Source organism: Mangrovicoccus algicola (assembly GCF_014903745.1).
Taxonomy (GTDB): Bacteria; Pseudomonadota; Alphaproteobacteria; order Rhodobacterales; family Rhodobacteraceae; genus Mangrovicoccus; species Mangrovicoccus algicola.
Map to the genome: position 1 here is coordinate 57672 of NZ_JACVXA010000007.1, position 56498 is coordinate 114169.

Below are 56498 nucleotides of genomic sequence, written 5' to 3' on the forward strand. Positions count from 1 at the left end.
GATTGACGCCGGGATAGACATGCGCCTCGTAGGTCTTGCCGGCCGCCTTCAGCGCCGCCTCGTAGGCCGGCCAGCCCTCGTTGATGCGGGTGTCCAGCTCGGCATATTGCAGCAGCAGCGGCGCCTCGATCCGCGGCACGTCCTCCGCCGCCGCCTGCCGCCCGTAATAGGGCACCGATGCGCCCAGTTCCGGATAGGCGACCGCCAGCGCGTTGCAGACGCCGCCGCCATAGCAGAAGCCGACGCAGCCGACCTTGCCGGTGCCGTCCCCGCGCCCCGTCAGATGCTCGAACCCGGCGAAGAAATCATTCATCAGCTTCGTGCCATCGACCGTGGCCTGCAGGGCGCGCCCCTCGGTGTCATTGCCCGGATAGCCGCCGACCGAGCTGAGCCCGTCGGGCGCCAATGCCATGTAGCCTGCCTTGGCCAGCCGCCGCGCGACATCCTCGATATAGGGGTTCAGGCCGCGATTCTCGTGCACGACCAGCACCGCGGGCAGCGGATCGGCAATCGCCGCGCCCTCCCTTGCCGGGCGCACCAGATAGCCGCGCACCGTGCCATGCCCCTGGGGACTGTCATACTCGACATATTCGGGGAAGATGTCGGGATCGGTGAACTGCACCTGCTGGGCCAGCGCGTAATCGGGGCTGAGCATCTCCAGAAGCGCCAGCGCCGTGACCCCGCCCACTGCGTATTTGCCCGCGCGGTCGAGAAACTCGCGCTTGGTGATGCGGCCATGGGCATAATAGTCGTAGAGATCGAGCAGCCGCTGATCGAAATCCGCCGCGGTCATGCGCGGCGGCTGCACCTTCTGGTCCATTTCCTGTCTCCCTGTCGGCGCGGCCTGATCGCGGGCCGCGACTCGCAGCCTAGCACGGCATCGCGGGGCCGGCGCTCACCTCTTCATCAGCCTCACCAGCCGGGTTCAGCCGGCGCGCCGAAACCGGTAGACGCTGGCCGGGGGCAGGTTGCGCAGGGTGCCGCCGACGCGTTCGGCCACCAGTCCCAGCGCCGCCAGGGTGGCGGGCGCAACCGGCGGGCGCGGACCGTAGGTGAACTGGTACAGGCGACCCTCGGGGCGCAGCAGCGCGAAGGCCGCCGCCAGGATGCGCCGCCGCTGGGACTGCGGCATCGACAGGAGCGGCAGGCCGCTGACCACATGGGCCGGGGGCGTCGCGAAGGCGGGGGCGATCTCGTCCAGCCGCGCCGCATCCATCTGCAGGATGCGGGCTGCCGGGAACCGCGCCTGCAGCGCCGGGATGAATTCCGCCCCGAACTCCACCAGGGTCAGGTCGCGTTCCGCGATGCCCCGCGCGATCAGCGCCCGGGTGAAGACGCCGGTGCCCGGCCCCAGCTCGATCACCGGGCCGCAGCCCGGCGCGATCTCCCGCGTCATCAGCTCCGCCAGGCGCCGCCCCGAGGGCGCGACCGAGGAAACCCTCAGGGGGTCGGAGATCCAGGACCGAAACAGCCGCAGCCCGTCCCCGTCGGTGCAATTGCCCGCCACGGCGGGCTGCGGGATGCGGGCAAGCGGTACGTCTCTGATGCGCGGCATGGATCGCCTTTTCCTGGCTGTGACTGCGGGGCCGCCTCGGCTGCAGAGCGCAGCGCGCGGGTCGGACGAGTTTGAGTCGAAAACCCTCATCTGGCAAGCACCCGCGCAGGCCAGGGCCACACAATCGCGCGCCGATGCCGTGAGGCGCCCTCCCCGGGCTTCCCCCGGGCGCCAGTGCCGCCGGGCAGGCGCGGGCCCGACCGCGACCGGCCGGGGCTCCGGCGCGGCTTCGGCCGGGTCGGGCCTTCCTTCGCCATCCGGCCCGGTGCCTTTCCCACGGCGGATTGCAGGGCCCTCTGCTGCGGCGGCATCATCCCCCGTCACCGGGTCGCCGGCCTAGCGCCCGCGCCGCGGCCAAAGCGCCTTGCGGGCGGGATCACGACCGCAGCAGGACCTTTCCGGACTCCAGCGCCTGCGCAATCTCCACGAACTGGGCCTGCCGCTCGGCCGAGCGGCTGGTGGAGCGCAGCAGGACGGTCTGCGCCTCTGCGACCACCTCGAGCGCCTCGGCGCGGATATCGGCCTGGCGCGCCGGGGCGACGGGCACCAGCGGTCCCTGCGTGCGCTGCGGCTGCGGCCCGGTGCTACGCGCGGTGATCTGCGGCATGTCCGGATCGCGCGCCTCCCGGGCCAGCCGGTCCAGCCGCGCCGCCGCCGCCTCCAGCGCCTTGCGGGCCTCCGCCGTCTCTGGCCCGCGCGGCAGGGCGGCGGCCGCCGCCGCGATGCGGTCTCCCAGGCAGGACACCTGATAGGCCGGCTGCAGCGCGCCGCAGAAGGCGGCCGCCCCGCGCAGCACCGCCGCCGCCCCGCCCGGCCCCGCCCCGGCCCCGGCGGAAAGGGCGGCGGGAGCGGGCACGAAGATCGGTCCGACCGGATCGACCATGCTGTCCCCGGCCCCGGCGGGGCCGCCGCCCAGCAGAAGCGCCATCGCGACCAGCCCCGTCCCGACCGGACCCCGCGCGACCCGCGCCTCAGAAGACATCGGCCGCAATCCAGTTGACCGAGACCACGACCCGCTGGCGGTCATCCTCGTCGAACACGTCGCGCATCATCGCGGTCAGCCCCCAGTTCCTCAGGCCCGGCAGGCGCAGCGAGCCGCCGAAATCGAAATTGTCGCCATTATAGGCCAGGCTGGTGCCGAAACTCTCGCTCAGCCCGATGCCGATCCCGGCGAACAGCCCCTCCTCCTCGCCGAAATCGCTGACCGCATCGCCGCCGCCCAGCGTCAGCATCAGCGGAAAGGCCTGCGCGCCCAGCCTCAGCACCGGGAACATGGTCAGCGAGGCCGTGACACCCGGATCGCGATCCTCGGCATCGCCCCAGGCCCCCAGGAAATCCGTCCCCAGCGCCACGAAGGTCGGCACCGCGGCCCCGGCCAGCCGATGCGAGGCCTTCACCGACAGATAGCCGGAATCGCCGAAATCATCCTCCAGCGAGGTGATGTTGGCGGTGAATTGCAGATCCACCAGCCCCTCGCCCAGCCCCATGCCGAACCCGGCCGCCACCGAGGCGTCATCCTGCGGATGGAGCCCGTCGCGCCGGTCGGTCCAGGAGGCGGCGGCAAAGACCAGCCCGTCGGGGGCCACCGTGGCGGGAGGAATGCCCAGCAGCGTGACGTTCTTGCGGAAGGCATCGGCCGCGTCGGGAATGGCGGCGGGCAGGCCGGCGCTTTCCTGGGCCCCGGCCGGCGCGGCGGCCAGGCTCAGCGCCGCCAGCCCCAGCAGAAGCGGCGGCGCCCGCCGCGCGGTCCGGATCGAAAACAGCTTTGGCATCACGACGTCCCGCTCCTCCTGCCGCCAGCATAACCGCAGCCCGTGGCGCTGTCCTGCACAAATTCGCATATCCGCATCCATGGCGGACCGGGTCATTCCGCCGCCCCGTAGGCCCGGCGCAGCCCGCGGCGCGTGCCCTCGCCGAACTGCCCGTCGATCGGCTGGTCGTAGAAGGCATTGCGGCTGAGCTCGCCCTGCAGCGCCTTGCGGGTGTCGATCCCGAACATCTCCGAGCGGGTCTGAAGGATCTCCAGCACGCTGGCATTGCCCGAGCGCAGCGCGGCATAGAGATAGCGCGCCGCCTCCGCCGGTCCCTTGCCGGGGACCAGCCCGTCATCGATCAGCGCGGCGAAGTTGAACTGCGCCTCGGGATGCCGCTGGTCGGCGGCGCGCTCGAAATAGGCCAGCGCCTGCTGCCGGTCGGGGCGCAGTCCCAGCCCTCCCTGGAAATACAGGTAGCCCAGGTCGTTCAGCGCATCGGGAAACTCCTGCGCGGCGGAGGCGCGGTAGAGATCCAGCGCCCGGCCCGGGTCCGCCTCCACGCCCAGCCCCTTCTCGTAAAGCTTGCCCAGCTCGAACTGCGCCACGGGCGATCCCGCCTCCGCGGCGCGGGCGAACAGCGTCACCGCCTCCGCCGGGCGGAAATCCCCGGCCGCGTTGAGGTGGCGATAGGCCAGCCCGACCATGGAACGCGTATCCCCCGCCCCGGCCAGCGCGACCAGCTGCGCCTCCTCCTCGGGGCGCAGCGACGCCCAGGCCAGGACCGGATCGGCGGCAGGCAGCGCGTCCTGCCCCCGGGCCGGGCCCGCGATGTAATAGGGCACGCCGGAAAGCGAGCCGTAGGTATGGGGTTCCTGCAGATTGGCGGTGCGGCGCAGCACCTCGTCGCGGACCTGGCGGAACATCAGGCTGATCTCCAGCCCCGGCACGGTCAGCTTCTCCACCAGCGCGGCGGCGAAGGGGCTGTTGCCGTCCGTGCCGTCAAGCGCGGTCTGCCCGTCGCGCGCGGCATAGGCCACCAGGGTGCCGCGCTCGGGCGAGGCGGGCGCCATTCCGGAGGGCGGCGCGGCCGCGCCCGGCTCCGGCGCGATGCCCCCGCCCAGCGGATTGTCGCGGCAGCTGTCGAGGATCACGATCCGCATCCGCCGCGCCCCGTCCACCGTCGCCAGGAAGTCCCTTAGCGAAACGGACCGCCGCTGCAGCTCGGCATTGCTGGCCGCGGCGGCATCGACGGGCAGCAGGAAATTCTCGCCCTGCACCTGCACGCCATGGCCCGCGAAGTAGATCAGCGCCAGCTCGGCGGTCTCGGCCTCGAACGCGAAACGCCCCATCGCCGCGCGCAGATCCGCCAGCGGCGCATCCAGCACCTGCGTCACCTCGAAGCCGATCCCTGCCAGCGCTCCGGCGATGGCCCGCGCGTCGGGGACCGGGTTGTCCAGCGGTCCCAGCGCCTCGTAGCCGCCCATGCCGATCACCAGCGCGACCCGTTCTGCCGCGGCCGCAGGCAGGGGCAGCAGCAGCGCAAGCCCCAGCAGCCGGGCGGCGATGGCGGCGGCGGGGCGCCGGGGGGACGGACGCGGCATCTGGGGGCCTCCCTGCGGGACGATCTGCGCCTCCATCCTAGGCGCCCCGCAGAACCCATGCAATTGCCGCGATATGTCCACCCCCGCCCGGCCCGTCATAAGAAAACCGGATGACTGAGTTCCGGTTAATCCATTTTACCCGCGCCTCCCGCTGCGCGATGGTCCCCGCGCCGCAGCCGGGCGAGGAGGATCGCAGGGCCGCAGCAGACGGAACAGGCGCCGCGGCCAGGCCCGCGCGCCCGGAGGGAGGACGACCATGCTTGCACTTGCGGGCCTGCTGACGATCGCGATCGTGCTGGCGGGCATTCTTTCCAAACGCCTGTCGCCGATGGCGGCGCTGATCCTCGTGCCGATCCTCGGCGCGCTGCTGGCCGGGTTCGGCATGGCCGAGGCCGGAGGCTTCGCGCTGGACGGGATCCGGACCATCGCGCCGGTGGTGGGGATGTTCGTCTTCGCCATCCTGTTCTTCGGCGTCCTGACCGATGCCGGCACGCTGGACCCGATCGTCGCGGCGATCCTGAAACGGGTGGGCGAACGGCCCGCGCGCATCGTCCTGGGCACGGCCGTGCTGGGGGTGATCGCGCATCTCGACGGTTCGGGCGCCTCGACCTTCCTCGTCACCGTGCCCGCGATGCTGCCGCTCTATGACCGGCTGGGGATCGACCGGCGCGTGCTGGCCTGCACCGTGGCGATGGCGGCGGGCACGGCCAACATGCTGCCCTGGGGCGGGCCGACCCTGCGCGCCGCCAGCGCGCTGCAGCTGGAGATCGGCACGCTCTACATGCCGATGGTGCCGGTGCAGCTGGCGGGGCTGGCCGCCGTGGCGGGCTTCGCCTGGTATCTGGGCCGCCGCGAGGAACGCCGCCTGGCCGCGGGGATCCCCTCGGCCTTCGCCGGCACGGGCGCGGGCGCCGGGGCGGCGACCGGCCCGCGCGAGACCGCGCGGCCGGGGCTCTTCTGGGTCAATATCGCGCTGATCCTGGCGGTGCTGGGCGCGATGATCGCCGAGCTGGCCGCGCCGGTCCTGTGCTTCATGCTGGGCACCATCGCCGCGCTGATCGTGAACTATCCCGATGTCGCCGCACAGCGCAAACGCATCGACAGCCACGCCACCGCGGCGCTGATGATGGCCTCGGTCCTGCTGGCGGCGGGGGTGTTCATCGGCATCATGAAGGGCACCGGGATGCTGACCGCGATGGCCGATTTCGCCGCCGCCCATGTGCCCGAGGCCCATGCCGACCGGATGCCCGCCGTGCTGGCGGTCTTCGCCATGCCGCTGAGCCTGCTCTTCGATCCCGACAGCTTCTATTTCGGCATCCTGCCGGTGCTGTCGGAGGCGGGCGCGGTGCTGGGCGTGGCCCCCGAGGAGATGGGCCGCGCGGCGATGATGGGGCAGATGACCACCGGTTTCCCGGTCAGCCCGCTGACGCCCGCGACCTTCCTGCTGATCGGGCTGTGCGGAATCGATCTGGGCGAGCATCAGAAATTCACCTTCGGCTGGCTCTGGGCGATCTCGCTGGTGATGACCGCCGCCGCCGTGGCGACCGGCGCGATCTCGATCTGAGAAGGAGACGGCAATGACCATTCTGCGCATCGGGTCCGGGGCGGGCTATTCGGGGGACAGGATCGAACCCGCGGTCGAGCTGGCCGAGAAGGGCGGGATTTCCTACCTGGTCTTCGAATGCCTGGCCGAACGCACCATCGCCATCGCCCAGGAGGCGCGGCTGGCCGATCCGCAGGCGGGGTACGATCCCCTGCTGGAGGCGCGGATGCGCGCGGTCCTGCCCGCCTGCCGCCAGAACGGGATCCGCATCATCTCGAACATGGGGGCGGCCAATCCCGAGGCCGCCGCCCGCGCCGTGCTGGGGGTTGCGGCCGAGCTCGGCCTGCCCGGGCTGAAGGTCGCCGCGATCTCGGGCGACGAGATGCGCGCGGCACTCGTCGCGGGCGGACATGTCCTGACCGAGACCGGCCGCCCGGCGGCCGAGCTGGGCGACCGGCTGGTTTCCGCGAATGCCTATCTGGGGGCGGCGCCCCTGGTGGAGGCGCTGGCGGCCGGGGCGGATGTGGTGCTGACCGGGCGCGTCGCCGACCCCTCGCTGTTCCTTGCGCCGATGATCCACGAATTCGGCTGGGCGGCGGATGACTGGGAGAGGCTCGGGCGCGGCACGATCCTGGGCCACCTGCTGGAATGCGCGGGGCAGGTGACGGGGGGCTATTTCGCCGATCCCGGGGTGAAGGATGTCCCCGGCCTGGCCCGGCTGGGCTTTCCGCTGGCCGAGGTGGATCCCGACGGCAACGGCACGATCACCAAGGTCGCGGGGTCCGGCGGCATCGTCACCCCCGCCACGGTGAAGGAGCAGCTGCTTTACGAGGTGCACGATCCCGCCGCCTATCTGACCCCCGATGTCACCGCCGATTTCACCGGCCTTTGCGTCACCGCGGCAGGCCCCGACCGGGTGCGGATCGAGGGCGGCACCGGCCGCGAGCGCCCCGCCAGGCTGAAGGCCTCCGTCGGCTATGTGGCGGGATGGCGCGGCGAGGGGCAGATCTCCTATGCCGGGCCGAACGCGCTGGCGCGGGCGGAACTGGCGCGCGAGATCGTGCGCGAGCGCCTCGCCCTCGTCGGGGTGCAGGCGGAGGAGCTCCGTTTCGACCTGATCGGCATGGACGCGATCCTTCCGGGCATGGCCGCGGGCGGCGCGCCCTCGGAGGTGCGGCTGCGCGTCGCCGGGCGCTGCGCCACGGCGGCGGAGGCCGCCCGCATCGGCAACGAGGTCGAGGCGCTTTACACCAACGGTCCCGCCTCGGGCGGCGGCGCCGTGAAATCGGGCGGACGCATCGTGGCGATGCTGTCGGCCCTTGTTCCGCGGGAGGCCGCCCGCCCGCAGATGACCATGGTGACCGGATGATCCAGCTGCGCGACATCGCCCATTCCCGAACCGGCGACAAGGGCGACCATTCCAATATCTCGGTGATCGCCCATGATCCCGCCGACTACCCTTTCCTGCGCGACCACCTGACCGCCGCGCTGGTGGCCGAGACCTTCGCCCCGGTGCTGGCGGGGCGGGTGGAACGCTATGAGCTGGACAGCCTCGGCGCGCTGAATTTCGTGCTGCGCCATGCGCTTGGCGGCGGGGTGACGGTGTCGCTGGCGCTTGACGCCCATGGCAAGTGCCTGGCCTCGGCGATGCTGGCCATCACCCTGCCCGATCCGCCGCATCCGCGCGCAGCCAGTCCCGCAGCAGCCCCGCCGCCACCGTCAGGTCCCGCCCCCGCCGCGTGAGGATCTGCAACTGCCGCGGCAGACCTCCCGGCCCCACCCGGCGGCAGGCCAGCCCCGCGGCATTGCCGGCCTCTGCGGCGCTGCGCGGCAGGATGGCGATGCCCAGCCCGGCACGCGCGGCCGCCAGCGCGGTGGAGATGTAGGCCACTTCCAGGGCGATCTCGATCCGGGCGCCCTCCGCGGCAAGCGCGGCCTCCAGCAGGCCGCGCACCGAGCTGCCCTGGGTGGTGACCACCTGCGGGAACCCGGCGCAGCGGCGCAGATCCGGCGCCTCCTCCCGCGCCAGCGGATGGTCGCCGGGCATGAAGGCGCAGAGTTCGTCGGTCAGGAACGTCTCCGCGACGATCGACCGGTCGGCGCCGGCGCGGGGGCCGATGCCGAAATCCGCCTCGCCGGACCGCACCAGCGCCAGGATCTCCTCGGCCAGCACATCGGCGACGGCAATCTCGATGCCCGGATGCGCGGCGCGGAACCCGGCGATGGCCCCGGGCAGGATCGAGGCGGCGACCGAGGGCAGCACCGCGATCCGCACCCGTCCGCGCCGTCCGGCGCCCAGCTCCTCGCTGGCCTCCACGACGGCCTCCAGCGTCTCGGCGATGCGGGCCATCATCGGCACCAGGTCGCGCCCCTCCGGCGTCAGCGCCACCTCGCGCTTGGTCCGGTGGAAGAGCCGCAGCCCCAGATTGCGTTCCAGTTCCAGGATCTGCGCGGTGACGGCGGGCTGGGACATGTTCAGCGCCTCCGCCGCGGCCAGGAATTTCAGGTGGCGCGCCACGGCGAGAAAGACGAGGACCTGCTTGGTGCTGGGCGGGTAGCGCATGGGGGGCCTCTGCGGATCGGATGCGCGGGCGGGCCGCGCCGCCACGCAGGTCGCATGTCCGCGCGGAAGATCCAAGCCGCGAACGCCCCCCGGCCGGGGGCCGCCCTCAGGCGGGACCGCGCGGGGCGGCGCAGCTGTCACGATGGCTGATCTGGCAGCCCAGCTCGATGCGCCGGGCCAGGTGGCTGCCGGGCCGCCGCAGCGCCAGCTCCAGTTCCTCCAGCGCGGTAATGGCGATATCCTCCAGCGGCGGGCGGATGGAACTCAGCGGCGGATCCGACATCTGCCCGGCGAAACTGTCGTCGAACCCCATCACCGACACCTCGCCCGGCACGTCGATCCCGGCGCGGCGCAGGCACTGCATCGCGCGGATCGCGATATTGTCGGACAGGCACAGCACCGCCGTCACCGGCAGGCGCGGCCCCTGTTCGGCCAGCCAGGCGCCGAAGCCGCGATCCACGTCCTCGGGGGCGAAGCCCGGCAGCCGCAGGATGCGCATCCCGGCATCCCCGATCCCGGCCTCGCGCATCGCCTCGCGGAACCCCGCCTCGCGGCGGCGGATGGTGAACCGCCCCGGCCAGGACAGAAGCAGGATGTCGCGATGGCCCAGATCCAGAAGATGCTGCGCCCCCAGCGCCGTGGCATAGGTATTGCCGATGCCGACCGAGCTGATCCGCGAGGACGGATCCAGCCCGAAAAGCAGCACCGAGGGCCGCCCCTCCTCGGCCAGCCGCCCGATCAGCGCCGGGTTCTCGTCGAAATGCACGACGATCGCCTCGGCATCCGATCCGGCAATCCCCGCCATCACCCGGTCGGGATCCAGCCGGTCGCCCGGCGAGATCACCGGATCGACGCGGATCCCCCGGCTGGCGCATTCCCGGCGCAGCGTCTCGAGGATGCGCCAGGAGGTGAAGTTGGTTTCCGAGGCCTGCAGCATCGCCTCGGGCATCGCCAGGACGATGGAATGCAGCCCCGCCTGGGTGGCCTTGCGCAGGCGGGTGTCGATATATCCCTGCGCCCGGGCGATCTCGAGAATTTCCCGCCGCTTCTCCTCGGAGATGCGGGAACTGCCCTGCAGCGCCCGGCTGACCGTGCTGACCGAGACCCCGGCCGCCTGGGCGATGTTCTTAAGGCTCACGTCATTTCACTCCGGAACTGGCCACCCCTTCGGTGATGTACCTTTGCAGGAACAGGAATATAAGGGTGACCGGCAGGAGCGCCACCACGGTCATCGACAGGATGTAGTGCCATTGCACCGTGAACTGTCCCTGGAAGGCGTTCAGACCCAGCTGCAGCGTGTAGTTCTCGGGGCTCGACAGAACGATCAGCGGCCACAGGAAGTCGTTCCAGCGCCAGATCACCGAGAAGATCGCCAGGACCGCCAGCGCGGGCGCCGACAGGGGCAAGATGATCCGCCAGTAGATGCGGAACTCGCTGGCCGCATCCACCCGCGCCGCCTCGATCAGGTCGTCGGGGATGGTCAGCATGTACTGGCGCAAGAGGAACACGCCCGTGGGCGTCGCCACGGTGGAGAAGATCACCCCCCACAGGTTGTCGGCCAGGTTCAGCCCGACGATCACCATGAAGGCCGGGACCATGATGACCGACAGGGGCAGCATCAGCGTGGACAGCATCAGCACGAAGATCGTGGTCGAGCCGCGGAACCGGTATTTCGACAGCGCGAAGGCCGCCATCGAGTTCAGCACCAGCGTCATCACCGTCGCCACCACGGTGACGAAGACCGAGTTCTTCAGGTAGGTCAGGAAGGCGAAACGCTCCAGCGGGTCGGTGTAGTTCGACCATTCGGGGCGGATCTCGGTCCGTTTCTCGATCGCCGCGGCATCGACGCTGAGCCGTTCGCCGGGCGTGTCGGGATCGACCACCGTGGCCTTCAGCCCGATGCGGCGGATCAGCCCGACGGTGCGGGTCTCGCCGGTCTCGTCGGTCCAGGCATAGGCCGGGAGCGGATCGTCATAGCCCTCGATCACCAGCGTCTCGGCCGCGCGCGGCATCAGCGTCGGCGGAAAGCTGTTGATCTCGGCCTCGGGCTTGAAGGAGGACAGGAAGGCCCAGCCGATGGGAATGGCGATCACCAGCGTGCCGAGGATCAGCCAGGCGAAGGCCAGGATGTCGGTCACGTCCATGCGGGTCTTGCCGCGGGTCCGGGTCAGGAATCCGGTCATGTCAATTCTCCGCTTTCTTGCCGAGCCACAGCTGGACCAGCGTGAGCACGAGCAGCGCCAGCCCCATCAGCACCGAGGCGGCCGAGGCCAGCCCGTAGAGGCGCACATCGGTGGCAAAGGCGGTCTCGTAGATGAACTGGACGAGGAAGGTGTTGGACGTGCCGGGCCCGCCGCCATCGGTCAGCACCCAGGCCTCGTCGAAGACCTGCACCGAGCGGATCAGCAGAAGCACCAGCACCACCAGCAGGTTCGGCATCAGCAAGGGCAGCGTCAGCCGCCAGAACTGCCGCCAGCGCGAGGTGCCGTCGATCAGCGCCGCCTCGTAGATGTCGCGCGGGATCGCCTGGAGCCCCGCCAGGATGATCAGCGTATAGAAGCCCATGTGGAACCAGATCGAGACATAGACCACCCAGAACCGCGACCACAGCACTTCCAGGAGGAAGATCACCCGGTCGCCCATCAGGTCGGCGAAGACCGCGTTCAGCAGGCCGTTGCGCGCCAGGAACCATTTCCAGACCAGCGCCACCACGACGGGCGACAGCAGCACCGGATAGAAGAAGATGGCGCGGAAGAAGGCCTTGCCGCGGGTCAGCCGGTTCAGCACCAGCGCCGTGACAAGCGACACGACCAGCGTGCCGGTGGCATTGAAGGCCGTGTACCAGGTGGTGTTGAAGACGGCGGTCCAGAACAGGTCCAGCTCGCAGGTGGCGGGGTCGAGATAGCTGCCGCAGCTGAGCAGCCGCGAGAAATTCTCGAACCCCACATAGGGGCGGTTCCACAGCAGGAGTTCCGTGCCGCCGGTGAAGGCATAGCCGATCGCCAGCAGCACGGGAATGAAGACGAAGATGGTGAAAAGCGCCATGTTGGGCAGCACGAAGACCCAGGGCATCCGGCGCAGGCCGATCAGCCGCTGGAGCCGCGTGAAGGGCCATTCCACCAGCGCCATGACCGCCTCCAGCAGGCGGTCGCCGCGCGCGCCGGGGCGGGCCGGAGCCGCGCGCGCGGTCCGGGCATAGCCGTCATCGGTGGCGGTCATCTCATCCCCTCCCCAGGCTTTGGCCGCCGGCCGCGTCGAACAGGTGGACATGGCCCTCGCGCGGGCGCACGGGGATGCGGTCGCCGGGGCTGGCCTCCAGGTGGTTCTGGACATGGACGATGGTGGTGCCCTGCGACCCGTTCAGCCGGCCATGCAGGTAGGTTTCGTGCCCGAGGCTCTCCACCTGGTCGACATCCAGCATCAAGGGCGATCCCTCCGCCTCGGGGCCGACGGCGAAATGCGACGGGCGCAGGCCGATCTTGACCTCCCGCCCGGCGGCGGCATCGCCCAGAGGCACCAGCAGCTCGCCGGTCTCGGGCGAGGCGATCCGCGCCATGCCGCCCTCGATGCCGGTGATCTGCCCGTCATAGAGGTTCATCCGCGGGCTGCCGATGAAGCCCGCGACGAACAGGTTGGCGGGCCGCTCGAACAGGTCCAGCGGACGGCCCACCTGCTCCACCCGGCCGCCGTTCAGCACGACGATCTTGCCCGCCATGGTCATCGCCTCGACCTGGTCATGGGTGACGTAGATCATCGTCGTGCCAAGCTGCCGGTGCAGGCGGGTGATCTCGCCGCGGGTCTGGACGCGCAGCTTGGCGTCGAGGTTCGACAGCGGCTCGTCGAAGAGGAACACCTTGGGATGGCGCACGATGGCGCGGCCGATGGCGACGCGCTGGCGCTGGCCGCCGGACAGGGCCTTGGGCTTGCGGTCGAGATAGGCGTCAAGCTCCAGCATCCGCGCGGCCTCGGCCACGCGCGCATCGATCTCGGCGCGTTTCATCCGCAGGTTCTCCAGCCCGAAGGACAGGTTCTTGCGCACGGTGAGATGCGGATACAGAGCATAGCTCTGGAACACCATCGAGATGCCCCGCTCCGAGGGCGTCATGTCGTTGACCACCGCGCCGTCGAAGGCGATCTCGCCGCGGCTGATGCTTTCCAGCCCCGCGATCATGCGCAGCATGGTGGATTTGCCGCAACCCGAGGGGCCGACGAGGGCGACGAATTCGCCCTCCTCGATATCCAGGTCGACGCCGTGGATCACCTCGACGCTGCCATAGGCCTTGGTCAGCCCGTCCATCCGGATGGATGCCATTTCCGTCTCCTCCCTTGTTGCGTGCTCAGCGCGCGGACGCGGCCTGCGCGCGGTCGTATTCCATCAGGAACAGGCTCCCCAATGCCTGTCCGTAGGGGGTCGGCAGGTTCGGGATCTGCCGGTAGAATTCCAGCGTGTGGCCCATCGGCGTGCCGTCGGAGACATCGCCGAGGAACCCGTCGCCGTCGATTCGCGACAGGATCGCGGGCAGCGCGCGTTCCACGATCCGCGCCTCTTCCGCGCCGATCAGCCCCTCGCGCCGCCCCGCCAGAACGCCATAGGCGATGCCGGCGGTCCCCGAGGACTCCACCGGGCTGCCGGGATCGTCCAGCAGCGTGTGGAACAGCCCCTCGTCATTCTGAAGCACCGCCAGCGCGCGCACCTGGGTCAGGTAGACCTCGCGCAGGAACCGCGCCACGGCGCCCTGCGGCGGGCAGATGCGGAACAGTTCGGGAATGGCGATCGTCACCCAGGCATTGCCCCGCGCCCAGAGCGCGCGGGCATAGCTGTGGCGCCCGTGGAAGGTCCAGCCGTGATAGAACAGCCCGCTTTCGCGGTCGCCGAGGAACCGCACATGGGTCAGGTACTGGTAATGCGCATCCTCGATCCAGTCGGGGCGCGCGCAGATCCGCCCGGCCTGCGCCACGAACAGCACCGCCATGACCAGCGTGTCGTCCCAGAGCTGGCCGTCATTGTCGCGTTCCTTGACCGTGTGCTGATAGCCGCCCTCCTCGGTCTTGGGCATCTCCTCGTGCAGCCAGCCCGCCCAGTCGGCGATCAGCGCCTGCCAGTCGGCGCGCGGGCGGCGTTCGGCCAGAAGCGCCAGCGCCAGCATCGGCGCGGTGGAATTGACCTGGCGGCGCGGCAGGCCGCGGGCGATCTGGCGGTCGTACCAGCGCGCCAGCCGGTCCATCGCCGCCTCGTCGCCCTCGGCCTCGGCGCGGCGGAACTCGCCATAGAGCCCGACGCCGACCTCCCAGTCCCATTCGTCGAAATCGATCTCGTCGCCCGGGGCCGCGCCCTCGTCGCCGATGCCCTTCAGCCTGCGGAACCCGCGCGACAGCGCGGCGATGGCAGAGGCGGTATCCAGATTGGCGTGATAGGTCATTCAGAACTCCACAGCTGTCAGGGGCGCGCCGTCGAAACCGGCATGCGGGGTGATCGAGAGGGGGGCGAAGGGCACGGCCGCGCCGTCGCGCAGCAGCCCGGCCGCGAAATCGGCGGAGAGGGTCGCGCCCCCGGCTTGCCAGTCCAGCCGCAGAGCGGCCGCGTCGAAGACCGGGGCAAGCGCCCGGGCGCGGGCACAGAACGCCGCGAACCCGCCATCGGTGGCCGCCGATCCGGCCACCATCAGCCAGCCCGCCTGCGCGGCATGGGCACGCCATTCCTGGCCCTTGTAGAGGCCGGTCTCCAGCCGTTCCAGCGGCGCCGAGGCCCAGAGCGCGGCATAGCCCTCCCCCGCCCGCTGGAACAGCCACTGGCCGTCCTCGATGCAGTCATCGAGCAGTTCGGCGGGCGCGAAGGCATGGGTGAAGCGCACCGGATGATCGTGGCGGTCGAGGTCATAGACCAGCGCCGCGACATTGCCCTCCATGCAGACCCGCGGCACGACGCCATTGGCCATCCAGTAGGAGGGCCGCCCGCCGCCCCAGACCTTCAGCTCGCCGGGATGGTTGATCCATGTGCGCGCCAGCGGATGGGCGGCGAACTGGATTTCCGCGACATGCTGCTGGTGGCCCGGATCGCCGGTGCGGTGGCCGGTCACGGCCGACAGCTGCGACGCGGCCGATTTCCACAGCGCCAGTTTGGCGTTCTGGTTCAGCCCCTGGACATAGCGCGCCTCCAGCCGGTCATGGCCCTCCAGCCGGTGCAGCGCGTCGCAGGCGGCGGGCGGCGCGTAATCCGACACGGCAAACAGCGCCGCGGCGCGTTCATGGCCCGGGCACCAGATGCCGCCGAAGGCGATGGCCGCCACCGCGCCCAGTTCGGTGGCGGGCCCGGCGAACAGCTCCTTCTCGTAGACCCGGCCTTGGCTGCCCACCGGCATGCCGTCGACCGAATGCAGCGCGGTCATCACGAAGATGCTGTCGATCAGCGCCTTCGCCCGCGCCTTCAGATCGGCATCCGGGCTGCAGGCCTCAAGCGTGAACAGCCCCAGGAGGTCGATGGGGTAGTAGCAGGAGGAATTCCACTCGGCGAGCCCGTGATCCTCGACGGAGTCGAACCACCGCCCCAGCCGGATCCGCGCGGCCTCGCGATGCCCGGCGCCGCTCCGGCCGCTATTGGGGAAGACCTCGTCGGGGAAGGTGTCCCCCGCGAGGAACTGCGCGACATGGAAGCAGAAGGCGTGGTTCTCGCTCCAGAACCACATCACGTCATTGCCCGGCTCGTCCAGCCAGTAGCGGAAATCCAGGATCGCGCGGCGCACCTCGTCCCAGAGCGGCTGCGCCACCCCGGTCCCGGCATGGGCGCGCCAGGCCCAGATCAGCGGCAGGATCCAGAAATCGGCGCAGTCATGCCGGTCATTGATGCCGCGCATCGTGTGGCGGAAGATGCGTTCGATCTCCCCGGCATCGCCCCCTTCGCGCAGCAGGAGCAGCGCGCGGGAAATGCTGGTGCCCGGTTCGGCGGCGATGCGGGCGCGGGCGCGGGCCTTGCGCTCGGCCAGCGTCGCGCCCTCCAGCCGCGCGACCTCGCCCATGATCGTGGTGCCCAGCGACGCGTCCAGCCGCACCGCCCCCGCCTGCACGGAAAAGACCAGCGCATAGCAGCCCGGCGCGATCCCCGCGACATCGAACAGCCGGTGCACCTCGCCCGCGCGGGTGACGGTGAACCGCACCGGCGCCTTCAGCGGCAGCCGGTCGGCCAGCACGTTCATCGTCGCGCTGCCATCGGCGGATTGCCCGTCATGCAGCATCACCTCCACCGGCTCGGCAGGCGTGTGATCACAGACCACCGCCAGCTGTCCCTCCTCGTGGAACAGACGCGTCGTGCGCAGCGCGGCCAGGGTCTTCTCGACATCGCGCAGCCTTTCGGGATCGACCGCCGCCTGCAGACCCGCGGACAGGCCCTGCCCCGCGACCAGCCCCAGCCGGAAGAAGCAGCTGGTATCGCGCTCATGCAGGTCCTCGATCCGCACGGTCAGCGCCGTCACCCCCGCGGGCAGCGCCACCGCGACCCGCGCCTTGTGGGGAATGTTGCGGTCGAGCGGCGCATGCACCGCCACCAGCCGCTCGCCCGCCCAGAGATGGACGACGCCGCAGGTCTCGATCTCGAAGGTGACGCTCTGCGCCTCCTCGGCGCGGATCAGCGCGCGGGCGAAGCGGGCGATGCGGGTGGGGCGGAAACAGAAGGTGGTGAAATCGACCCGCGGATTCTCGCCGCCCAGATAGACCTCGGAGAAGCTCTCCGCGGCGGGGATCTGCGGATCCAGCCCGGGCAGGATCTTGCGGAAGGCCTCGCGGCAGGGCAGGTCGCCGGTCGCCACCCAGCCATTGACGAAACGGTAATCCACCTGGTCGGGATGCACCCGCGCCGTGCCGGGAAAGATCTCCCGCGCGGCCGGGGTGACCAGCCAGCGGTTCACGGCGGCGCCCTCCTCCAGCGGCCACCAGACCGGCTTTGCGCCATGTTGCGCAACTTTTTGCTCTACGTGCTGCACGAATCCTCTCCTCCCGAGGCCTGATATTCCGGATAAAACGGCAATTCAGCCTCATATCGGCGTTGACAGAGCCACAGACTTGCACAATTGTCCAGATGCGTTGCGAAACTTTTTGCGCAACCGGGAGGAATAGGGAGGATACCATGCTCAAGCTTGCGACCGCCGCGAGCGCCCTGGCCTTGATTGCCGGGCAGGCTCTGGCCAAGGACACGATCAGCTTCGCCTTCACCGATGACGACCCCGCCTATATCGAGAGGATGGGCGCGCTGCTGGAGGAGTTCGAGGCCGCCAATCCCGATATCGAGGTGGAATTCATCACCGCGGGCTATTCGCAGCTGGTCGAGCAGCTGCCCCTGCAGCTGGCCGTGGGCGAGGGGCCGGACCTGGCCAAGATCGCCGATCACGGGCTGATGCGCTACACGCTGGACCTGCGCCCCTACATGGCCGATCCCGACGGGTTCGCCGCGCTGCATGGCAGCACGCTGAACCTGCTGAAGACCGCCGATGCGCCTGCCGACAAGATCGGGGGGTTCCAGCTGTCGCAGACGCTGAACCTGCCCTTCGTCAACAAGACGCTGTGGGACCAGGCGGGCGAACCCCTGCCCGAGGCGGGCGCGACGCTGAACGAGATCGTCGAGGCCTCGCAGCGCGTCGCCGAGGCCACCGGCATCGACATCCCCTTCACCATGGACCGCTCCGGCCACCGCTTCACCGGCCCGGCCTTCTCCTATGGCGCGCATTACGCGGTGGACGGCCACCTGACCTTCCCCGACGAGGCGGCAAAGGCCTATATCGCCGACATGTATCGCTGGACCCGGGAAGGCGCCTTCCCCAAGGAGATGTGGGGCGCCGCGGGCGGGTCGCGCTACAAGAACATGGGCGATGAATTCGTCGATGCGAACGTGGCCACCTATTTCGCGGGCAACTGGATGGTGAACCCGTTCAGGGCCAAGATCGGCCAGGATTTCGAATGGACGGTGCTGGACGCGCCCTGCGGCGACGGCGGCTGCATCCCGATGCCGGGCGGCACGTTCCTGGCGGCCTTCAACACCACCGACCATCCCGAGGCGGTGGCGAAGCTGGTGGAATTCCTCGGCTCCGAACAGGTCGTGCGCGCGCTGGCGGAGCGGTTCGTCATCATCCCCGGCGCCGCCATCGACGATCTCGCGTACCAGATCGACGATCCCAGCGCCGCCGCGGCGATGAAGGTCTTCGCCCGCAATGCCCCCAAGGTCACCGACGAGATCCGCGACTGGTCGGCCTTCCCCGGCATCCAGGCGGTGCAGGGCGCGATCGTGCAGCGCATGTCGCAGCTGATCGTCGGGGAACTGTCCCTGGAGGACACCTATGACCGCCTGGCCTCGGATATCGCCACGATCGATTCCGAACTGAGCAACTGACGGCCGCCCTTCCCTTCGGCCGTCCGGGGGCGGGTGCCCCTCCGCACCCGCCCCGCCCTGCATCCGGACGCCTGCCGCCTGTTTCTTTCGCCGCGCCGCCGCGCTAGGATCGGCCCGAGGCAGAAGATACGGACAGCAGACAGGAGTCCCCGATGCGCAGAACCCTCCTTGCCGCGGTGGCGGCCTCCCTGCTGGGCGCGGCGATCGCCCCGGTTCCGGCAATGGCGGCCTCGATGGGCCGCTACGAGGTGGCCGGCGTCGAGGGCGAGGACATGCTCAAGATGCGCGCCGGGCCGGGAACGGGCTATAACGTGCTTCTCGGCCTGCCCAACGGCACCGTCCTGCGCGTCCATAGCTGCCAGCAGACCGGCCCGACGCGCTGGTGCAGCGTCTCGCTGGATCGCGCGCGCGAGGTTTCCGGCTATGTCTCCTGGGCGTATCTGCGCAAGAAATAGCCGCCGCCCGCAGCGGGTCCGGCGCTAGAAGAACGCGATGCGCAGCCCCGCCCCGGACCGCTCGATCCGGGCCTCGACCCCGAAGACGTCGCGGATCAGCCCGGCATCCAGCACCTGCGCGGGCCGCCCCTGCGCCACCAGCCGGCCATCCTGCATCACCGCGATCTCGTCGCAGAAGGCGGCCGCCTGGTTCAGGTCATGCAGCGCCACCACCACGCGGGCCCCCAGATGCGGCAGCAGCCGCAGCAGCTCCAGCTGATGGCGGATGTCCAGGTGGTTGGTCGGCTCGTCCAGCAGCAGCTCGCGCGGTTCCTGGGCCAGGGCGCGGGCGATCTGCACGCGCTGGCATTCGCCGCCCGACAGGGTCGCCCAGGGCTGGTCGCCGCGGCCCTGCATCCCGGCGCGTGCCAGCGCCGCCGCCACCGCCGCCTCGTCCGCCGCCGACCAGGGCGCCCAGGCCCCGCGCCGCGGCGGCCGCCCCAGCGCCACGACCTCGCGCACGCTCAGCGCCGAGGCGGTCGCGGCATCCTGTTCCACCAGCGCCAGGCGGCGGGCGACATCGCGGCGGCGCATCCGCGCCATGGGCTGCCCATCCAGCAGCACCGCCCCGCCCGTGCCGCGGCGCAGCCCCGCCATCAGCCGCAGCAGGCTGGACTTGCCCGAGCCGTTGGGCCCCACCAGCCCCAGCACGCCGCGTCCGGGCAGCCGCAGCGTGACCCCCCGCAGGATCGGCACGCCCCCGGGCGCCCAGTGCAGATCCTCGGCCGAGAGGCTCATCGCCGCCCCCGCGAGCGCCACAGGATCAGCGCGAAGGCCGGCGCGCCGAACAGCGCAGTGACCACCCCGACCGGCAGGACCTGCCCCGGCAGCACCAGCCGCGACAGCACGTCGGCCCCGGTCAGGAACACCGCCCCCGCCAGCGCGGCGGCCGGGATCAGCCGCCCGTGCGACGGCCCCACCAGGAAGCGCATCGCATGGGGGATCACCAGCCCGACGAAGCCCACCGCGCCGATCAGGCTGACCACCGCCGCGGTCAGCACCGCGGTCAGCGCCAGGAGCCCGGCGCGCAGCCGCACCACCTCCACCCCCAGCGCGGCGGCGGCATCCTCGCCGAAGGCGAAGGCATCCAGCGCCCGCGCCCGCCACAGGCACAGTCCCAGACCGGCCAGCGCCACCGGCACCGCCAGCGCCGCATCCGGCCAGCGCACCCCGCCGAGGCTGCCCAGCATCCAGAACAGGATGCCGCGGGTCTGCTCGGCATCCGCCGAGGAGGCGACGATGAAGGCGGTCGCGGCATTGAACAGCTGCGACCCCGCCACCCCCGCCAGGATGATCCGCTCGGTCCCGCCGCCCGCGCCGAAGGCCAGCAGCCCGACCAGCGCGAAGGCCAGCGCCGCCCCCGCCAGCGCCCCGGCAGGCACGCCGAGCAGGCCCGCCCCCGCGGCCAGCACGATCACCGAGACCGCCCCCGCCGAGGCCCCGGCCGAGATGCCCAGCAGGTAGGGTTCGGCCAGCGGGTTGCGCAGCAGTGCCTGGAGCACCACGCCGCAGACCGCCAGCGCCGCGCCGCAGGCCATGGCCACCACCGCGCGGCTGGCACGGTAATGCCAGATGATGCCCTCGCGGATCGGATCGACCGGCAGCGACAGGCCCAGCAGGCGGTTGCCCAGCGTCGCCGCGACATCCGCCGCCCCGACCCGGACATCCCCCAGCATCAGCGCCGCGGCGAGCGCGACGGCCAGGATCGCCGCCGCCGCGCCCAGAACCGGCGCCAGTCCCAGCGACAGGCCCCCGGCGGGCAGGCGCCGCATCGCGGCGGCAAGGCTCATGGCGCCAGGCCCAGGTCGCGCAGCCCCGCGGCCAGCACCTCCACCCCGTCCACCGCGCGCAGGGTGGGGTTCATCGACTGGGCGGGCATCTCGATCAGCCGGCCTTCGCGCACCGCGCTCAGCCGGGAGGCCACCGGATCTCGCTCCAGGAAGGCCCGCTTGGCCGCCACGTCGTCGCCCGGCAGGCTGCGCCGCTCCATCCGGCCCAGGACGATCACGTCCGGATCCAGCGCGGCGATGGTCTCCCAGCCGACCAGCGGCCATTCCTCCTGCGAGTCGATGACGTTGCGCAGCCCCGTCACCTGCGAGATCCAGCCCGGCGCGCCGAGCCGGCCGGCGACATAGGCCTCGCCCTCGATCCGCGGCGAAGAGAACCAGTAGAGCACCGAGACATCCCGTCCGCGCAGCGCCTCCGCCCCTGCCGTGACCGCCTCGATGCGCGCGCGGTTCGCCGCGATCAGCGCCGCCCCCGCCTCCGGCCGGTCGAAGATGGCGGCAAGTTCCGCGATCTCCTGCTCCAAGAGCGCCATGTCCCAGGCCTGCGACCGCGCGCCGTCGCCGCTCCCGGCGTTGAAGGCGCTTTTCGCGCATTCCGCCGGGGAGACATAGGCGGGGATGCCGAAATCGGCGAACTGGTCCCAGCTGCCGACCCGCGACTCGCCGGGGCCGATATCGTTGATCCATTGCGCGGCGACGAAATCGGGCCGCACCGCCAGCACAGTCTCGAAACCCGGCGAGTTGTCGGCCAGCCGCGGCAGCGCCGCCCCCGCCTCCGCCAGCGGCGCGGGCAGCGGATCGAGCCAGATGGCCGTGCCCGCGATCCGATCCGTCACCCCCAGCGACAGCAGGATCTCGGTCGTGCCCTGGCCCAGCGACACGGCGCGGGCGGGCGGGGCGGCGACCTGCAGCGGATGGCCGCAATTGGCGATCTCCAGCGGGAAACCCGCGGGATCGGCCCGCAGCGCGGCCATGGGCAGGATCAGCCCCGTCAGGGCGGAAAGGCACAGAAGGCGGCCGGGGCCGCGGCGGGACAGGATCATCGACACTCCTTTTCCGGACACCCCGTCCGGCGGTCATGAGGACCGGCCCGCGACGCGCGGCACCGGGGCGGCAGGTCTCCTGACTCGCGGCCATGGTCCCGGCACGGCCTTCCCGCATCGCGCGATGCAGTGGCCCGCCCCGCGGGGCGAAGATGCCGGAACGGCCGCCTACAGTTGCGGGGGCAGTCCCGGATTTCCCGCCCGCGAAGGCCGGGGCACCGGGTTCCCTTTTCATCCCCCCTGCGGGGGAACCGTCCGCGGGCATCCCTCCGCGGCGGGCCGGGACTTGTCAAGCCGGGGCGGAGGCGCGGCGCCATTCCGGACGGATGAACCGCTTTACTGAACACTTGTCCGAATCTATTGACACCCTGTCCTGTCCCGTGGTTTCTGGGCCCCGGAGGAGACGGACCCGATGCGAAAGCCCCTGGCACAGACGCAGACCGGACCGCTGGTGCTGGACACCGCGGAACGGCTGTTCGCGGAACGCGGATTTTCCGCCGTGTCGCTGCGCGAGGTCGCGCGCGAGGCGGGGGTGGCCGTCTCCAGCGTGATCTACCATTACGAGGACAAGTTCGGCCTGCTGGCCGAGATCTACGACCGCCACACGCGGCCCATGAACGCGCGCCGCGCCGAACTGCTGGGCGAGGCCACGCGGATCGCCGACCGGTCCGACCGGCTGACCGCGATCCTGCGCGCCTATCTGATCCCCGCCTTCCGCTCCTCGGGCGACGAGACCGGCGGCGGCGCGCGCTTCACCCGGCTGCGCGCGATGCTCTCGGCCGAGGCCGATCCGAAGGTGCGCGGGATCATCGCCGCCAGCTTCGACGCCACCACGCGGCAGTTCCTCGACGCGATCGGGGATTGCCTGCCCGGGGCCGAACGCGGCGCCATCGTCTGGCAGGCGCAGTTCCTGCTGGGCGGGCTTTACTACACGCTGGTCAATCCCGAGCGGATCGCCCGGCTGTCGGACGGCACCGAGGATGCCGCCGATCACGACCGGGCCATCGCGATGCTTATCGCGGCGGCCCATGCAGCTTTCCTCGCCCTCGTCCCGGAGGAGACGGACGCGGGCTGACATCACTGCACGGAACAGGGAGGAACCATCCGTGAAACCAACCCCCATTCTCGCCGCGCTGGTCGCAGCGGGCTCTCTGGCCCTGCCCGCCGCCGCCGACGACCGCATTTCCATCGGCACCGGCGGCACCGGCGGGCTGTTCTACGTGATCGGCGCCGGCATGGCCGAGGTCATCAACAGCCACATGGACGGCGCCTTCGCCCGCGCCGAAGTGACCGGCGCCTCGGTGGAGAACATACGCCGCGTCTCGGCCGGACAGCTGACCTTCGGCTTGTCCTCCTCCTCGACGCTCTACGAGGCGGCCAAGGGCGAGGGCCCCTTCGCCGACGGCGCGCAGCCGGTGGCGGGGCTGGCCTATCTCTACCCGGCCGCACTTCAGGTGGCGACGCTGGAAGACACCGGCATCGCGGGCTTCGAAGACCTGGCGGGCAAGAAGATCAACCTGGGCCCGCCCGGATCGAATTCCGCCGTTCTGGCACAGCGCCTGCTGGAGGCCTATGGCGTCTTCGATCCCGAGAACGTGCAGTTCCTGTCCTATGCCGAGGGCGTCACCGCGCTGGAGAACGGCATGGTCGACGCGATCGCGGTCCTGGCCGGGGCGCCCACCGCGGCGCTGATCGACCTGGATGCGCGCAAGGACATGGTGATGCTGAGCCTCGATCAGGACAAGATCGCCGCCCTGTTCGAGACCTATCCCTTCTACAAGCCCTATGTCATCCCGGCGGGCACCTATGGCGACCAGACCACGGATGTCACGGTGGTCAACGACCCGGCCACCGCCTTCATCGGCGCCGATGCCGATCCGGCGATGGTCGAGGCGCTGACCGCCGCGATCTTCGACAATCTCGACGAGCTGGCCGGGGTGCATCCGCAGGCGGCGGAGATCACGCTCCGGACCGCGCCGGACACGCCGATCCCGCTGCATCCCGGCGCGGCGGCCTATTTCGCGGGCCACTGAGCCCGCGGCCTTTCCCCACGACCCCCAGGAGGACAGGGTGGATCTTTCAAGCATTCCCGGCAGGCTCGCCCTGCCGGGGGCCGGTGACGCGCGCCGTCCCCTGCCCCGGATCGCCGGCGCCCTCGTTGCGCTGCTTGCCGTCATTGCCACCTGGCTGGTGATCGAGGGCGCCTATTTCGGCACGATCACCGCGCATGTGCTGCGCGCGCTGTTCTTCTCCGCCGTCGCCGCGGCGGGGCTGATCGGGGCGGGGGCGCTGGCCGAGGCGCGCTGGCTGCGCGCGCTGTGCTGGGTTCTTGTGCCTCTGGCGGTGCTGCCGGGGCTGGCGATCCAGGCGGAGTATACCGACATCGTCATGCGCGGCGCCATGTCGACCCCGCCCGACCTGTGGCGCTTTGCCGGGCTGATGGCGGCGCTTTACGTGCTGGTGCAGCGCCAGATCGGCTGGCCGCTGATCCTGCTGATGTCCGTCGCGCTGGCCTATGCCTGGTTCGGCTACCTGATCCCCGGGCGCTACGGCCATGGCGGCTACGGGCTGGACCGGCTCAGCTCGACGCTGATGCTGTCGACCGAGGGCGTCTATGGCGTGCCGATGGGCGTGGCGGTGGAATACATCTTCCTCTTCTCGCTGCTGGGCAACCTGCTGATGCGGGTCGGCACCGGCGAGGTCTTCGTCGATATCGCCCGCGGGCTGACCGGGCGGACCCGCGGCGGGCCGGGCCTCTCGGCGGCGCTGTCCTCGGCGCTGCTGGGCACGATCAACGGCTCGGCGGTGGCCAATGTCGTCACCACCGGCACCTTCACCATCCCCTTGATGAAACGCGCGGGCTACTCGGCCAACCTGGCCGGGGCGATCGAGGCGGCCGCCTCCTCGGCCGGGCAGATCCTGCCCCCCGTCATGGGCGCCGCCGCCTTCCTGATGGCCGAGATCATCGGCATGCCCTACAGCCAGATCGCGCTGGCCGCGCTGGTGCCGGGGCTTCTGTATGTGCTGGCGCTGATGGTCGCGGTCTGGCTGGAGGCCGGGCGGCTGGGGCTGGAACCCGACCGCGAGGCGGGCTTCGCGCTCTTGCGCGAGACGCTGGCGAGACGCGGCTACCTGCTGCTGCCGCTGGTCGCGCTGGTGGGGTTCCTGATCGCGGGCTTCACCCCCACCCGCGCCGCGGTCCTGGCGATCATCGCGGGGCTCCTGCTGTCGCCCTGGCGGAAGGACAGCCGCTTCGGACCCGTCGGCGCGGTGCTGATCTGCCGCGACACGCTGCTGGCGGTGCTGCCCATCGTCGCCGCCGTGGCCGCGGCGGGCGTGGTGATCGGGGTGCTGAACCTGACCGGGCTGGGGCTGATGCTCTCGGGGCTGATCGTCGATCTGGGCGGCTCCTCGATCTGGGCGATCCTGGGGCTGACCGCGATCGTCGCCTTCCTTCTGGGCATGGGCCTGCCCACCTCGGCCTCCTACCTGCTGCTGGCGGTGCTGGTGGCGCCTGCGCTGACAAGGCTCGGCCTGCCGCCGATCGTGGCGCATATGTTCATCTTCTATTTCGGGCTGGTCTCGGCGATCACCCCGCCGGTGGCGCTGGCAGCCTATGCGGCGGCCTCGATCTCGGGCGGCTCGGCCAATGGCACGGCGGTGGAGTCGATCCGGCTGGGCTTCGTCAAGCTGCTGGTGCCGTTCCTCTTCGTCACCATGCCGGGGCTGCTGATGCTGGGCAGCCTGCCCGAGATCGTGCTGGCCATCCTCTTCGCCACCATCGGCACCGTGGCGCTGACCATTGCCATGGCGGGCTGGTTCCGCTCGCCGATGGCCCCGCTGGAACGGCTGGGCCTGGCAGCGGGCGCGCTCCTGACGCTGTGGCCCGCGGCAGTGACGGCGACCGATCCCGTCACGCTGGCCGCCCGTGCCATAGGCCTCGGCGCGGTGGCCCTCCTGCTGATCCGGCGCGGGCGCCATGCGCCCCGCCCCGCTGCAACCCTGTCCGAGGCGAATTGATGCGACACGACAACCTGCCCTTCCACCCCGATCCCTCGGTTCCGGCCCTGGCCCTGCCCGAGGGCGCCTGCGACGCCCATTGCCATGTCTTCGGCCCGGCGGCGCAATTCCCCTTCGCCCCCGAGCGGACCTATACCCCGGTCGATGCGCCCTGGGAGGTGCTCCAGGCCCTGCATGCCCGGCTGGGCCTGCAGCGCACCGTTCTGGTCCAGGCCAGCTGCCACGGGCGCGACAATGCCGCGATGCTCGATGCCATCGCCCGCTCGGGCGGGACCTGCCGCGGCGTCGCCATGACCGGACCCGAGATCGGCGATGCCGAGCTGGACCGGCTGCATGCGGGCGGGGTGCGCGGGCTGCGCTTCAACTTCGTCACCCATCTGGGCGCCGATGCCGATTTCGACGCGGTGGCCGGGCTCTGCGCGCGGATCGCGCCGCTGGGCTGGCATGCGGTGGTGCATTTCGACGCCGACCGGCTGGAGACCCTGGCGCCGGTGCTGAAGACGCTCGACCTGCCCCTGGTGATCGACCACATGGGCCGGGTCGATGCCTCGAAGGGCTTCGACCAGCCCGCCTGGGGGATGCTGCTGGACCTGATGGAGGATCCGCGCTTCTGGGTGAAGGTCTGCGGCGCCGAGCGGATCACCCGCGCGGGCCCGCCCTATGCCGATGCCGTGCCCTTCGCGCGCGAACTCGTCGCGCGCTTTCCCGACCGGGTGCTGTGGGGCACGGACTGGCCGCATCCCAATATCCGCAAGGACATGCCCGATGACGGGCTGCTGGTGGACCTGCTGGCAGAGATCGCGCCCGACCCCGCGGCGCTGCGCCGGCTGCTGGTGGAGAACCCCACGCGGCTCTACTGGGCGGACTGACCGGGGCGGGGCCCGCCATCCGGGCGGGCCCCGTCACCTCAGTCCTTGATCAGCATCTTGCGCGGGATGTTGCAGAACACCTCGGGCGGGCCCTCCTCGGAAATCGCGATGGATTCCGTGGTCTCGTAGCCCCAGCTGTCCATCCACAGCCCGGTCATGAAATGGAAGGTCATCCCCGGCTGCAGCACGGTGCGGTCGCCGCGGCGGATCGACATCGTCCGCTCGCCCCAGTCGGGGGGATAGCTCAGCCCGATCGAATAGCCCGCGCGGTTGTCCTTCTGGATGCCGTGGCGTTCCAGCGCCGAGAAGAAGCCGATGGCGATGTCCTCGCAGGTATTGCCCGGCCGCGCGGCCTCGAGCCCGGCCTCCATCCCCTCCAGCACGGCCTGTTCGGCATCGAGGATATGGCCCGGCGGCTTGCCCAGGTAGATCGTGCGCGACAGGGGCACGTGATAGCGCTGATAGCAGCCCGCGATCTCGAAGAAGGTGCCCTCGTCGGGCTTCATCGGCAGGTCGTCCCAGGTCAGGTGCGGCGCGGCGGCATCCGGCCCGGAGGGCAGGAGCGGCACGATCGCCGGGTAGTCGCCGCCATGGCCCTCCCAGTCATCATAGCGCAGGCCCGCATCGTAGATATCGGCCACCAGGTCGCATTTGCGGATGCCGACCTCGACCTTCTCGGCGATGCGGCGATGCATCCGTTCGACCAGCCGCGCGGCCGAGCGCATGTAATCCAGCTCCTTCTCGGATTTCACCGAACGCTGCCAGTTGATGAAGCCGGTCGCATCCTTGAAGGTCGCGTCGGGCAGCCCGGCGGTCAGCCGTTCATGGGCGCGCGCGGAATACCAGTAATTGTCCATCTCCACGCCGATATGGCCCTTGTCCCAGCCCATGTCCTTCAGCCGGGCGCAGAGATATTCCATCGGGTGTCGCTCGGTGGACTGCACGTAATGGTCGGGATAGCCGATCACCCGGTCGCGCTGCATCCAGACGGTGCGATAGGCGCCCTGCGCATCCTGGCCGCGGCCGAACCAGACGGGCGGCCCGTCCGGGCCCACGACCACGCATTGATGCACGTAGAAGGACCAGCCGCCATAGCCCGAGACCCAGGACATGTTGGAGGGGTCCGACAGGATCAGCATGTCGAAGCCCTCGCGCTCCATCCGGGCGCGGATCCTGACCAGCCGCTCCTCGTATTCGGCGGTGGTATAGCGTTCCGGCGTTCTCTGCAGCTTGTTCATCGGTTCAGTCCTGATCAAGGGCGGCCAGCGCCCTGGTGGCAATCGCGGTATCCTGCACGCCGGTCCCGGTCAGGTCGGCGATGGTGATGTCCCCGGGCGCGCGGCGGCCCGGATGGCGCCCCGTGACCACATCGCCCAGTTCGGGAAGGGTCCCGTCATCGGCGATCGTCCCGGCCGCCAGCGCGGCGCGCAGCTCGCCCATCCTGCGGGTCTGGGCAAGCCTGTCGGCAACGTAGAGATCGGCGCGCCCGAGGCAAGCGGGATCCAGTTCGCCCTTGCCCGCCTGGTCGCTGCCCATGGCCGTCACATGCTGGCCCGGGCGCAGCCAGTCCGCCATCAGGATCGGCGCCGTCGCGGGGGTGGTGGTGACGATGACATCGGCGAAACCCGCCGCCTCGGCCGGATCGGCGCAGGCCTCCACCCGCAGGTCCGGCCCGCTCATCTCGGCCGCCATCGCCCGCGCCCGGCCGGGATCGCGCGCCCAGACCAGCGCCCGCGTCACGGGACGCACCAGGCAGAGCGCCCGGAGCTGCATCCGCGCCTGCAGCCCGGCCCCGAAGATCGCCGCGCGCGACGCATCCGCCCGCGCCAGGTGCCGCGCCGCCACGCCGCCCGCGGCGGCGGTGCGCACATCGGTCAGATAGCCGTTATCCAGCAGGACCGCCTTCACCCGGCCGGTCCGCGCCGAGAGCACCACCATCAGCCCCGAGGTGGAGGGCAGCCCCCGCGCGGGATTGTCGAAGAAGCCCGGCGAGATCTTGACCGCGAAGCCCGGCAGGCCCGGCACATAGGCGGTCTTCACGTCCACCTCGCCATTCACATCGGGCATGTGCATCGACAGCACCGGCGGCATCTCCACGCTGCCCCCGGCCAGGGCGGCGAAGGCCTGTTCGACCACCTCGACCGCCTGCAGGTCCAGCGCGACGCCCGCGCGCAGCTCGGCCTCGTGCAGGATGCGGATCTCGCTCATCTTTCCCCCTTCAGGATGGCCGCGTGCAGCGCGGGATCGATATTTCCGCCCGACAGCAGCAGGACAAGCGGCCCGGCCCGGGCATCGAGCCTGCCCGCCAGCACCGCCGCCGCCCCGACCGCCGCGGCGCCCTCCACGGTCTCGCCCTCTTCCCGGGCCAGCCAGCGGATGCCCGCGGCGATCTCCGCCTCCTCCAGCAGGATCAGATCGTCCATCAGGTCGCGGCACATGGCGAAGGTCAGGCGATTTTCCAGGCCGATGCCGCCGCCCAGGCTGTCGGCCAGCGTCTCCAGCTCCTCGACATCGACGGGATGCCCGGCGGCAAGGCTGGCCGCCATGGCCGCGCCGCGCTCCATCGAGATGCCGATGATGCGGATATCGGGGCGCAGCGCCCTGGCCGCCGCCGCCACCCCCGCCAGCAGCCCACCCCCCGACAGGGGAATGGCGATCGCCGCCGCCTCCGGCAGATCCTCGAGGATCTCCAGCCCCAGCGTGCCCTGCCCGGCGATCACCGCCGCATCGTCGAAGGGCGGGACCAGCGCGAAGCCTTCCTCGCGCACCAGCCGCCGCGCCTCGTCGAAGGCCTCGTCCTGGCTGGCGCCGGTGATGCGCGCCTCGGCCCCCAGCGCCTCGATCGCGGCGATCTTGTTGGCCGGGACCAGCCGCGACATGCAGATCACCGCCGGGATCCCCAGCGCCCGCGCGGCATGGGCCAGCGCGCGGCCGTGATTGCCGGTGGAGGCGGTGGTGACCCCCGCGACCCGGCCCAGCCCGGCCGCCGCGTTGGACGCGCCGCGCAGCTTGAAGGCGCCGGTCTCCTGGTGATGCTCGCATTTCAGCCAGACCGGCCCGCCGGCCATGTCCGTCAGCCCCCGCGAGACCCGCAGCGGCGTGCGGCGGATCATCGGCGCGATGCGCGCGGCCGCCATGCGGATCTCGTCGAGCCCTACCATCGCCGGTCTCCGAACAGCCGTCCCGGCCCCCGGCCCGCGACGCCCGCCGCTGCCAGCATCGCCCAGAAGGCCACCTGGTTTGAACTCAGCACCGGCTTGCCCAGGCGATCCTCGATCCGGTCGATCACGCCCACGGCCGGAAGCGCCGTGCAGGACAGGAACAGCGCCTCCGCATGCGGATGATCGGCGGCCAGCGCCGCCTCGATCACCGCCTCCGGCGTCAGCATCGCCATGTCGCGGTCATCGCGATGGCCCATCGAATGGCGGGCCAGCACCCGCAGCCCGCCCGCCTCCAGGTGATCGCCGACCAGGTCCGTGGTCTCGGGGATATAGGGGGTCAGAAGCGACAGCGACCCGATCCCCAGCGCGGCGCAGGCCCTGCGCGCCGCCGAAAGCGGCGAGGTCAGCGGCGCCCGCCCCCCGGCCAGCCGGTCCAGATCCGCCCCCAGCACGGCACTGGCGGAGGTGCAGCCGAAGATCATGCCATCAAGCGCGACGCCCGGCAGGATCAGCCCCGCCGCCTCGGCCAGGCGCGGCCCGGTCCGGCGCAGGTTCTCCGGCGTGGTCGGGTTGTCGAAGGCGATGCGCGTCACGTGCAGCTGCGTGCCCGGCGGCATCAGCCGCTGCGCATCGCCCTCGATCGTCATGTCGGTGGCCAGGGCGATCAGACCGAAGCGCCGGACCGCGTCGCGGCGCAGCATGTCGGAGGTCATGGCTCAGATCACCAGGATCGGCGTGTCGGTCAGGCTGGTCACCTTGTGGCTGACCGAACCCAGCATGTAGCCCTCGGAGGATCCCAGCCCGCGCGAGCCCACGACGATCAGGTCGCATCCCTTCTCGCGGGCGAAGGCGACGATGGTGCGCGCATAATTGCCGCCCTTGATGAAGGCCTGCACCTTCTGCGCGCCCACCGCGCGGGCCCGGGCCTTGCCGGCCTCCGCCGCCTCGCGGGCATAGGCCCGCATCGTGTCATCCAGCCCGCGCCCGTCGACATCGGTGCCGCGCACCATCGACAGCGAGGCCTCCAGCATCGAGTGGTGCCGGTAGACCGTCAGCACCAGCATTTCCGCCCCGCTGAGCACCGCCAGTTCCGCCGCCTTGACCGTCGCGGCATCCGCGCCGCGCGACCCGTCATAGGCGACCAGTATCCGCTTGAACATCGCCTTGCCTCACTTGTCGAATGCCAGGTCGCGCAGGAAAAGCGCGATCTGCGGGAAGAAGATCAGCAGCACCGCCACGCTCAGCAGCATCAGGATGAAGGGCGGCGTGCCCTTGACGACCTCGGCATAGGGCCGCTTGAACACGGCGATGGCCGTGAAGATGTCGCAGCCGAAGGGCGGCGTGGCGCTGCCGATGGCGACCTGCAGCGTGATGATCGTGCCCACCAGCACCGGGTCGAGCCCCACCGAATCCACCACCGGCGCGAAGATCGGCACCAGGATCAGGATCACCACGATCGGATCGACGAACATGCAGCCCACGAAGAAGGCGATGGAGATGGTGAACAGCACCCCGTACTGCCCCATCTCGTCGATGCCGATGCCGCCCAGCACCTGCTGGGGGATCTGGGCAAAGCTGATGACATAGGAAAACGCCGCGCCCGCCCCCACGAGGATGAAGACCACGGCGGTGATCAGGCCGGTGGATTTCGCGGTGGCATAGAGCTGTTTCACCGACATCTCGCGGAAGACGACCATTTCCAGGATCAGCGCGTAGAGCACGCAGGCCGCCGCCGCCTCGGTGGGCGAGAAGATGCCGCCATAGATGCCGCCGACGATGATCACCGGAAAGCCCAGCGGCCACAGCGCGCGGCGCATCGCGCGGCCGCGCTCGGGCCAGGAGGCCCTGGGTTCGGTCGGCACGTCATGGCGGCGGGCATAGAGCCAGGAATAGATCGAGAAGAGCACGAGGATCAGCACCCCCGGCCCGATCCCGGCGATGAACAGTTCCGAAATCGATGTGCCCGAGACCACGCCGTAGATGATCATGCCGATCGAGGGCGGGATCAGGAAGGCGATGTCGGAGGCATTGACGATCAGCGCCAGAGAGAAGCTGTCGCCATATCCCGCCCGCAGCATCCGCGGCCGCAGCGGGCCGCCCACCGCGACCACCGTCGCCTGGGTGGATCCCGAAACCGCGCCGAACAGCGTGCAGGCCGCGGCGGTGGACACGGCCAGCCCGCCCTTGAGATGGCCGACGAAGGCCATCACCAGGTCGATCAGCCGGCTGGCGGATTGTCCGCGGGTCATGATGTCGGCGGCGAAGATGAACATCGGCACCGCGATCAGGCTGGCGGGACGGATGCCGCCCAGGATCTGCTGGACCATGGTATCCAGCTGGCCCATCCCGCCGAACAGCGCGACGAACCCGATCAGCGACCCGGCGATCAGCGGGATCATCATGGGAAACCCGGCCAGAAGCAGCAGGATCATGGTACCGAAAATGGCGAGGGTCATGGCTCAGACCTCCTCTTCGCCGGTGTCGTCATAGCCTTCGAGCGTGCTTGTCGAGAGCCAGATATCCTTGTGGATCATGTTCTTGATCGCGGTCAGGGCATATTGCAGCCCGGTCAGGAAGAACCCCAGCGGCGCCCAGACGATGATCCACCAGACGGGGATCTGCAGCGCCGGCAGAAGCCGCCCGCGCGAGGCCTGGGCCGAAACATACTGCACCGCGTACCAGGCCAGCAGGAACATCGCCGCCGCGGTCACGGCCGCGATCACCACCATCATCGCCTTGCGCAGCCGCGGCGGCGCGGCATCGAAGAAGGCGGACATGCGGATATGGCGGCCATGGCGCGCGGCATAGGAAATCCCCGCGAAGGTGATCAGCACGATCAGCGCCTGGTTCAGTTCCTCGGAGAAGAACAGGCTCTGCGACAGCAGGTAGCGCCCGACGACATTGGCGATGGTGTTGAGCGCCATCAGCAGGACGCCGACGGCCAGCAGGACCGCCTCGATGCGCGCCACCGCGGCGTCGACCACGCCCAGCACGCCCGGCAGGCCCGAGACATAGCCTGCATCGTCGATATCGTCATCGATCGCCGGGGACGGCATCTCGACATGCGGATCCGGCGCAGCGGCCGGGTCTTGCGGGGACGTCATGGCACGGTCCTCGGTCTTCTGCGGGGGAGGGAGGGGGTGCCCCCGCCCGGCGGACCGGGCGGGGCGCAGATCGTCAGCCGCGCGCTCAGCTGTCGGCGGCAGCCTCAAGATCGGCCTTCAGCTGGTCCAGGATCTCCTGGGCCTGGTCGCCGCCGATCTCGAGGAATTCCTGCTCGACGGAATCGGCGGTATCCATGAAGGGCTGGCGTTCCTCGTCGCTGAGCGTCGTGATGGTGATCGAGGGCTTGGCTTCCTTGATCTTCTCCAGCGACTCCTCGGTCAGGCCCTTCTGGTAGTCGATGATGTAGTCGAAGGCCGCGTCGATCGCGTCGGCGATCACCGTCTGATCCTCCTCGGAGAGGCCGTCATAGAAGTCCTTGTTGGCCATCACCGCGGTGGTGAAGTTGTTGTGACCGGTGCGGGTGATGTGGTCGGTCACCTCGTACATCTTGGTCGATTCGATGAAGAAGGCCGGGTTCTCCTGGCCCTGGATGATGCCGGTCTGCAGCGCGCCATAGACCTCGCCCCAGGGCAGCGGCGTCGGCGTCGCGCCGAAGGCGCGGTAGCTTTCCACCAGCAGCGGGTTGGTCATCACGCGGAACTTCACCTCGTCGAGGTCGTCGGGACCGGTGACCGCCTCGGCGGTGGTCATCATCACCTCGCCCTCGGGGAACATGGTCAGCAGCTCCAGCCCCTGTTCGGCATAGAGCGGCGGGAACAGCTCGTTGATCGCCTTGGAGTTCTTGAAGAAGCTGGCCAGCTGCTCCTCGTCCTGCGGCAGCAGGTAGGGGACGAAGAAGACCTGGGCCTCGGGGATCAGCGCGCCGGTGAAGCCCGGCGACTGGTCGACGAATTGCAGGATGCCCGACTGCGCCTGTTCCATCGTGTCGGCGGACTCGCCCAGCGTCCCGAAGGGGAAAAGCTGGATCTCGTGATCGGAATTGGCCTCGATCTCTTCCTTGAACTTCTGGGCGAACTTGCCCTGGACCTCGTCCATCGCCTCCTCGAAGGCGTAGCGCCAGGTATCGGCGGTCGCGGCACCCGCGCTGAGTGCCAGGACGGCGGCGGTGGTGGCGAAGAATGTCTTGCAGGTCACGTGGTTTCCCCTGTCTTTCGGCCCCGGCCTTCACTCTGCCGGGCTGGTTTCAGGTTGCGGGCCGGAACCCGCGCGGATGCCCCCAACCTGAAGCGGGAAATAAGCAAGTCAATGTCTATATTAAATCATGACAATTTGCGGCCCGCCCCGGGCCGCGCTCAGACCGGCGCATCGCAAACCGGCAGCAGCGCCGTCAGCGCGGCCAGCGCCTGCTCCAGGTCGCCCCGTCCGGTGCCGCCCAGGCAGATGCGGATCGCCGCGCGCCGGTCCGACAGCGCGAAGCTCTCCCCGGGCGACACGGCAACGCGGTTATGCAGCGCCTGGCGCTGGAAGGCGCGCTCGCTCAGCCCCTCGGGCAGCAGCAGCCAGCGATGCAGCCCCTGGGCGAATCCCAGGCTGGCCGCGCCCAGGTATCTCTGCGCCAGGCGGTTGCGCGCCGCCAGCTCGCGGCGCTGCGCCGCCAGGAGGTTGTCGGCCATGCCGCTGTCGATCCAGTCGGCGGCGATCTCGGCCATCAGCGGCGTGGCCATCCACGAAATCGAGAGGTGCCGGTTTTCTGCGCGCACCGCCAGACGATCGGGCATCGCGAGAAGACCGTAGCGCAGACCCGGCGACAGGCATTTGCTCAGCCCGGTGACATAGAAGGTGCGGTCCGGGGCGAAGCTGGCCACCGGCGGCGGGCGGCGCGACAGCAGCGGCCCCAGCGGATCGCATTCGAGGATGTAGATCCCCGCCTCGGCCGCCGCGCGGGCCAGCGCGGCGCGGCGGTCCCGGTCCATCACCTGGGCCCGCGGCCCGGCCCCCGAGGGCAGCAGATACACCGCCTTGAGCCGCCCGCCCGATCCCGCCGCCGTCGCCAGCAGCGCCTCGGGCAGCATGCCGCGCGCATCCTCGGCAATGCCGCGCAGCCTCAGGCCCAGCTGCTGGGCGGCGGGTTTCAGCGGGTGGCTGGTGACCGCCTCGGCGGCGATCTCGTCGCCCTTCTGCGCCACGGTCATCAGCGCCACGAACATCGCGGGGGTCACGCCGTTGGTGACCAGGACGCGGCTGGACTGCACGATCAGCCCGCAGCGCGCCAGCCATCCGGTGGCCGTGGCGCCGTGGCGCGCGGCGATGCGGTCGGGATGCAGCGCGAACATCGCATCCTGCGGCATCCGCGCCGCCAGCCGCCCCATCGTGTCGGCCCAGGCCTCGGCGATCTCGGGCAGATGCACCGGGGTCATCAGCGACAGGTCGCGCGGCGGCTTGCCCGCCCCGGCGCGATACCAGGGGATCTCGGAGGCCTCGCGCAGCCCCGATTTCACGAAACTGCCGCGCCCCACCTCGCCCGAGACCAGGTCGGCGCGGATCAGTTCCTCATAGGCGCGGCTGACCGTCTGCACCGACACGCCCAGCCGCCAGGCCAGGTCGCGATGGGCAGGCAGCCGGTCGCCCGGGCGCAGCCGGCCCGCGCCGATGGCGGCGACGATGCCCTGCGCCAGGCTGCGATAGGCGGGGCGGGTGATATCCTCGGGGCGGAGCGGCCAGTGCGACATGCGGGGCACCGTCCCCCAGGCGCGGCGGCTTGTCCAGATTGACAGCGGCGGTTTTCGCCGGGACAAGCGGGGCATGGATGCCGCCCGCCTAGATGACCGAGATATCGCGATCCTCGCCACGCTGTGCCGCGAGGGCCGCATCGCCAAGACCGAGCTTGCCGCCCGGGTGAACCTGTCGCCCACGCCCTGCTGGGACCGCATGAAGCGGCTGGAGAAGGCCGGGCTGATCGCCGGCTACCGCGCCGAGATCGACCTGGCGCGGCTGGGACCGCATGTGCAGGTCTTCGTCACGGTGGAGCTGGAAAGCCACCGCGCCGAGAGTTTCCAGGTCTTCGAACGCCGCATCGCCCAGCTTGACGAGGTGACCGGCTGCTGGGCGATCGGCGGCGGCTATGACTACCTGATGCAGGTGGTCGCCCGCGATGTCGCCGCCTTCCAGGAGCTGATGGATGCCCTTCTGGAAAGCCGGGCGGGGCTGCGCCGCTATTACAGCTATATCGTCACCAAGCCGGTGAAGGACGACCCGCCCGCGCTGGGACTGCTGCGCGGCTGAGCCTCCCCGCCCGGGGGCAGAGACTTTGCCGCCGGGATGCGCGCAGAACAGAGGATCCCTCTGCCGCGGCGGCGAAATCAAGGCAAACCCTCTGCCGCGCCGGGGGCAGGATGCCCTCGACAAGGAGGTGCAGCCATGAGCGATCTGTCGAACCGACCGACCCTCGGGATCTCGGATCCGGAGCTTCTGCCCTTGCAGGGGGACTTTCCCGGCGCGGGCCGGCTTGCCGTGCGCGACCCGGCCGACGGCACCCTGGTGGCGCAGGTGACGATCAGCGATGCGAGGGGCGCCCGCGCGGCGGTGGACGCCGCCGATGGCGCCTTCGGGCCCTGGGCGACCACCCTGCCGCAGGACCGTGCCGCGATCCTGCATCGCTGGCACGGCCTGATCGTCGCGGCGAAGGAGGACCTGGCGCGGATCATGGTCGCCGAGCAGGGCAAGCCCATCGGCGAGGCGCGCGGCGAGATCGACTATGCCGCCAGCTTCGTGCAATTCTATGCCGAGGAGGCGCTGCGCCCCAATATCGAGGGCGTCACCAGCCACCTGGCCGATGCCGAGATGGAGCTGTGGCGCGAACCCGTGGGCGTCGCGGCGCTGGTCACGCCCTGGAACTTCCCCTGCGCGATGATCACCCGCAAGGCCGCGGCGGCGCTGGCGGCGGGCTGCACGGTCGTGATCCATCCCTCGGCCGAGACGCCGCTTTCGGCGCTGGCGCTGGCAGAGCTGGCGCGGCGGGCGGGGTTCCCGCCGGGCGTGGTCAACACGGTGATCGGCGATGCCGCCGCCATCGTCGGCGAATGGACCGCCGATGCGCGGGTGCGCGCGCTGTCCTTCACCGGCTCCACCGAGATCGGGCGGCTGCTCTACCGGCAATCCGCCGACACGGTGAAACGGCTGGTGCTGGAACTGGGCGGACATGCGCCCTTCATCGTCTTCCAGGGGGCCGATCTGGACCGCGCCGTGGCCGAGGCGGTAAAGGCGAAATTCGCCACCTCGGGCCAGGACTGCCTGGGCGCGAACCGCTTCTACGTGCAGCGCCCGGTCTATGACGAATTCTGCGCCCGCTTCGCCGAGGCGACGGCCGCGCTGAGCCTGGGGCGCGGGATGGACGATCCCGATATCGGCCCGCTGATCCATGACCGCGCCATCGCCAAGCAGGAGGCCCATGTCGCCGACGCGCTGTCGAAAGGCGCGCGGGTCCTGACCGGCGGCGGCGTGGACGAGAGCCTGGGGCGGCTGTTCTTCCGCCCCACCGTGCTGGCCGATGTGCCGGACAGCGCGGCGATCATGTCGGAGGAAAGCTTCGGCCCGGTCGCGCCGGTCGCCGCCTTCGACACCGAGGAGGAGGTCATCGCCCGCGCCAATGCCACCGAATACGGGCTGGTCGCCTATCTGCACAGCCTCGATCCGCGGCGCATCTACCGCATGACGCGCGCGCTGCAATTCGGGATGGTGGCGGTCAACCGCACCAAGGTCACCGGCGCGCCGATCCCCTTCGGCGGCGTCAAGCAATCGGGCCTGGGCCGCGAGGGCGCGCGCCAGGGGCTCGAGGCCTTCACCGACATCAAATACGTCTGCCGCGACTGGGGCTGAACCCCGGCCTGCCGAAACTGCAAGGAAAACGACATGCTTACCAATGACCAGCTCGGGAAATGGGACCGCGAGAACTTCTTCCACCCCTCGACCCATCTGGGCCAGTTCGCCCGCGGCGAGGCGGCGCAGCGCGTCGTGACCGGCGGCGAGGGCGTCCATATCACCGACCGCGACGGCAACCGCCTGCTGGACGGGTTCGCCGGGCTCTACTGCGTCAATGTCGGCTATGGCCGCCAGGAAATCGCCGAGGCCATCGCCGCGCAGGCGCGCGAGCTGGCCTATTACCACGCCTATGCCGGGCACGGCTCCGAAGCCTCGATCACCCTGTCCAAGATGGTCATGGACCGCGCGCCCGACCACATGGCGCGGGTCTATTTCGGGCTGGGCGGCTCGGATGCCAACGAAACCAACATCAAGCTGATCTGGTATTACAACAACATCCTCGGCCGTCCGCAGAAGAAGAAGATCATCTCGCGCTGGCGCGGCTATCACGGCTCGGGGCTGATGACCGGGTCGCTGACCGGGCTGGAGCTGTTCCACCGCAAGTTCGACCTGCCGCTGGAACAGGTGATCCATACCGAGGCGCCCTATTACTTCCGCCGCCCCGATGCGGCCATGTCCGAGGCGCAGTTCACCGCCCATTGCGTCGCCGAGCTGGAGGCGCTGATCGCCCGCGAGGGCGCCGACACCATCGCCGCCTTCATCGGCGAGCCGGTGTTGGGCACCGGCGGGATCGTGCCGCCGCCCGCGGGCTACTGGCCGGCCATCCAGGAGGTTCTGGACCGCCATGACATCCTTCTGGTGGCCGACGAGGTCGTGACCGGCTTCGGGCGGCTAGGCACGATGTTCGGCTCGGACCATTACGGGATGCGCCCCGACCTGATCACCTCGGCCAAGGGGCTGACCTCGGCCTATGCGCCGCTTTCGGCCTCGATCGTGTCGCAGCGGATGTGGGACGTGCTGGCACGCGGCACCGACGAGAACGGCGTTCTGGGCCATGGCTGGACCTATTCCGCCCACCCGATCGGCGCCGCGGCAGGGATCGCCAACCTGAAGCTGATCGACGAGCTGGGGCTGGTGGAGAATGCCGGGACGACCGGGCGCTACCTGCAGGACCAGATGCAGGCCGCGCTGGGGGATCATCCCAATGTCGGCGAGGTCCGCGGCGAGGGCATGCTCTGCGCGGTGGAGCTGGTCGCCGACCGCGACAGCCGCCGCTTCTTCGAGGCCTCCGAGGGCAAGGGCGCCAAGGTGGTCGCGGCGATGCTGGAGCGCGGCGTGATCGCCCGGGCCATGCCGCAGGGCGACATCCTGGGCTTCGCCCCGCCGCTGTGCCTGACCCGCGAGGAGGCCGACACCATCGTCTCGGTCACCCGCGACGCCGTGGCGGCGGTGCTGGGCTGAGCGCATCCGGCGGCAGGGGCGCCCCCTGCCCCGGCAGAAAAAAGCCCCGGCGACCAAGGTCTCCGGGGCTGGCATGCTGAAAATATGGGCGAAGCTCCGGGAAGGGAAATCAACGCTCAGAGCCACTTAGCATGAAAGCGCCTCAATGCCAATAGATTATCAACTTGATAAAATTTGGTGAAATTTCCTCTAAGTCAGTGCCCGGGACCCTCCCGTCATGGTTGACGGTGTCGCCCGGCTAGGGGATCATGTCGCATGGACAGGCTTTCCTCGATCTTCGAACTGCGCGAGATGCTGCGCCAGCTGGAGCGCGATGTCGGCCTCGACCGGCTGAGCCGGACCGAGCGCGACGTGCTGCTGGCCGCGCACAGCCTGAGCGTGACCCCCGGCGCGGTGGTCAGTTCGGACCAGATCCGGTCGCATCCGCTGGTGGCCTCGGTGACGCAGGCGACCTTCTACCGGGCGGTGCGCAGCCTTCTGGGCTGCGGCTTCCTGGAACGGGCCACCGGATCGCGGGCCAAGAGCTACACGGTGCGCAGCGATCGCATCGGCGATCAGCTCGCGCGGCTGTGAGCGTATCGGCCCCGCCCGGCAGCACCCCCGCGCCGGATGCCTCCCGTGGCACGATCAGGGCCAGGCTGGTCCCGATCGCGGTGGTGGTGATGGCCTATATCCTCTGCCACGGGCTGACCGCGCGGCTGGTCACGCCCTTGCAGGCGGAGCTGTTTCCCGGGATCACCGCCTTTGCCAGCCTGCTCTACCTGCCCCATGGCGTGCGGGTCCTCTCCGCCTGGCTGCTGGGCGGGCGGGCCATCCTGCCGCTGGCGGCGGGGGCCTTCCTGTCGGAACTGCTGTTCACGCCGCCGACGCTGTTCGCCGCCACGGATCCCGTGATCCTCGTGTCGATCCTCATCGGGGCCGCCGCCGCCCCGGCCGCCTTCGCCCTGATGCGGCTGGCGGGACGCCCGCTTGCCGCCGGACAGGAGCGCCGGGTGCACTGGCGCTGGCTGCTGCTGGCGGGGATGCTGGCTTCGTTGCTGAATTCCGCCGGACAGGGGCTGGTCTTCGCCGACCTGATCCAGCCCGGACAGGCGGTTGCCGTGGCGCTGGTCTATGCGCTCGGCGATCTGGCGGGGCTGGTGGCCACGACGCTGGTGCTGATGATGATCTTCCGCTGGATGCGCCGCGGCTGACGCTCAGGCCCCGCGCCCCTGTGCCGCCAGCCCTGCCAGCACGATCCGCAGCAGCCGGCACAGCGCGGCCTCGCGCCCGGGATGGGGGCCGCAGGTGATCAGCGCGGGATGCAGGAAACAGGCCATCGCCTCTTCCAGCATCTGCGCCTCGGGCAGGCCGCCGAGCCCGGCCTCCGCCAGCAGCCCCGCCAGTTCGCCGGTCATCGCCTCCAGATGCGCCCGGATCACCGGACGGTCCTCGCTGGTGGCGGCGTTGAACCCGAAGAACACCTCCGGGTCGGAACGCGCCCGCGCGCTTTTCAGCCGGTAGCGGGCCAGGAACCAGGTCTCGATCCGGTCCGTCGCCGGGCCCGGCCGCGAACAGATCGCCGCCGTCTCGGCCCGCGCCTCCTCCAGCCAGGAGCCCGTGACCCCGTCCAGCAGCGCCGCCTTGTCGCGGAAATGGGCATAAAGCGCCGCGTGGCTGACGCCCATGTCGCGCGCCACCTCGGCCAGGCGCAGCTTGGCGAAGCCATGTGTCCGGATGCGCTCCGCAGCGATGGCGACGGCCCGGCGGCGCACGGCCTCGGGGGACAATCCGGTTCTGGGCACGCTGCTCCTCCTTGACTTCGAGACGTGTTCAGGTTACAGAAACCGCAAAACGTAATCAATCACCCGCGCGGCCCGGACCTCCCCCTACCCGGACCGTTGCGGGTTTTCCATTGCCGAGCGCCCCGCCATCCCGCCGCCCGTCCGGGCCAGGGCCGGTGCCGGGGCCCCGTCCGACAAAGAGACCTTACCATGCTGACCCTTCTCAGGGATCGCCGGGCCATCGCGCTGCTGCTGGCCGCTTCGCTGACGATCCTCTCCAACAGCCTCATCAGCCCCGCCCTTCCCGGGATCGAGGCGCGCTTTGCCGAGGAAGAGAATGCCGCGCTGCTGGCCCGCCTGCTGGTGACGGCGCCCTCGCTGATGGTGGCGCTGCTGGCGCCCTTCGCCGGCGCCATGGCCGACCGGTTCGGCCGCCGCCCGCAGCTTCTGATCGGGGTCGCGCTCTTCGCGCTGGCGGGCACGGCCGGGCTGTACCTGCCCAGCCTTCACCTCGTGCTGCTGTCGCGGCTGGTGCTGGGCGTGTCCGTCGCGCTGATCATGACCGCCCAGACGGCGCTGGTCGGCGATTTCTTCACCGGCACGGCGCGGTCGAATTTCATGGGGCTGCAGATCTCGGCCACCAATTTCGGCGGGCTGATCTTCCTGATGCTGGCCGGCTGGCTGGCGGCGATCTCGCCGGTCGGGCCCTTCGTGATCTACGGGGTCGCCCTGCTGTACCTGCCGCTGATGATGCTGTCGCTGAGGGGCACGGGCCGGGCACAGACCGGCACCGCCGCGGCCGGGGGGGCGGTGCCGCCCGGCGAGGGCGAGCCGCGCTGGATCGCCACGCTGGGGCTGGTCGTGCTGCTGGCGGCGCTGTGCTTCGTCTGCTTCTACCTCCTGCCCACCCAGGCGCCCTATTTCCTTGCCACGCTGGGCCATCCCGAACCGCAGGCGGCGGGGCTGCTGATGGGGGCGATGACCCTGGCGGGCGGCTTCAGCTCGCTGCTGTTCGGGCATGTCCGGCTGCGGCTGGGGCGGGCCGGCACGCCCGCGCTGGGATTCCTGTTCTTCGCGGCGGGCTTCCTGCTCTTCGCGGCGGCGGAGGGATTCGGCCTGGTGCTGCTGGGCGGGGCGGCGATCGGCGCGGGCGGCGGATTGCTGATGCCGACCTTCCTGGGCGTCGCGGTCGAGGTCGCCCCGGCGCATCGCCGCGGCCTGGCCGCCGGGGCGATCACCACCAGCGTCTTCACCGGGCAGTTCCTGTCGCCGCTGGTCTCGACCCCGCTGATCGCCGCGCAGGGCTATGCCGGGACCTTCACCCTGACCGGCGGGCTGCTGATCCTGCTGGCGGTGCTGGCGCTGCTGGGGCTGCGCCCGCGGCGCGGGGCGGATGCGCCGCTGCATGTGGTGGCCTGACCCGGCGGCTTTCCCCGCCGGGGGTGGCCGCCACCGCCGGGCCCGCTAGATCCCGCAGCGGGGCGCGATGCAGGACCGCACGCGCCGCCGCAGCCGAGAAAGGACCCGACCCATGCCGCAATCCGACAGCCGAAACCGCCGCTTCGTGCTGGCCCGCCGCCCCGAGGGCGAACCCGATGCCGACACGCTGCGCCTGGAAACCGTCGAGCGCCCCGCCCCCGGCCCCGGGCAGATGCTGCTGCGCAACGAGTTCCTGTCGCTCGATCCCTATATGCGCGGCCGGATGAGCGACGCGCCCTCCTATGCCGCCCCGGTGGAAATCGGCGAGGTCATGGTCGGCGGCACCGTCGCCGAGGTGGTCAGCTCGGATGTCGCGGGCTTCGCCCCCGGCGACCGGGTCGTGGCCTTCGGCGGCTGGCAGGATTACGCAATCTCCGACGGCCGCGGCGTCATCAACATGGGCCCGGATCCGCAGAACCCGTCCTGGGCGCTCGGCGTGCTGGGCATGCCGGGGCTGACCGCCTGGGCCGGGCTGACCCAGATCGGACAGCCGCAGAAGGGCGAGACCCTGGTCGTCGCCGGGGCAAGCGGCCCGGTGGGCGCCACGGTCGGCCAGATCGGCCGGATCCTGGGGCTGCGCGTCGTCGGCATCGCCGGGGGCGCCGAGAAATGCGCCCATGTCACCGGCACGCTGGGCTTCGATGCCTGCATCGACTACAAGTCCGAGGGCTTCGCCGCGATGCTGGCGCAGGCGGTGCCCGACGGGATCGACATCTATTTCGAGAATGTCGGCGGCGCGGTCTTCGACGCGGTCCTGCCGCTGCTGAACCCGCGGGCGCGGATCCCGGTCTGCGGGCTGATCTCGCAATACAACGCCACCGGCCTGCCCGAGGGGCCGGACCGGCTGGGCCAGCTGATGGGCCAGGTGCTCAAGCGCCGCATGACCCTGCGCGGCTTCATCGTCTTCGACGATTTCGGCCATCTCTACGGGGAATTCGCCGAGGCGATGGGCGACTGGGTCCGGCAGGGGCGCATCCGCTACCGCGAGGAGATGATCGACGGGCTGGAAAACGCCCCCGCCGCCTTCATCGGGCTGCTGCGCGGCGAAGCCTTCGGCAAGCGGGTGATCCGGCTGAACGCCTGAGCCCGCCGCTCAGCCGAGCGCCACGACCGGCCCCGCCGCCGCCACGGCATCCTCGCGGTCATGCGTGACCAGAAGCGCGGGGATGCCCGCCTCGCGGATCGTGGCCAGGACGAAGGCGCGGATGCCCTCGCGCCGTGCCGGGTCGAGCCCCGAGAAGGGTTCGTCCAGAAGCACCGCCCGGGGTTCGGCCAGCAGCGTGCGCATCAGCGCCGCGCGGGCCCGCTGCCCTCCCGACAGGGTCGCGGGATCGCGGGGGCCCATGCCGCCCAGCCCGGCCTGTTCCAGGGCCTGCGCCACCGCCGCGCGCCGCGCCGCGCGGCCGCGGATCCGCGGCGTCAGGCCGAAGGCCAGGTTGTCGGCCACGGACAGATGCGGAAACAGCACCGCCTCCTGGAACAGCACCCCGATCCCGCGCCGCTCGGGCGGCAGCCCCGCCATGTCGCGCCCCTCCAGCAGCACCCGGCCGCGCAGGCGGAAGTCCGGCGCCAGATGCCCGCCCACCGCGGCCAGAAGCGTCGATTTGCCGACGCCCGAAGGGCCGGTGATGCTGGCCACCTCGCCCGGGGCCACGCACAGGTCGAGCGGTGCGAACAGCGCCGCGCCCGTCCCGTCCAGCACGGTCAGCCCTTCCAGCAGCAGGCTCATGCCGCCCCCCGCAGCGCGCGGCGGTTGCGGTGGAGGAGCGCAGGCAGGCTCAGCGCCGCCAGGAACCCCGCCCAGGGCAGCGCCGCCTGCAGCACCGCATGCACCGCCGCCACGCGCCGGTCGGCGCCCGAGGCCAGCGCCACCGCCTCGGTGGTCAGCGTCGCGATCCGGCCCCCGCCCAGCAGCAGCGTCGGCAGGTATTGCGCCACCGAGACGGCGAAGCCGATTGCCGCCGCCAGCGCCAGCGGCGCCGCCAGAACCGGCAGCTTGACCCGCCACAGCCGCCGCGCCGGCCCCGCGCCAAGCGCTGCCGCACTGCGCGCCAGGCGCGGATCCAGCGCCCGCCACGGCCCGGCCAGCGCGATGAACACATAGGGCAGAACGAAAAGCCAGTGGCCCCAGATCACCGCCGCCAAGGGCGGCAGAGGCAGGGAAAGCGTCATCCCCGCCAGCCCGATCAGGAAGGACAGCTGCGGCAGCAGGAGCGGCAGGTAGAGCGCCGCCGTCATCCAGCGGTCGCCCTGCGGCCGCCCCAGCCGGTCCGCGCCTTCCAGCCAGGCCACCGCCGCGGCCAGCGCCATGGCCGCACAGGCCGCCGCGATCCCCAGCGTGCCCAGAGCCGTCGCGCCCCAGCGCCCGGCATCCTGCCAGGCCCCGGCGCTCAGCCGCGCCGGAAACGGATCGGGCCAGCGCCAGGCGAAGGTCACCGACCACAGGAGGATCGCCGCCAGCGCCAGCGCGGCAAGCCCTGCCAGCCCCGCCAGAAGCGCAAGCGGCAGCCCCAGCGCCCGGTCGGCCCCCGCCATGCGCCGTCCCCGCCGCAGCGCCGCGCGGGTTCGCAGCCCCGCCAGCCGCGCGCCGCCCAGCACCAGCGCGGCGGCGACCCCGGTCAGGACCAGCTGCATGATCCCCCCCGCCGAGGCCGGCAGGATCGCGCGCGGATCGGGATCGGAGAAAAGCCGCGCGACCAGAACCGACAGAGTCGGCGGGGTGGAGGGGCCGAGGATCTGCGCCATGTCCACGACCGAGACCGAGAAGGCCAGCACCACCAGCACCGGCAGGCGGATCAGCGGCCAGAGCTGCGGCAGCAGGATCCGCAGCCAGATCGCCGCCCGCCCGTAGCCCAGCGACCGCCCGGCCGCCATATGCGCGGCGACCGGGATCTGGCCCAGCCCCGCCACCGCCATGGCCAGCAGGAAGGGCAGTTCCTTGACCGCCAGCCCCAGGATCAGCGCCAGCCCGAGCGGATCGCCCACCGTCGCGACATCCGGCGGCCGGTCCCAGCCCAGAAGCGGCGCCAGCCCCCGCGCGATCCAGCCCGAGGGCGCCAGCACGAAGGCCAGCCCGATGGCCATGGCGGCATGGGGGGCGGCCAGCACCGGGGCAAGCATGCGTCCCGCCCGGCCCAGCCCCGGACCGCCCTGCAGCGCCGCCACCGCCCCCAGCGCCACGCCCAGCGACAGGAGCGTCGCCGCCAGTCCGGTCCATAGCGACAGCGCGGCGGCACGGGCCAGCCCCGGCTCCGCCAGGAGCGCGCGCCATGCGGACAGGTCGGGCCCCCGCGCGCCGAGCGCCGGGAAATGCCCGAAGGCCGCCGCGAGGCTCTGGCCCAGCCCGGCCAGCACCGGCAGGACCAGCCCCAGCACCAGAACCGCCCCGGCGGCGATCCGCAGGAGGCGGCCGGATCTCATCTGGCGTAGCGCTGCTGCCAGTCCGCGGTCAGCCGGGTCATCCAGGCGGGATCGGGTTCGGGCAGGACCGCGCCCAGATCCTCCAGCGCGGGCAGGGCCGGGTCCTGCGGCAGCGCCGCGAAGGCGGCCTGTCCCGCCTCGTCCAGCCGCGCGGGATCCAGCACCGAGAAGGATCCCAGCACGTCGATATCCTGCATATGCGCCTGCACCTGCGGATCCAGCAGCGCATTCGCCACCACCCGCGCCCCCGCCGCATGGGCGGCATTGTAGGGAATGGCGACGAAGCTGACATTGCCGATGCTGCCGGGCGCGGGCACATGCACGCGCACCGTGTCGGGCAGCAGCCCGTCGCGGATCGCCGCCGCGGCAGAGGCCGGGTCGAAGGACATCGCCAGGTCGACCTCGCCATCGTTCAGCAGCTGCCGCTGGGCGAATTCATTGGCGGGAAAGGCGGTGCCGTCGCGCCACAGATGCGGGCGCAGCGCCTCGTACCACTGCCACAGCGGGGCGGTGGCGGCGCCATAGCTGTCATCGCCGGGCGGCACGGACAGGTCGGTGCCCGCGGGGGCCAGTTCGATCAGCGCCTGTTTCAGGAAGGTCGCGCCCATGAAATTCGACGGGTCGGGATGGGTGATCCGCCCCGGATGCGCCGCCGCCCAGTCCGGCCAGTCCGCCATGCGCGCCGGCGGCGCGCCGATCCGCGCGGTATCGTAGGTGAAGACGAACTTGGCCAGCCGCCAGGGCGATTCCAGCCCCTCCACCGGCACGGTGAAATCGACCGTGTTGGCCGATCCCGGCGACAGGTCCAGCCAGCGCGCATTGGGCAGATCCGCCACGAACGGCCCCTGCAGAAGGCCCTGCGCCTTCATCGCGGCGAAATTCGGCCCGTTGATCCAGATCAGGTCGACGGCGCCGCCCTCGTCGCGCCCGGCCGCCTTCTCGGCGACGACGCGGGCCACGGCCTCGGCCGTGTCGCTTAGCTTGACCTGGCGCAGGGTGACGCCCTGCCCGGTCTCGAGCCTGCCGCCCAGCCAGGCAAGGAAGGCATTGGTCCGCTCATCCCCGCCCCAGGCGTGGAAATAGACGGTCTGTCCGCGCGCCTCCTGCAACGTCTCCTGCCAGTCCCCGGCACGGGACGCGGCGGGCGGCAGGGCGCCGGCGGCAAGGCCGAGGGCGGCGGCAAGGGCGGCGATCAGGGTCTTCATCGGAAACTCCCTCGGGTCGGGCTCAGCGAAAGGCGGTCCAGCCCATCCACCAGCGCAGAAGCGTGGTGATGGCGCAGGCGGCGGCGAAGATCCAGGCCAGCACGGCGAAGGCCTGGGGCAGGAGGCACATGGCAAGGAAGACGGCGATCGTCTCGAAACCCTCGGTCAGGCCGCCGAGATAATAGATCCCCTTCTGCGGAAAGGCAGAGGACGTCGTGCCGCGCCGCGCCGCGATGGCGGAGAAGGCCAGGAAGGAGGACCCGGTCCCGACGAAGGCGGCGATCAGCACCGCGGCGGGCAGGGCATTGGCCGCGGGGTCGTGGAGGGCAAAGCCCAGGGGCACCAGCGCGTAGAAGAGGAAATCCAGCGAAATGTCGAGAAAGGCGCCGCGATCGGTCGGGCCCGCGATGCGCGCCACTGCCCCGTCCAGCCCGTCCATCACCCGGTTCGCCGCGATCAGCGCCGCCGCCCAGGGCCACAGCCCGAATGCCAGCGCCGCCACGGCCATGAGCCCGACCAGGAACCCCGCAATGCTGATCGCGTCGGCGGAGATGCCGCGCGCCGCCAGCCATTGCGCGGGCGGCTGCAGCACGGCGCGCTGCAGCGGCAGGAGGCGCGCGTCGATCATCCGCGCCTCCAGCGGTGGAACCGCTCCAGCAGGCGCAGCGCGCGCGGGTTCACATGGCCCCGCCGCCAGGCCCCGGCCGCCGCCTTGTTCGCCTCCGCCCAGGTCGGGTAGACATGGATCGTGCCGAGGATCTTGTTCAGGCCCAGCCCGTGCTTCATCGCGGTGACGAATTCGCCGATCATCTCGCCCGCATGGGCCCCGGCGATGGTCGCGCCCAGGATGCGGTCCCGGCCCGGCACGGTCAGCACCTTGACGAAGCCCTGCGCCGCGCCCTCGGTGACGGCGCGGTCGAGACCGGACAGCTCGTAGCGGGTGACCTCATGGGGGATGCCCTTCTGCTGCGCCTCGGTTTCCGACAGGCCGACGCGGGCGATCTCGGGATCGGTGAAGGTGGCCCGCGGGATCACCCGGTAATCCGCCCGGAACCGCTTCAGCCCGCCGAAAAGCGCGTTGACCGCCGCGTACCAGGCCTGATGCGAGGCAGTATGCGTGAACTGGAAGGGCCCGGCAACATCGCCCGCCGCCAGGATGTTGGGATAGCGCGTCTCCAGGAAGTCGTTCGTCTCCACCACCTGCCCGGCGGGAATGCCCATCTCCTCCAGGCCCATCCCTTCCAGCCGCGCGGCGCGGCCCGTGGCGACGAGGATCTCGTCGAAGCCGATCCGGCGCGTTCCCTGCGCGGTCTCGATCTCGATCCACTTGCCGCCATCGGGCCCGTCCCCGCGCCCGCAGGCCGTGGCGCGCGATCCGGTCAGGACCGTCACCCCGTCCTCGCGCAGCGCGGCGCTCACCAGTTCCGACACTTCCGCGTCCTCGCGGCCCAGCAGCCGGTCGGCCGCCTCGATCTGGGTGACGTCCGATCCCAGCCGGGCGAAGGCCTGGGCCAGTTCGCAGCCGATCGGGCCGCCGCCCAGCACGACCAGGCGCGCCGGCGCGTCGGGACGGTGCCGCAGCCGGTCCCACAGCGTGTCCGAGGTCAGCGGGCCGACCTCCTCCAGCCCCGGGACCGGCGGCAGGGCGGGGCGCGCGCCGGTGGCGAGGATGACGGCGCGCGTGCTCAGCCGCTGCGTGCCGCCGTCATGGCCCGCGATCTCGACCGTCCAGGGATCAATGAGCCGCGCGCGCCCGCGGATCACCTCCACCCCCAGCCCTTCGTAGCGCGCGACGCTGTCATGGGGCGCGATGGTCGCGATGGCGGCATGCACCCGTTCCATCACCCGGTCGAAGGGCACGTGCGGCGCCGCCCCGGTCAGGCCCCAATCGGCGGCGCGGCGCATCTGGCGGGCCAGACCGGCGCTGCGGATCAGCGTCTTGGAGGGGACACAGCCGTAATTCAGGCAATCCCCGCCCATCTCGCCGGCCTCGACCAGCGTCACCCGCGCCTTCACCGCCGCCGCGATATAGGCCGAGACCAGCCCGGCAGAGCCCGCCCCGATCACCACCAGGTTGCGGTCGAACCGTTTCGGGCGGGTCCAGCCGGCATAGGCCCGGCGGCGCCGCCACAGGCCGATCGCCCCGCGCGCCGCCCATGGAAAGGCCGCGAGCGCCGCGAAGGAGGCCAGCACCGGCCCCGAGACCAGACCCGAGAGGCTGTCCAGCCGCGCCAGCTGGGTGCCTGCATTCACATAGACCGCCGTGCCCGCCAGCATCCCCGCCTGGCTGACCCAGTAGAAGGTCCGCGCCCGGATCGGGCCCAGCCCCATCAGCAGGTTCAGCGCGAAGAAGGGCACCACCGGGATCAGCCGCAGCGAGAACAGGTAGAACGCCCCGTCCCGCGCCAGGCCGGCCTCCAGCCCCGCGGCCCGCGCGCCCAGCTTTGCCCGCACCCAGTCGCGCGCCAGGTAGCGCGCCACCAGGAAGGCCAGGGTCGCGCCGATGGCCGAGGCGAAGGAGACCAGCACCAGTCCCTGCCAGAACCCGAACAGCGCCCCCCCCGCCAGGGTCAGCCACAGCGCCACCGGCAGGGACAGCGCGGTGACGGCGACATAGGCGGCGAAGAACAGCGCCGCCGCCGCCAGCGGATGCGCGGCGCGCAGATCCGCGACAGCCTCCAGATGCGCCCGCAGCGCGGACAGATCCAGGTCCTGCCCGCGCAGGAGCCACAGCAGGCCCGCGACCAGCAGGCCGAGGCCGATGAGGAGAAGGGGTTTCTTCATGTATCCGTCTTTTCAGCTGGCGCCGGGCGGAACGGCCGGGCGCGATGTCGGTGGGGCGGCGCGCCCGGGGCACGCGGCGCAGGCGGGGATGCGGGGGGCGGCATCACGCGTCGGCCGGGACGGGACAGGCGGCGAAGCTTGCCGGCGCAGCGGCCGCGACCGGGCGGAGCCGGGCGGCATCCCATCCCGTGCGGGCCCGCAGCACCAGCCCCCGCGCCGCAGCCGCCGCCAGCGCGGCGCGGATCGCGGGATCGGCCGGATCCCCGGCGATGGCAAAGCGGCGTTCCAGGAGCGTCTCCAGCACGCCCAGCCTGCGGTCGCGTTCCGCGCGCAGGCCCGGATGGGTCATCGCCGCATCGGCCAGCACCCCCGAGATCAGGCAGCCCGGCGGATCCGCGCCGCCCGCGGCAAGCGTCACGACCGCCTCGAAGAAGGCGCGCAGATCCTCGGCCAGGCTGCCCCGCGGTCCCAGCGCCGCCGCCACCAGCGCAAGGCGCGTCGCGGCATAGCGGTCGAGCGCCGCGAGAAACAGCCCCTCCTTGCCGCCATAGATCTGGTACAGGCTGGCGCGCGGCATCCCCGCCGCCCGGCACAGCTGCGCCACCGAGGCCTGGTCATAGCCGCAGGCCCAGAAGACGCGCAGCGCCGCCTCCAGCGCGGCGGCCTCGTCGAAGCCGCGGGGGCGCCCGCGGGGGCGCGGCTGCTCTGGCTGGGTCTGGGACATGGCACCTGATTTCCGGATCGCTCGTTCCGGAAATAACGGGGGCCGGGCGCCGGGGCAAATTACGTCGCCTGACAACCCCGTCAGCTTTGTGTCAGACCCGCCGCTGTGACCCGTGCGCCGCGCCGCCGGCCCGTCATGAACCGGTGATGTGACGGCGTCCCGGCGCCGGGCTAGAGCCTTCCCTATCCATTCCGCGACCCGCGAGGCCCCCCGATGCTCTCCGACCGAGACCTGCAAACCCGCCGCGAGACGGCCGAGACGATGCTGCGCGATGCCGGGCGCGAGGCGCTGGCCGCCTGCCTGTCGCGCGATTTCACCGTCGAGGCCAAAGGGCACCAGGATTTCGTCACCGCCATCGACCGCCGGACCGAGGACCGGCTGCGCGCGGCGCTGGCCCGCGCCTTCCCGCAGGATGCGGTCCTGGGCGAGGAAGGCGGCGGCGCGCCGGGGCCGGTGACCTGGATCCTCGACCCGATCGACGGCACCGCCAATTTCCTGCGCGGCTTTCCCTATTGGTGCCTCTCGGCAGGGCTGGTCGCCGACGGCGATCCGGTGATGGGGGTCATCTACGATCCCTGCCGCGACGAGCTGTTCTCGGCCCATCGGGGCGGCGGCGCGACGCTGAACGGGGCGCGGATGCGGGTTGCCGAAACCGGCGGGATCGACCGCGCGACCTTCGGGCTGGGCTTCAGCTTCAGGACCCCGGCGCAGCAGCACGCCGCGGTGATCGGCGAGATCCTGCAGATGGGCGGCACCTACCGGATGCCCGGCGCCGGGGCGCTGACCCTGGCCCATCTGGCGGCGGGACGGCTCGACGGGTTCTGGGAGGCCAGCATCCATCCCTGGGACGTGGCGGCGGGGCTGGCGATCCTGGCGGAGGCGGGCGGGATCGCGACGCCCTATGGCAGGCAGAGCGGCTGGCGCGCGCCCGCGCCGCTGCTGGCGCTGACCCCGGCCATGGCGCAGGCGCTGGCCGGGGGGCTGCCGCGGGACGCCGTCTGGTCCGTCCCCCTGCAGCAGCTGCAGAGCGGCTGATCAGGCCGGCGGATCGAAGGCGCGCACCGGCGGCAGCGGCCCGTCATGGCGCGCCACCGCGACGGTGGTCAGCTGCCCGGTGCATCCCTGGGCCAGCGCCGAGCTGCCGATATCGCGGGTCAGCACGTTGGGATTGCCATGCACGCAGAGCGGATGCTCCGCCGCCGGGTCCAGGGGATCGTACCAGGCGCCGGTGGCCAGCTGCACCACCCCGCGCCGGATGTCGCGCGACAGGGCGATCCCGGCAAGGCAGGCGCCGCGGGCATTCGACAGGCGCACCACGTCGCCCTCGGCGATGCCCAGCGGCGCGGCATCCTCGGGATGCATCAGCGCGGGTTCGCGCCCCTGCCGCTTGGAGGCCGCGCTGTGGCCGCCGAAATCCAGCTGGCTGTGCAGGCGGGTGCGCGGCTGGTTGGCGATCAGCACGAAGGGCGTTTCGGCATCCGGCCGGTAGGGCTGGCCCAGCCAGACCGGGTGGCCGGGGCAATCCGGCTCCGCGAAGCCCGCGATGGTCTCGCTGAAGATCTCCAGCCGGCCGCTGGGGGTGGACAGGGGCGCGGCCTGCGGATCGGCGCGGAAGGCGCAGAGATAGCCGCCATCATCGGGATCCTGCGGCAGCTCGATCCCCTCGCCCTCCCAGAATTCGGCGAAATCCGGGGCGGGCAGGCCCGCCCGCGCCAGCCCCTCGCGCGTCGGCTGGTAGAGGTGTTCCAGCCATTGCCGCGACGTGCGCCCCTCGGTGAAGGCCTCGCGCGCGCCCATCCGCCCCGCGAGATCGGCGAAGATGTCGTAATCGTCGCGCGCCTCGCCGACCGGCGGGGCCAGCCTGCGCATCGGCACCATCAGCGGATCGTTGGAACAGGCCCCGATATCCTCGCGCTCCAGCGTCATGGTGCAGGGCAGCACGATATCGGCATGGCGCGCGGTCGCGGTCCAGCCCAGTTCATGCACGACCAGCGTGTCGAGCCGGGCGAAGGCGCGGGTCAGCCGCGCCAGGTCCTGGTGGTGATGGAAGGGATTGCCCCCCGCCCAGTAGACCAGCCGGATATCGGGATAGGTCCGGGTCTGGCCGTTATAGCGATAGGCGGTCCCCGGCCCCAGCAGCATGTCGGCGATCCGCGCCACGGGGATGTAATCGGCCACGCCGTTCCTGCCCTGCGACAGGGTCGGGGCGGGCACCGCGTTGTTGCGCCGCCCGTAATAGGCGATCGCCCCCAGCGCATAGCCATAGCCGCCGCCGGGCAGGCCGATCTGTCCCAGCGCCGCGGCCAGGACCATGCCCATCCAGACCGGCTGCTCGCCCCCCTCGGCCCGCTGCAGCGAATGCGACACGACGATCAGCGCCCGCCTGCCCGCCAGCCGCCGGGCCAGGGCGATGATCTCGCCGGCCGCGATCCCGGTCAGCGGCGCAGCCCAGGCGGCATCCTTGGGCTGGCCGTCCTCTTCCCCCGTCAGATAGCGCTCGAACCGGTCCCAGCCGGTGGTGTAGCGCGCGAGGAAGGCACGGTCATGCAGCCCCTCTGCCACCAGCGTATGGACCAGCGCCATCATCAGCGCGGTATCGCTGGCCGGGATGCAGGACAGCCATTGCGCCCCGGTCTCCCCGGGCAGGTCGTCGCGCAGCGGGCTGACCAGCACGAATTCGCAGCCGCGCGCCGCCGCGCGCGCCATCGCGCCGCGTTCGACATGGCGGCTGACCCCGCCGCCGGCGACCATGGAATTCTTCAGCGCCATGCCGCCGAAGGCCAGGACGATCTCGCTGTGATCGGCCACCTGGTCCCAGGTCACGTTGCGCTTGGTCAGGCCGTTGTAATCGCCCATCACATGCGGGATCAGCACAGAGGAGGCGCCCGAGGAATAGCTGTTGACCGACCGCACATAGCCGCCGCAGGCGGTGTTGAGGAACCGGTGGACCTGGCTCTGGGCATGGTGGAACCGCCCGGCGCTGGCCCAGCCATAGGAGCCGCCGAAGATTGCCCCCGGCCCCGCGCCGTCGCGGATCCGCAACAGCTCGGCCCCCAGCAGATCCAGCGCCTTCTCCCAGCTGACCGGCACGTATTCGTCGCGCCCGCGCCGCGGATCCGGGCCGGGGCCGTTCTCCAGCCAGCCGCGGCGGATCATCGGCTGCGTCACCCGCGCCCGGTGGCGCAAGGCGCCGGGAAAATTGTCGATGATGCCGTTCGGGTCCGGATCGCCGGGATGCGCCCGCACCTGCAGCCCATCGCCGGTCATCCGCGCCGAGAACAGCCCCCAATGCGAACTATGCGGCCGGAACGGCGCGTCCTCGCCGTCGGTCTCGGGGATCCGGGGGCGGTCATCCATCGGCGCGTCCTTTCTGCCTTGGGGGCCGGCGGAGCACCGGCCCGGCGGTGATAATCCGCAATCCCGCCCGGCCGCAAGCGGGCCGCGGGCGCAGGGCGCGCGGGACGGGCCGGGCGCGACTTGCCCGCCGGGCGGCGATCGGATAGCGGGCGGGGCTTCCCCAGCCGCCGAGGCCCGTCATGACCGTCCCTGCCCCCGCCCTGCCGCGCGCCGCCCCCGTGCTTGGCGTCGATTTCGGCACATCCAACACCGCCGCCGCCATTCTCGAGGACGGGCGCCCGCGCCGCCTGGCCATCGAGGCCGGGGCCGAGACCCTGCCCACGGCGGTGTTCTTTCCCGAGACGGGCGGTGCCATGCGCATCGGCGCCGCCGCCGCGGCGGCCCTGATCGCGGGGGAGGAGGGCCGCTACATGCGGGCGCTGAAATCGGTTCTGGGCACGGCGCTCTTCCACGAGCCGCGCCGCATCGGCGGCGCCCGCCGGACGCTGGCGGACATCGTCACCGCCTTCCTGGCAGAGCTGCGCGCCCGCGCCGCAGCGGAGGCCGGAGAGACATTCCGGCAGGTGCTGTCGGGGCGGCCGGTGCGGTTCCACCCCGATCCCGATCGCGATGCCCGCGCCCTCGCCGATCTGCGCGGCTGCTATCACGCGGCGGGCTTCGAGGAGGTCCGGTTCCTGGCCGAACCCGAGGCCGCCGCCCTGGCGGCCGCCCCCGTCGCGGCGCCCGGCGATCTGTCGCTGATCCTCGATATCGGCGGCGGCACGTCGGATTTCTCGGTCTTCCGCCGCGACGGCGCCCGCACCGAGATCCTGGCCAGCCACGGCATCCGGCTGGGCGGGACAGATTTCGACCGGGAGATCTCGCTGGCCCATGTCATGCCGCTGCTGGGCATGGGCGGGGCGCTGCGCCGCAGCCTGGGCGCGGGGCAGCTGCCGGTGCCGGTCGCCCTCTATCGCGACCTGGCCGACTGGGCATCCATCCCCTTCCTCTATGCGCGCGAGACCGAACGCGCGGTGGCCGACCTGCAGGCCCATGCGGTCGAGCCGGGCAGGATCGCCCGGCTGGGCCGGGTGATCGCCGAGCAGCTGGGCCATGATCTGGCCTTCGCGGTGGAACGCGGCAAGATCGCGGCGAATGAAGGTCCCGGCCCGGCCCTGGTCGGGCTGGAAATGATCGAGCGGGGGCTGGAGGCGCGGATCACCCCCGGATCGCTGGCCGCGGCCCTTTCGGGCCCGCGCGAGATGCTGCGCCGGGGCATCTACGACACGCTGACCGCCGCGGGCACGCCGCCGACGCGGATCGGGTCGGTGATCCTCGTCGGCGGTTCGGGGCTGATGCGGATGGTGGTGGAGGAAGCGCAGGCGATCTGTCCCGGCGCGGCGCTGCAGCGCGGGGCGGCCTTCACTGCCGTGGTCGACGGCCTGGCGCTGGTCGGCGGCGGCCAAGAGGGTTAGGGCCCGCCAAGGACCGGGGAGGCGCCGGGTCGGGCCCGGCGCGGGACAGGGCCGGGTCGGGCCCGGCGCGGGACAGGGCCGGAGACAGGGCCGGGGACAGGCGCGGCGGCGCAGGGGACGGCTCGCCTCTGCGGCCCGTCACCGCCCCGACTCCAGCGCCGCCGGACGCAGAAAAGAACCGTGTTTCCCCTGCTCCGCCGCGCGCGGGAAGATCTTCTCCCGGAGCCGCCGCCCCCATGCCGCCATCGGCGCGCGACCGGCCGGGCCGGAGTGCTGTCCCGCGCCGGGCCTGACCCGGCGCCTCCCCTGCCCTTGCAGCCGCGCCCCGGGCCCTGACATAGGAGAGACGCCCGAACCCATATCACGCGGAGTCCCCCGATGAGACATGCCTTCCTCGCCCTCGCCGCCCTTGCCGGGCTCGCTGCGGGCCCCCTCTCGGCCGAGCCGCTCGGCCCCCTGGTCACGCCCGCCGGGCTCGACGCCGCGCTCCAGCAGGCGGAGCCGCCGGTCGTGCTGGACATCCGCGGCGGCGCCTATGAGCAGGGCCATGTCGCGGGGGCGGTCTCGGCGCCCTACGCGCTCTTCCGCGGTCCCGCCGAAAATCCCGGCCAGCGGGTGCCCGTCGAGGATCTGGAGGCGACGTATGAATCCCTCGGGCTCGACCCCGCGCGGCCGGTGGTGATCGTGCCCGCCGGGGCGTCCGATACCGATTTCGGCGCCGCCGCCCGGGTCTACTGGACGCTCAAGAGCTCGGGATTCACCGGCCTGTCGATCCTCAATGGCGGCGCCGCCGCCTGGGAGAGGGCCGGCCTGCCCGTCTCGGACGCGCCGGTCACGCCCGCCCCGACCGAGCTCTCCGTCACCTGGGACGAGCGCTGGACGGCGGAGACCGCCGAAGTGGCGGATGCGGTGCAGGGGGGCCACCGGGCGCTGCTGCTCGATGCCCGTCCGGCCGCCTTCTACGAGGGTGAGCAGGCCCATGATGCCGCCGCCCGCCCCGGCACGCTGCCGGGCGCCCGCAACTTCGCCTATACCAATTTCTTCCATGACGGCGAGACCGCGATCTCGCCGGTCACCGACCTGGACGGGCTGAAATCCGCGCTCGGTCTCGGGCAGGACGCCCCGGAAGAGATCGTCTCCTTCTGCAATACCGGCCATTGGGCGGCGACCAACTGGTTCGCGCTGAGCGAGCTGGCCGGGCTGCCCGATGTCAAGCTCTACCCCGGTTCCATGGTCGAATACTCCGCCACCGACGGCGAGATGC

The 56498-nt window shown here is 71.3% G+C and carries 51 protein-coding genes and 1 riboswitch (2 of these 52 cut by a window edge); of the genes, 19 read left to right on the forward strand and 32 right to left on the reverse strand.

Going from position 1 to position 56498, the window contains the following annotated elements; genetic code table 11:
* The 5 genes from yghX to ICN82_RS03580 all read right to left on the reverse strand — a co-directional run.
* Window positions 1–820 carry the 5' portion of a YghX family hydrolase gene (yghX, locus tag ICN82_RS03560; RefSeq protein WP_193179689.1) on the reverse strand. It extends 98 nt beyond the left edge of the window, so the window shows 820 of its 918 coding nt (coding positions 1–820); its start codon is at window positions 818–820; its stop codon lies off the left edge, out of view.
* Between the two features lie 105 nt (window positions 821–925).
* Complete coding sequence (locus tag ICN82_RS03565; protein WP_193179691.1) at window positions 926–1555, reverse strand: class I SAM-dependent methyltransferase; 630 nt, start codon at window positions 1553–1555, stop codon at window positions 926–928.
* Window positions 1556–1931: 376 nt separating this feature from the next.
* Window positions 1932–2537 (reverse strand): hypothetical protein, encoded by a 606-nt coding sequence (locus tag ICN82_RS03570; protein WP_193179693.1) that lies wholly within the window; start codon window positions 2535–2537, stop codon window positions 1932–1934.
* Complete coding sequence (locus ICN82_RS03575; protein ID WP_193179695.1) at window positions 2527–3327, reverse strand: hypothetical protein; 801 nt, start codon at window positions 3325–3327, stop codon at window positions 2527–2529. The genes ICN82_RS03570 and ICN82_RS03575 overlap by 11 nt, the downstream gene beginning before the upstream one ends.
* Window positions 3328–3419: 92 nt before the next feature.
* Entirely contained in the window at window positions 3420–4910 is a 1491-nt protein-coding gene (locus ICN82_RS03580; RefSeq protein ID WP_193179702.1) for a caspase family protein, read from the reverse strand.
* Window positions 4911–5166: 256 nt separating this feature from the next.
* Between ICN82_RS03580 and ICN82_RS03585 the strand changes: the two genes are divergently transcribed.
* Genes ICN82_RS03585 through ICN82_RS03595 form a run of 3 tightly spaced genes read left to right on the forward strand, consistent with a single transcriptional unit; the run spans window position 5167 to window position 8196 of the window.
* A complete protein-coding gene (locus ICN82_RS03585) occupies window positions 5167–6474 on the forward strand; it encodes a CitMHS family transporter (protein ID WP_193179703.1) in 1308 nt (435 codons plus the stop codon).
* A gap of 13 nt (window positions 6475–6487) precedes the next feature.
* Complete coding sequence (locus tag ICN82_RS03590) at window positions 6488–7822, forward strand: acyclic terpene utilization AtuA family protein (RefSeq protein WP_193179704.1); 1335 nt, start codon at window positions 6488–6490, stop codon at window positions 7820–7822.
* On the forward strand, window positions 7819–8196 hold the full coding sequence (locus ICN82_RS03595; protein WP_226898268.1) for an AtuA-related protein: 378 nt from the start codon (window positions 7819–7821) through the stop codon (window positions 8194–8196). The genes ICN82_RS03590 and ICN82_RS03595 overlap by 4 nt, the downstream gene beginning before the upstream one ends.
* Here ICN82_RS03595 and ICN82_RS03600 read toward each other — a convergent pair.
* From ICN82_RS03600 to ICN82_RS03630, 7 genes are all read right to left on the reverse strand, one after another.
* A complete protein-coding gene (locus tag ICN82_RS03600; protein ID WP_193179705.1) occupies window positions 8111–9016 on the reverse strand; it encodes a LysR family transcriptional regulator in 906 nt (301 codons plus the stop codon). The two genes, ICN82_RS03595 and ICN82_RS03600, sit on opposite strands and share 86 nt — an antisense overlap.
* A 106-nt stretch (window positions 9017–9122) precedes the next feature.
* Window positions 9123–10154 carry a LacI family DNA-binding transcriptional regulator gene (locus ICN82_RS03605; protein ID WP_193179706.1) on the reverse strand — a complete coding sequence of 344 codons (1032 nt, stop codon included), beginning with the start codon at window positions 10152–10154 and terminating at the stop codon, window positions 9123–9125.
* A 1-nt stretch (window position 10155) separates the two neighbouring features.
* A complete protein-coding gene (locus tag ICN82_RS03610; RefSeq protein WP_193179707.1) occupies window positions 10156–11199 on the reverse strand; it encodes a carbohydrate ABC transporter permease in 1044 nt (347 codons plus the stop codon).
* 1 nt (window position 11200) lies between these two features.
* Window positions 11201–12235, reverse strand: a complete 1035-nt coding sequence (locus ICN82_RS03615; protein ID WP_193179708.1) for a carbohydrate ABC transporter permease — start codon at window positions 12233–12235, stop codon at window positions 11201–11203.
* Between the two features lies 1 nt (window position 12236).
* A complete protein-coding gene (locus tag ICN82_RS03620) occupies window positions 12237–13328 on the reverse strand; it encodes an ABC transporter ATP-binding protein (protein ID WP_193179710.1) in 1092 nt (363 codons plus the stop codon).
* A gap of 25 nt (window positions 13329–13353) precedes the next feature.
* The gene (bglB, locus tag ICN82_RS03625; protein ID WP_193179712.1) at window positions 13354–14436 is read right to left on the reverse strand and encodes a beta-galactosidase BglB; all 1083 of its coding nucleotides are present in this window, start codon (window positions 14434–14436) and stop codon (window positions 13354–13356) included.
* Window positions 14437–16989, reverse strand: a complete 2553-nt coding sequence (locus tag ICN82_RS03630) for a hypothetical protein (RefSeq protein WP_193179714.1) — start codon at window positions 16987–16989, stop codon at window positions 14437–14439.
* A 143-nt stretch (window positions 16990–17132) separates the two neighbouring features.
* On the opposite strand from ICN82_RS03630, the gene ICN82_RS03635 reads away from it, so the two are divergent.
* A complete protein-coding gene (locus ICN82_RS03635; RefSeq protein ID WP_193179716.1) occupies window positions 17133–18389 on the forward strand; it encodes an ABC transporter substrate-binding protein in 1257 nt (418 codons plus the stop codon).
* Between the two features lie 152 nt (window positions 18390–18541).
* A complete protein-coding gene (locus ICN82_RS03640; RefSeq protein ID WP_193179718.1) occupies window positions 18542–18844 on the forward strand; it encodes an SH3 domain-containing protein in 303 nt (100 codons plus the stop codon).
* 24 nt (window positions 18845–18868) lie between these two features.
* On the opposite strand, the gene ICN82_RS03645 is transcribed toward ICN82_RS03640, so the two are convergent.
* From ICN82_RS03645 to ICN82_RS03655, 3 genes are read right to left on the reverse strand one after another with little or no spacing between them, the layout of a single operon-like run.
* On the reverse strand, window positions 18869–19621 hold the full coding sequence (locus tag ICN82_RS03645) for an ABC transporter ATP-binding protein (RefSeq protein WP_193179720.1): 753 nt from the start codon (window positions 19619–19621) through the stop codon (window positions 18869–18871).
* The gene (locus ICN82_RS03650) at window positions 19618–20673 is read right to left on the reverse strand and encodes a FecCD family ABC transporter permease (protein ID WP_193179722.1); all 1056 of its coding nucleotides are present in this window, start codon (window positions 20671–20673) and stop codon (window positions 19618–19620) included. The genes ICN82_RS03645 and ICN82_RS03650 overlap by 4 nt, the downstream gene beginning before the upstream one ends.
* A complete protein-coding gene (locus ICN82_RS03655; protein WP_193179724.1) occupies window positions 20670–21713 on the reverse strand; it encodes an ABC transporter substrate-binding protein in 1044 nt (347 codons plus the stop codon). Before ICN82_RS03655 ends, ICN82_RS03650 begins: the two co-directional genes overlap by 4 nt.
* Before the next feature lie 52 nt (window positions 21714–21765).
* A riboswitch (cobalamin riboswitch) is annotated at window positions 21766–21984 on the reverse strand.
* 141 nt (window positions 21985–22125) lie between these two features.
* On the opposite strand from ICN82_RS03655, the gene ICN82_RS03660 reads away from it, so the two are divergent.
* From ICN82_RS03660 to ICN82_RS03675, 4 genes are read left to right on the forward strand one after another with little or no spacing between them, the layout of a single operon-like run.
* Complete coding sequence (locus ICN82_RS03660; protein WP_193179726.1) at window positions 22126–22788, forward strand: TetR/AcrR family transcriptional regulator; 663 nt, start codon at window positions 22126–22128, stop codon at window positions 22786–22788.
* Window positions 22789–22819: 31 nt separating this feature from the next.
* Window positions 22820–23746 (forward strand): TAXI family TRAP transporter solute-binding subunit, encoded by a 927-nt coding sequence (locus tag ICN82_RS03665; protein ID WP_330998957.1) that lies wholly within the window; start codon window positions 22820–22822, stop codon window positions 23744–23746.
* A 37-nt stretch (window positions 23747–23783) separates the two neighbouring features.
* The gene (locus ICN82_RS03670; RefSeq protein WP_193179728.1) at window positions 23784–25733 is read left to right on the forward strand and encodes a TRAP transporter permease; all 1950 of its coding nucleotides are present in this window, start codon (window positions 23784–23786) and stop codon (window positions 25731–25733) included.
* Entirely contained in the window at window positions 25733–26602 is an 870-nt protein-coding gene (locus ICN82_RS03675; protein ID WP_193179729.1) for an amidohydrolase family protein, read from the forward strand. The genes ICN82_RS03670 and ICN82_RS03675 overlap by 1 nt, the downstream gene beginning before the upstream one ends.
* 38 nt (window positions 26603–26640) lie before the next feature.
* On the opposite strand, the gene doeA is transcribed toward ICN82_RS03675, so the two are convergent.
* From doeA to ehuR, 9 genes are all read right to left on the reverse strand, one after another.
* The gene (doeA, locus tag ICN82_RS03680; protein WP_193179732.1) at window positions 26641–27840 is read right to left on the reverse strand and encodes an ectoine hydrolase DoeA; all 1200 of its coding nucleotides are present in this window, start codon (window positions 27838–27840) and stop codon (window positions 26641–26643) included.
* A 4-nt stretch (window positions 27841–27844) separates the two neighbouring features.
* A complete protein-coding gene (locus ICN82_RS03685; RefSeq protein WP_193179734.1) occupies window positions 27845–28810 on the reverse strand; it encodes a cyclodeaminase in 966 nt (321 codons plus the stop codon).
* On the reverse strand, window positions 28807–29763 hold the full coding sequence (eutB, locus tag ICN82_RS03690; RefSeq protein WP_193179736.1) for a hydroxyectoine utilization dehydratase EutB: 957 nt from the start codon (window positions 29761–29763) through the stop codon (window positions 28807–28809). Before eutB ends, ICN82_RS03685 begins: the two co-directional genes overlap by 4 nt.
* Entirely contained in the window at window positions 29757–30476 is a 720-nt protein-coding gene (locus ICN82_RS03695) for a maleate cis-trans isomerase family protein (protein WP_193179742.1), read from the reverse strand. Before ICN82_RS03695 ends, eutB begins: the two co-directional genes overlap by 7 nt.
* A 3-nt stretch (window positions 30477–30479) precedes the next feature.
* Complete coding sequence (locus ICN82_RS03700; RefSeq protein WP_193179743.1) at window positions 30480–30923, reverse strand: universal stress protein; 444 nt, start codon at window positions 30921–30923, stop codon at window positions 30480–30482.
* A gap of 9 nt (window positions 30924–30932) precedes the next feature.
* Window positions 30933–32219 carry a TRAP transporter large permease gene (locus ICN82_RS03705; protein ID WP_193179744.1) on the reverse strand — a complete coding sequence of 429 codons (1287 nt, stop codon included), beginning with the start codon at window positions 32217–32219 and terminating at the stop codon, window positions 30933–30935.
* Between the two features lie 3 nt (window positions 32220–32222).
* Entirely contained in the window at window positions 32223–32819 is a 597-nt protein-coding gene (locus tag ICN82_RS03710; protein ID WP_193179809.1) for a TRAP transporter small permease, read from the reverse strand.
* A 133-nt stretch (window positions 32820–32952) separates the two neighbouring features.
* Complete coding sequence (locus ICN82_RS03715; protein WP_193179745.1) at window positions 32953–33963, reverse strand: TRAP transporter substrate-binding protein; 1011 nt, start codon at window positions 33961–33963, stop codon at window positions 32953–32955.
* Between the two features lie 158 nt (window positions 33964–34121).
* The gene (gene ehuR, locus ICN82_RS03720) at window positions 34122–35498 is read right to left on the reverse strand and encodes a MocR-like ectoine utilization transcription factor EhuR (RefSeq protein ID WP_193179747.1); all 1377 of its coding nucleotides are present in this window, start codon (window positions 35496–35498) and stop codon (window positions 34122–34124) included.
* A 73-nt stretch (window positions 35499–35571) separates the two neighbouring features.
* On the opposite strand from ehuR, the gene ICN82_RS03725 reads away from it, so the two are divergent.
* The 5 genes from ICN82_RS03725 to ICN82_RS03745 all read left to right on the forward strand — a co-directional run bounded on the left by ICN82_RS03725 (window position 35572) and on the right by ICN82_RS03745 (window position 40241).
* Window positions 35572–36051 carry an Lrp/AsnC family transcriptional regulator gene (locus ICN82_RS03725; protein WP_193179749.1) on the forward strand — a complete coding sequence of 160 codons (480 nt, stop codon included), beginning with the start codon at window positions 35572–35574 and terminating at the stop codon, window positions 36049–36051.
* A 135-nt stretch (window positions 36052–36186) separates the two neighbouring features.
* Window positions 36187–37644, forward strand: coding sequence for an NAD-dependent succinate-semialdehyde dehydrogenase (locus tag ICN82_RS03730; RefSeq protein ID WP_193179751.1), 1458 nt, complete (start codon window positions 36187–36189; stop codon window positions 37642–37644).
* Between the two features lie 33 nt (window positions 37645–37677).
* On the forward strand, window positions 37678–39048 hold the full coding sequence (locus ICN82_RS03735) for an aspartate aminotransferase family protein (RefSeq protein ID WP_193179753.1): 1371 nt from the start codon (window positions 37678–37680) through the stop codon (window positions 39046–39048).
* A 255-nt stretch (window positions 39049–39303) separates the two neighbouring features.
* Complete coding sequence (locus tag ICN82_RS03740) at window positions 39304–39621, forward strand: hypothetical protein (RefSeq protein WP_193179755.1); 318 nt, start codon at window positions 39304–39306, stop codon at window positions 39619–39621.
* On the forward strand, window positions 39618–40241 hold the full coding sequence (locus tag ICN82_RS03745; RefSeq protein ID WP_330998958.1) for a hypothetical protein: 624 nt from the start codon (window positions 39618–39620) through the stop codon (window positions 40239–40241). The genes ICN82_RS03740 and ICN82_RS03745 overlap by 4 nt, the downstream gene beginning before the upstream one ends.
* A gap of 3 nt (window positions 40242–40244) precedes the next feature.
* Here the strand turns inward: ICN82_RS03745 and ICN82_RS03750 are convergent, their stop codons facing one another.
* Window positions 40245–40832 (reverse strand): TetR/AcrR family transcriptional regulator, encoded by a 588-nt coding sequence (locus ICN82_RS03750; protein ID WP_193179757.1) that lies wholly within the window; start codon window positions 40830–40832, stop codon window positions 40245–40247.
* A gap of 189 nt (window positions 40833–41021) precedes the next feature.
* On the opposite strand from ICN82_RS03750, the gene ICN82_RS03755 reads away from it, so the two are divergent.
* Complete coding sequence (locus ICN82_RS03755) at window positions 41022–42230, forward strand: MFS transporter (RefSeq protein WP_193179759.1); 1209 nt, start codon at window positions 41022–41024, stop codon at window positions 42228–42230.
* 112 nt (window positions 42231–42342) lie between these two features.
* Complete coding sequence (locus ICN82_RS03760; RefSeq protein WP_193179761.1) at window positions 42343–43374, forward strand: NADP-dependent oxidoreductase; 1032 nt, start codon at window positions 42343–42345, stop codon at window positions 43372–43374.
* A 9-nt stretch (window positions 43375–43383) separates the two neighbouring features.
* Here the strand turns inward: ICN82_RS03760 and ICN82_RS03765 are convergent, their stop codons facing one another.
* The 6 genes from ICN82_RS03765 to ICN82_RS03790 form a co-directional block, all read right to left on the reverse strand.
* The gene (locus tag ICN82_RS03765; protein ID WP_193179765.1) at window positions 43384–44019 is read right to left on the reverse strand and encodes an ATP-binding cassette domain-containing protein; all 636 of its coding nucleotides are present in this window, start codon (window positions 44017–44019) and stop codon (window positions 43384–43386) included.
* Window positions 44016–45710, reverse strand: coding sequence for an ABC transporter permease (locus tag ICN82_RS03770; protein WP_193179767.1), 1695 nt, complete (start codon window positions 45708–45710; stop codon window positions 44016–44018). The genes ICN82_RS03765 and ICN82_RS03770 overlap by 4 nt, the downstream gene beginning before the upstream one ends.
* On the reverse strand, window positions 45707–46915 hold the full coding sequence (locus ICN82_RS03775; RefSeq protein WP_193179769.1) for an ABC transporter substrate-binding protein: 1209 nt from the start codon (window positions 46913–46915) through the stop codon (window positions 45707–45709). Before ICN82_RS03775 ends, ICN82_RS03770 begins: the two co-directional genes overlap by 4 nt.
* Window positions 46916–46937: 22 nt before the next feature.
* Window positions 46938–47543: a CDP-alcohol phosphatidyltransferase family protein gene (locus ICN82_RS03780; protein ID WP_193179771.1), complete on the reverse strand. Its 606-nt coding sequence runs from the start codon at window positions 47541–47543 to the stop codon at window positions 46938–46940.
* On the reverse strand, window positions 47540–49699 hold the full coding sequence (locus tag ICN82_RS03785; protein ID WP_193179772.1) for an FAD-dependent oxidoreductase: 2160 nt from the start codon (window positions 49697–49699) through the stop codon (window positions 47540–47542). The genes ICN82_RS03780 and ICN82_RS03785 overlap by 4 nt, the downstream gene beginning before the upstream one ends.
* A 103-nt stretch (window positions 49700–49802) precedes the next feature.
* A complete protein-coding gene (locus tag ICN82_RS03790) occupies window positions 49803–50423 on the reverse strand; it encodes a TetR/AcrR family transcriptional regulator (protein ID WP_193179774.1) in 621 nt (206 codons plus the stop codon).
* 213 nt (window positions 50424–50636) lie between these two features.
* On the opposite strand from ICN82_RS03790, the gene ICN82_RS03795 reads away from it, so the two are divergent.
* Window positions 50637–51458, forward strand: coding sequence for an inositol monophosphatase family protein (locus tag ICN82_RS03795; RefSeq protein ID WP_193179776.1), 822 nt, complete (start codon window positions 50637–50639; stop codon window positions 51456–51458).
* On the opposite strand, the gene ICN82_RS03800 is transcribed toward ICN82_RS03795, so the two are convergent.
* Window positions 51459–53780 (reverse strand): molybdopterin-dependent oxidoreductase, encoded by a 2322-nt coding sequence (locus ICN82_RS03800; RefSeq protein WP_193179785.1) that lies wholly within the window; start codon window positions 53778–53780, stop codon window positions 51459–51461.
* Window positions 53781–53959: 179 nt separating this feature from the next.
* Between ICN82_RS03800 and ICN82_RS03805 the strand changes: the two genes are divergently transcribed.
* Together ICN82_RS03805 and ICN82_RS03810 are read left to right on the forward strand one after the other, a co-directional pair.
* On the forward strand, window positions 53960–55234 hold the full coding sequence (locus ICN82_RS03805; protein ID WP_193179787.1) for an Hsp70 family protein: 1275 nt from the start codon (window positions 53960–53962) through the stop codon (window positions 55232–55234).
* 378 nt (window positions 55235–55612) lie between these two features.
* On the forward strand, window positions 55613–56498 hold the 5' portion of the coding sequence (locus tag ICN82_RS03810; protein WP_193179789.1) for a sulfurtransferase. Its footprint extends 53 nt past the window's final position; only the first 886 of its 939 coding nucleotides appear in the window; its start codon is at window positions 55613–55615; its stop codon lies off the right edge, out of view.

Excerpts from the sequence above, each read along its gene's own strand:
- ICN82_RS03565 (WP_193179691.1), bottom strand. The coding sequence starts at position 1,555 with ATGCCGCGCATCAGAGACGTACCGCTTGCCCGCATCCCGCAGCCCGCC.
- ICN82_RS03570 (WP_193179693.1), bottom strand. The coding sequence starts at position 2,537 with ATGTCTTCTGAGGCGCGGGTCGCGCGGGGTCCGGTCGGGACGGGGCTG.
- ICN82_RS03575 (WP_193179695.1), bottom strand. The coding sequence starts at position 3,327 with ATGCCAAAGCTGTTTTCGATCCGGACCGCGCGGCGGGCGCCGCCGCTT.
- ICN82_RS03580 (WP_193179702.1), bottom strand. The coding sequence starts at position 4,910 with ATGCCGCGTCCGTCCCCCCGGCGCCCCGCCGCCGCCATCGCCGCCCGG.
- ICN82_RS03585 (WP_193179703.1), top strand. The coding sequence starts at position 5,167 with ATGCTTGCACTTGCGGGCCTGCTGACGATCGCGATCGTGCTGGCGGGC.
- ICN82_RS03590 (WP_193179704.1), top strand. The coding sequence starts at position 6,488 with ATGACCATTCTGCGCATCGGGTCCGGGGCGGGCTATTCGGGGGACAGG.
- ICN82_RS03595 (WP_226898268.1), top strand. The coding sequence starts at position 7,819 with ATGATCCAGCTGCGCGACATCGCCCATTCCCGAACCGGCGACAAGGGC.
- ICN82_RS03600 (WP_193179705.1), bottom strand. The coding sequence starts at position 9,016 with ATGCGCTACCCGCCCAGCACCAAGCAGGTCCTCGTCTTTCTCGCCGTG.
- ICN82_RS03610 (WP_193179707.1), bottom strand. The coding sequence starts at position 11,199 with ATGACCGGATTCCTGACCCGGACCCGCGGCAAGACCCGCATGGACGTG.
- ICN82_RS03615 (WP_193179708.1), bottom strand. The coding sequence starts at position 12,235 with ATGACCGCCACCGATGACGGCTATGCCCGGACCGCGCGCGCGGCTCCG.
- ICN82_RS03620 (WP_193179710.1), bottom strand. The coding sequence starts at position 13,328 with ATGGCATCCATCCGGATGGACGGGCTGACCAAGGCCTATGGCAGCGTC.
- bglB (WP_193179712.1), bottom strand. The coding sequence starts at position 14,436 with ATGACCTATCACGCCAATCTGGATACCGCCTCTGCCATCGCCGCGCTG.
- ICN82_RS03635 (WP_193179716.1), top strand. The coding sequence starts at position 17,133 with ATGCTCAAGCTTGCGACCGCCGCGAGCGCCCTGGCCTTGATTGCCGGG.
- ICN82_RS03640 (WP_193179718.1), top strand. The coding sequence starts at position 18,542 with ATGCGCAGAACCCTCCTTGCCGCGGTGGCGGCCTCCCTGCTGGGCGCG.
- ICN82_RS03645 (WP_193179720.1), bottom strand. The coding sequence starts at position 19,621 with ATGAGCCTCTCGGCCGAGGATCTGCACTGGGCGCCCGGGGGCGTGCCG.
- ICN82_RS03650 (WP_193179722.1), bottom strand. The coding sequence starts at position 20,673 with ATGAGCCTTGCCGCCGCGATGCGGCGCCTGCCCGCCGGGGGCCTGTCG.
- ICN82_RS03655 (WP_193179724.1), bottom strand. The coding sequence starts at position 21,713 with ATGATCCTGTCCCGCCGCGGCCCCGGCCGCCTTCTGTGCCTTTCCGCC.
- ICN82_RS03660 (WP_193179726.1), top strand. The coding sequence starts at position 22,126 with ATGCGAAAGCCCCTGGCACAGACGCAGACCGGACCGCTGGTGCTGGAC.
- ICN82_RS03675 (WP_193179729.1), top strand. The coding sequence starts at position 25,733 with ATGCGACACGACAACCTGCCCTTCCACCCCGATCCCTCGGTTCCGGCC.
- doeA (WP_193179732.1), bottom strand. The coding sequence starts at position 27,840 with ATGAACAAGCTGCAGAGAACGCCGGAACGCTATACCACCGCCGAATAC.
- ICN82_RS03685 (WP_193179734.1), bottom strand. The coding sequence starts at position 28,810 with ATGAGCGAGATCCGCATCCTGCACGAGGCCGAGCTGCGCGCGGGCGTC.
- eutB (WP_193179736.1), bottom strand. The coding sequence starts at position 29,763 with ATGGTAGGGCTCGACGAGATCCGCATGGCGGCCGCGCGCATCGCGCCG.
- ICN82_RS03695 (WP_193179742.1), bottom strand. The coding sequence starts at position 30,476 with ATGACCTCCGACATGCTGCGCCGCGACGCGGTCCGGCGCTTCGGTCTG.
- ICN82_RS03700 (WP_193179743.1), bottom strand. The coding sequence starts at position 30,923 with ATGTTCAAGCGGATACTGGTCGCCTATGACGGGTCGCGCGGCGCGGAT.
- ICN82_RS03705 (WP_193179744.1), bottom strand. The coding sequence starts at position 32,219 with ATGACCCTCGCCATTTTCGGTACCATGATCCTGCTGCTTCTGGCCGGG.
- ICN82_RS03710 (WP_193179809.1), bottom strand. The coding sequence starts at position 32,819 with ATGCCGTCCCCGGCGATCGATGACGATATCGACGATGCAGGCTATGTC.
- ehuR (WP_193179747.1), bottom strand. The coding sequence starts at position 35,498 with ATGTCGCACTGGCCGCTCCGCCCCGAGGATATCACCCGCCCCGCCTAT.
- ICN82_RS03725 (WP_193179749.1), top strand. The coding sequence starts at position 35,572 with ATGGATGCCGCCCGCCTAGATGACCGAGATATCGCGATCCTCGCCACG.
- ICN82_RS03730 (WP_193179751.1), top strand. The coding sequence starts at position 36,187 with ATGAGCGATCTGTCGAACCGACCGACCCTCGGGATCTCGGATCCGGAG.
- ICN82_RS03735 (WP_193179753.1), top strand. The coding sequence starts at position 37,678 with ATGCTTACCAATGACCAGCTCGGGAAATGGGACCGCGAGAACTTCTTC.
- ICN82_RS03740 (WP_193179755.1), top strand. The coding sequence starts at position 39,304 with ATGGACAGGCTTTCCTCGATCTTCGAACTGCGCGAGATGCTGCGCCAG.
- ICN82_RS03755 (WP_193179759.1), top strand. The coding sequence starts at position 41,022 with ATGCTGACCCTTCTCAGGGATCGCCGGGCCATCGCGCTGCTGCTGGCC.
- ICN82_RS03760 (WP_193179761.1), top strand. The coding sequence starts at position 42,343 with ATGCCGCAATCCGACAGCCGAAACCGCCGCTTCGTGCTGGCCCGCCGC.
- ICN82_RS03765 (WP_193179765.1), bottom strand. The coding sequence starts at position 44,019 with ATGAGCCTGCTGCTGGAAGGGCTGACCGTGCTGGACGGGACGGGCGCG.
- ICN82_RS03770 (WP_193179767.1), bottom strand. The coding sequence starts at position 45,710 with ATGAGATCCGGCCGCCTCCTGCGGATCGCCGCCGGGGCGGTTCTGGTG.
- ICN82_RS03775 (WP_193179769.1), bottom strand. The coding sequence starts at position 46,915 with ATGAAGACCCTGATCGCCGCCCTTGCCGCCGCCCTCGGCCTTGCCGCC.
- ICN82_RS03780 (WP_193179771.1), bottom strand. The coding sequence starts at position 47,543 with ATGATCGACGCGCGCCTCCTGCCGCTGCAGCGCGCCGTGCTGCAGCCG.
- ICN82_RS03785 (WP_193179772.1), bottom strand. The coding sequence starts at position 49,699 with ATGAAGAAACCCCTTCTCCTCATCGGCCTCGGCCTGCTGGTCGCGGGC.
- ICN82_RS03790 (WP_193179774.1), bottom strand. The coding sequence starts at position 50,423 with ATGTCCCAGACCCAGCCAGAGCAGCCGCGCCCCCGCGGGCGCCCCCGC.
- ICN82_RS03795 (WP_193179776.1), top strand. The coding sequence starts at position 50,637 with ATGCTCTCCGACCGAGACCTGCAAACCCGCCGCGAGACGGCCGAGACG.
- ICN82_RS03800 (WP_193179785.1), bottom strand. The coding sequence starts at position 53,780 with ATGGATGACCGCCCCCGGATCCCCGAGACCGACGGCGAGGACGCGCCG.
- ICN82_RS03805 (WP_193179787.1), top strand. The coding sequence starts at position 53,960 with ATGACCGTCCCTGCCCCCGCCCTGCCGCGCGCCGCCCCCGTGCTTGGC.